Raw genomic sequence first — 57,086 nt, forward strand, 5'->3', positions numbered from 1 at the left:
GGCGGCGACGCTGCTGCCGCCGTCGTCGGGGCTGTCGGCGGTGGGGCGATCGGGGGAGCTGCAGCGGGAGCCGTGGTGGGCTCGTTCGCCGGTCCCGTTGGCACCGCTATCGGAGCTGGGATCGGCGCCGCCATCGGCAGCAAGGCCGGCGCCGACGCAGTGAAGTTCGTGAAAGGTTGGTTCGATTGATGGCGAAACACACTGACTCCGGCAAGCGAGACCCTGACTCATTGCCGCCATGGAAAGCACAGACTCAACGCGACCGCCCGCGACGGCTGTCCACGAGCCTGTCCGACAGTACGACGAGCTTCATGTTCTGGACACCACTGGCATGTATCCCGTCTGGCCTGACCTTCTTCCTGGGGCTGCTGTGTGGGGGTGCGTTATCAAGCTGATGAATGCAGGGACGGCAAACGCGTGATCGCAGCCCTCGAGTACGCAATCGCGAACTTCGCGGCGACGGCCGAGCTCAGGGCGTCGTCGGTCAGCTTGGATTTCGTTCCACCCCCTGCGTGGTACGACATGGAGACCGACGTCGCGCACAGCGCAATGGCGAGTCGCGTGCTTCTTCGTTCCGAAACTCCGCCGCCCACGTTCGTCTCGAACACTGTGATTCAATATTTCACTCTTGGCGACATCGATCCGATCCGCCTGTCGACGATCGATACAACTCTCGATATTCAGGCGCTCCCAGGGGCTACGGTCGTCGACCACACAGTCGGCCGGAACGGCTACCTTTGCGCCGACTACGGCGGGTACGTCGCTGACGGCTTGAATCTGCACGTTCGCCGATCGCAGCTGGCCTATCTGACTTCGACTGGACAGTCTGCCCTTGCGATCTTCACGGCCACAGCTCCTGTGCCCGTTTGGGAAACAATCGAATCAGAAATCAGAGAAATGGAAGATCTGTGGTTGACGAAGATTTCAACACCGACAAGTGGCGACAGCTGAGCACCTATTTCAGCGGGAAGCTGTCCATGTTCGTCACGTACCCGCTCCTGACCTTCTGCATCGGATTGGTGCTTGGGTACGTGACATCGACCTGACAAACGTCTTCTTCCTCGACAGCTCCGGTAGGGAGGGCTCGATCCGATCAAACGGCCTCGATCGAATTGGACCGAGCTCGGCGCAGCCATCGGCAGTGTGGCCAGCGCTGCAACCTTCCAGCAGTTCTGAATCGATAGGACAGGTGACCCGAGGTATGAAGCGACGTCACGCCGGCGCTCCGCGGCATAGGTCGAACCGTCGTCCTCATGACAACGCGATCGCGGTGACCGACCAGTTCAAGAATGCGCTGATCTGCGCTCCCTCGTGGACCGCATTCCTCGTCGGACTCTACTTCGGCGACCTCCTGACGTCTTGACTGGTGAAGAAGTGATCTCTGACATCGGACATGCAACCGTGAACCACTGTGGTACCGCCAAGCTGCTCGCCGCAGGGTGCGACTGATGAAGGACCATTTCAAGGGTAGGCATCGACATCCATACCCTGCGCCTTACTCGCGCTCTGCCTCACAGGTTTTCTCCGAAGCCATAGCGAACGCTCGCGACTACCTAACGATCTGCATGGTGTGCCTGCCGTCGACGACGACCCTTACGCTTGGCTTCCTATGTGGCGTCGCGATATGGGGATGAGCACGAAATGACCGCCGGCCTTCCACACTCGGAGTACAGCTGTTCGACACTGGCAGACCTCAACTCGACTCCTGGACTTCGATCGACGTCTGCCTGTCGAAATGAGGTCTGGGAGTGCTACCGCTCGGCGACCGCGCTGACGCGCACTTCGCTCGCCTTGACCACCAGTACGACGTCGAGTCCAGTGACCAATCCCAGCTCCGCGACAGCTGCCCACGTGACCTCTGCGGCGACAACCTGATCGGCGACGTCGGTGTTCACCACCGCGTGGTCGCCTCGCGGCACCACGTCACGGACCGTCGCCTGCAGCGCGGTACGCGGACTTCCGTGCGGGGCATCGAGATAGACGGCGACCGCACGCGGTGAGAACGTCGCGGCGGCAGGTGTTTCGGCCGCGAATCCATCAGCCGGCGCGTCGTCCCCGGGAGTCCCGACCACCGCATTACCCCGATCGTCGACAACGGCATCGGCCTCACCTATCCGCCCCACGAACAGATTGATCCCCGACAGCGAAGCGCTGAATCGACTCCCTGGATTGGTCAACACCTCTCGCGTGGAACCGGATTCGACGATTCTCCCCTGGTCCAGCACGACGATGTCCTCGGCCAGTCCGAGAGCATCCACCGGATCGTGGGTCACCATGATCGTCGTACGCCCGTGATCGGCGAGCAACCCTCGCAACAAGGCTCTCAACCGACTCGCCACGTCGACGTCGAGCGCTCGGAATGGTTCATCCAACAACAGTATTCGTGGTTCGGCGGCCAGCGCCCGAGCGATCGCCACCCGCTGAGCCTGGCCGCCGGACAATTCATCGGGCTTACGACCGGCGAGGTCGGCGACCTCTGCAGCCGCCAGCCACCGCGCCACTCGTTCGCGCACCTCGGCACGCGACATCCGCTGCGCCGACGGCGCGAACGCCACGTTCTCCGCGACGGTCAGGTGCGGAAAGAGCCGCGCGTCCTGGGACAGCAGGGCGACGCCCCGACGGTGAGGTGGGACGAACACGCGACCGTCGCGAAACACCTCGTCACCCAGGGAGATCCGTGTCGTGCCGTCCCCACGCAGCAGCCCCGCGATCACTCGCAGCATCGTCGTCTTCCCTGCACCGTTCGGTCCGACGACAGCCGTCGTCCGGCTCGCAGCAAAGCGATGCTCGACCCGCAGCGGCGGAACCTCCTGGTCGATGGACAGCGCCAGATCCGCGTCGCTCACAGCGCACCCCCAGTCCGGCGCCGCCGGCTGTGCACACCCACGACGACGACCAGCGAGATCACAACCAGAATGAGCGACAACGGGATCGCGGCCTGGGGGTCGTTGACGGAGGACACGTAGATCGCCAGCGGCGCGGTCTGCGTGACGCCCGGCGCGTTGCCCGCGAACGTGATCGTCGCGCCGAACTCGCCGAGCGCCCGCGCGAACGCCAGCACCAGCCCGGCGAGCAACGACGGCGCCACCAACGGCAGGGTCACCCGCCACAACGTGCGGGTCGGTCCGGCACCGAGCGTCGCGGCGACCTCCTCGTACCTCGTACCCACCACGCGGACAGCACCTTCGACGCTGATGACCAGGAACGGCAAAGCGACGAAGGTCTGCGCCAGCACGACCGCGGCGGTGGTGAAGGCGATGTCGATCCCGGCGTCGTGCAGATGTTCCCCGACGATCCCGAGGCGCCCGAACGTGTACAGCAGAGCCAGACCGCCCACCACCGGCGGCAGCACCAGCGGCAGGAGCACCAGCGCCCGTAACACGCGCACGAGCAGACCGTCGTGGCGCGCGAAGATCACCGCCATAGGCACGCCCACCACGAGACAGATGACGGTGCTGATCGCTGCGGTGATCAGCGAGAGTCGCAGCGCGTCAAGCGAAGACGGAGACGTCACCTGATTCACGAAGGAGTCCCAGGGCGAGCGGAACAGCAGCGCCAGGGGCGGCACGACGATCAGCGCGACTCCGACCGCGGCAAATCCATACGCCCAAGCCGGCAATCCGGCCGGGCCCCGTCGAGCGAAGCGGGGTGGAGTCACGGCGCGCCGAAGCCGGCTTCGGTCAAGATGCGCTGTCCGTCAGCACCCAGAACGAGTTGGACGAACTCCGTCCCCAGGTCACCGTCCGCGGCATCCTTCAGCGTCGCAATGGGATAGGAGTTGACCACTTCCGCAAACGCCGGATCGGTCACGGTTGCCACCTTGTCGCCGGCCGCCTTCGCATCGGTCACGTACACGACCCCGGCATCGGCTTGCCCGGTCGTCACCTTCGTGAGTACCGCGCTCACCGACTGCTCCTCCGATGCCGCGTCGATGGTGATCCCGGTGTTCTTCTCCACCAGCTCGGTTGCGGCCCCACACGGCTGAGCGGACTGGCAGGCGACCGTCGTCACCCCCGGCTTGTTGAGATCGGCCAATGTCGCGATGTCCTGTGGATTTCCGGCGGCGGTGACGATCACGAGTGTGTTGGTCGCGAAGATCTCGGGGTCGACCGCCAGGTCACCGAGTTTCGACATGTTCTTCTCGTCCGCGCTGGCGAAGACGTCCGCCGGCGCACCCTGCTTGATCTGATTGACCAGGGTCGACGAGCCGTCGAACGAAAGTCGCACAGTGACGCCGTCGTGCTGCTTCTCGAACTCGTCGGCGATCGTGGTGAAGGTCTTCTTCAGCGACGCCGCTGCGGACACGTCCAGAGTCACGGTGCCCGAATCGCTGCCGTCGTCCGACGAACACCCCGCCGCACACAGAATCACGGCGACCGCGGCAGCGACTGCGAGCCTTCTCATCGGTTCTCCCTGCTCGTTTCGACGATGACGTTCGTCGACTTGACGATCGCGGTGGCCACCGACCCCGGCGCGAGCTCCAACTCGCGTGCCGACTGCGCGCTCATCAGCGACGTCACCTCGAACGGCCCGCACTGCAAGGTGACCTGAGCCATCACACCGTCCATCAGGACCTCGGTGACAAGCCCGGTGAACCGATTGCGTGCCGACCGCGCGACGGGCGCACCGTCGTCCGGCGCCACGGCACGCTCGCGCGCGAGCTGCGCGAGGCGCGCTCCGTCGACGGTCGCCACCGGCCCGTCGTCGGATTGCTCGAGCACCCCGGACGCGATCCATCGTCGGATCGTGTCGTCGCTGACGCCGAGCAATGCTGCGGCGTCCTTGATCCGTATCGCGGTCACGCGAGTTATCGTATCCGTATCTGCGTGACAAATGGCACCTTGAATCCGCAATTGCGGAGGTACGTCCGCTATTGACTTCAAGCCGACTTGAGGTCCTAGCGTGAATCCCACTTCGGCCGTCGGAGTCCGGGCCGTCGGACCGATGAGTTCCGTGGGGGTTCCCGGTCTGTCCTGTCGAGGAACGTCGGCGTTCCCCGATGTGCCCCTGAGATGTCCCCCATGCGCACCCGGAGACACCGAAAAATCGTTCGCCCCTGTCAGACCCCATCGATACCGTGGAGAGTTATGAACTCAGTCACAGTTCCCGCCGTCGCACCCGGCGATGTCACGACGCCCGACGTCGCGATCGAGGCCATCGACCTGGTCAAACGCTTCGGCGATTTCACCGCGGTCGACGGTGTCAGTTTCACGGTCCCGCGCGGCTCCGTCCTCGGCCTGCTCGGCCCCAACGGCGCCGGCAAGACCACCACCGTCCGCATGATGACCACCCTGTCACCGCCGACGAGCGGGACCGCTCGCATCGCCGGCTTCGACGTCATCGAACAGCCCGGCATGGTCCGGCAGAACATGGGCCTCACCGGCCAGGCCGCGACCGTCGACGAGATCCTCACCGGACGTGAGAACCTGCGCATGATCGGCGGGTTGTACGGCATCGGTCGTAAGACCCTGGCTCGTCGCTCCGACGAGCTCCTGGAGCAGTTCTCACTCAGCGAGGCCGGCAACAAGCAGGTCAAGTCGTATTCCGGTGGCATGCGCCGCCGGCTCGACCTCGCGGTCAGTCTCCTCGCGGCCCCACCTGTGCTGTTCCTCGACGAGCCGACCACCGGCCTCGACCCGCGGAGCCGCTCGGAGCTGTGGGATGTGTTGCGGGACCTCGTCTCCGACGGGACCACACTCCTGCTGACCACCCAGTACCTCGAAGAGGCCGATCAGCTCGCCGACGACATCGTCGTCATCGACAAGGGCAGGATCATCGCGCACGGCACACCGCTGCAGCTCAAGGAGCAGGCCGGCTCGGCCAGCCTCGTGCTGACCGTGTCCCACGGCGACGATCTCCCGGCTGCCGAGGCTTTGCTGCGCAAGAACGGTGCGGAGGTGTTCGTCGACGTACCGGCACGTCGACTCACCACCGCCTCCGGCGGCCTCGGGGACCTCCCCCGTGTCGCCGCCTGGTTCGAGGAAAGTGGGATCGCCGTCGACGATTTCGGTCTCGCACGCCCGAGCCTCGACGACGTCTTCCTGTCCTTGACCGGCCACCGAGCCGAGGACACCACCACCACCACCGACGAGGAGATCGTCTGATGACCACCACTGCAGAGAAGGACGCGGTGGTCGCGAGCACATCGCGCGTCCATCCGACCACCCTGTGGCAACAGTCCTGGATCATGGTCAAACGCAACATGATCCACACCAGGCGGATGCCGGAGATGCTCTCCGACGTCACGATCCAGCCGATCATGTTCGTGGTGCTGTTCGCCTACGTGTTCGGGGCGTCGATCCAGACCGACAGCGCTTCTTACAAAGAATTCCTGCTGCCGGGCATCATGGGTCAGACCATCGTGTTCACCGCATTCATCGTTGCGTCCGGAATCACCGCGGATCTGGAGAAGGGCATCATCGACCGCTTCCGGTCACTACCCATACGCCGGTCGTCGGTGCTGATCGGCCGTAGCATCGCGAGCGTCCTGCACAGTTCCATCGGCATCGTGGTGATGTCGTTGACCGGGCTCGCGATCGGCTGGCGAATCCGCGGCTCCTTCGTCGAGGCCGTTCTCGCGTACGCCATGCTGTTGCTGTTCGGATTCGCGATGATCTGGTTCGGCATCCTCATCGGATCGTGGCTGCGAACCGTGGAGGCGGTCAACGGCTTCATGTTCTCGACGCTGTTCCCGATCACGTTCCTGTCGAACGCGTTCGTCCCGACCGACCCGATGCCCACGTGGCTCAGGACGATCGCCGAATGGAATCCGATGTCGTCACTGGTACAGGCCTTGCGTGTGCTGTGGGGCAACGGTCCGGAGTTCGGTCCGGGTTCGGCACTGCCGCTTCAGTACCCGGTCATCTCGACCATCGTCTGGGCGGTCGCGCTGACCCTGATCTTCGCACCGTTCGCCCTGCGTGCGTACAACAAGCGCACCATCGACTGAGCGGAGCAGGCAACCGGCCCACGCTCCCCGAGTAGCGAGCCACAACACGCTCCCCGAGTACCGAGCTCGCGAGCCACACCACGCTCCCCGAGTAGCGAGCTTGCGAGCCACACCACGCTCCCCGAGTAGCGAGCTTGCGAGCGTATCGAGGGGACTACAGCGGCCCGTTCAGGCGGTCAACGCGATCGCCTGCAGCGGGTCGCTGTAGATCGCGTCCAGCGAGACCGCACCGGCCGCCTGCTGCTGCACCGTGGCTCCCGAATGCGATACCCGCACATCGCGTTTGGTGACGATCGAGGTCTCGCGAACGGCGCGGGCCACCGTCGGCAGGCTGGCCGGGTAGTCGGTGAACGCCTGACCACCGAGGATGATGTGGTCTGGGTTGAAGATGTCGGCGATGAGACCGACAGTGCGGCCCAGGACCTCGGCACGCTCTTCGAGGAGAGCGCGCGCGGTTGCGTCACCCGCACGGGCGAGAACGTGCAGACCCTCGACATCGGTCACCGAAAGACCCAGCGCCTGAGCAGCTTCGACGATGCCGGTATCACTTACCGCCGGTTCGAGACGACCCGTGTGCTGCGGGTCGAGGAGCTTGGTGGCGCCGGTCGGGAAGTGACCGATCACCGGAGGTCCCGCGGTGGGGGTGTGGACGGTGCCGCCGACGCTGAAGGCGATGCCCAGCATTTCGCGAGCGTAGAAGTACAGGAAGCTCGACTGCTCGTCGTCGGGGTTGAGGACCAGCTCGGCGGCCGCCATCGCCTCGACGTGCGACGCGACCGAGACCGGCAGACCCACGGCCTCGGCGATGACACGCCCGACGGGTGCACCCTCCCAGCCCAGGCGGGGATGATCCACGATGCCGCCCTCGGCGACCCGGCCACCGAGTGCGACGCCGACCCAGAGCACTCGCTTTCCGGTCCAGCGTTCGGCGAAGCGGCGTGCGCTCACGCCGATCGCGGCGAGGGTCTGCTCGGGCGTGTCGGCCACCGGCGTCGGTATCTGGATGGCACCGACCACGCGATGCAGCAGGTCGTGGGTGGTGATCGAGGTGACCTTGTAACCGATGTGGATACCGAGGGTGAGGAACTCGGCGAGGTTGACCTCGAAGGGCAGGCGCGGGCGTCCGATGGCTCCCGACGGGGCGAGGTCCGCGCGCTCGCGGATCAGACCGGCCTTCAGCAATGCACTGACCTGGCGGTTGACCGTCGAGATGCTCAGGCCGGTGCGTTCGGCGGCATCATCGCGGAACAGCGGGCCGGCCAGGCGAGCGGCCCGGAGGACGAGAGCGGCCGGCTTGTTCGACAGCTCGAGGCGAGGCGTCGCAACGTGCACCCGCTGATCCCCCTTCCCGAATCCTCGTCGGTCAGCGATCGGTCCCGGGATTCGGGACGACGGGACCGACGAAGGTACGGATGACAACGGTACGGGTTGGCGGCTCACCTGCGGACCACGGCGCACCGGCCGGGACGCAGGCCGACGCGTCAGCGGTGTGGGGGAGGTGCGCAGGGTGCGAGTGGAGATCTCGGGAAGGGTTGCGGTCATGATTGTCCTCGTCGAAAATCCCCGCGCTCAGACGGCGGGGCGGAGTGGCTGAAGTGCTCGGATGAAGAGACTTGGAGCGACACCCCGGACGAGGTGTCGGCTCAGCGCATTCGACGACAACAACAGAGAACACGAGCGAGCGGCAGACGGCAGCCCAGCGCGGTGGTCACATAGGTGACCTCCGACAGCCTGCGGTCGACACTCGTCATGCGGATCAAGCTAGCAACGCCCACCCCGCCGCGGCAAGCCCGTTCCGCCAGGTGACGGAGGTTTGGCAACCTACGGGCATACGCGTTCACCGGCGAAGATAGCCCCGCCGACGATGATTCGCGCGGGTTGCGCTCAGCGTGATTCCAAATCCTGACCCGGTGCCCATCCGACCTGGGTCGCCTTCCAAGCGGACCGAGGTCGCCTTGTCTCTTCCGAGTCGAGCGTGTCGGTGATCGACGGTAAATTGTGAGCATGACCACAACCGCGGGTGAGTCCGTTTCCGACGCCGATTTCCTGGAGGTCGCCGAACCGTTCCGTCGTGAGATCGTCGCCCACTGCTATCGGATGCTGGGCTCGCATCACGACGCGGAGGACCTGGCCCAGGAGACATTCCTGCGCGCGTGGCGCGGATACGCCAAGTTCGACCACCGCTCCTCGGTGCGGACCTGGCTGCACAAGATCGCCACCAACACGTGCCTCACGGCACTACAGAGTTCGCAGCGCCGACCGCTCCCGTCCGGCCTCGGCGGCGATGCCTTCGACCCGACCGACGACCTCCTCCAGAACCACGAGGTGCCCTGGCTCGAGCCGTTTGCCGGCACCGTCGACGAGATCACCCCCGGCGACGACGCGGACCCGGCCTACGTCGTCGGCGCACGCGAATCGGTGCGGCTGGCGTTCATCGCCGCCCTCCAGCATCTCCCCGAACGCCAGCGCGCCGTGCTGATCTTGCGCGACGTCCTGCAGTGGCGCGCCGCCGAGGTCGCGGACACCATCGGCGTCACCACCGCAACCGTCAACAGCCTTCTGCAGCGTGCCCGTGAGCAACTGAAGACCGCGCGGCCGCAGGCCGACTCCGCGAGTTCGGACTCCTCGGTCCTCGACGACGACGCCAAGCGGGAACTCCTCGCACGCTATGTGTCGGCTTTCGAGCGCTACGACGTCGACGCGATCGCCGAGATGTTCACCGACAAGGCGATCTGGGAGATGCCGCCGTTCACCGGCTGGTACCAGGGCCCGGAGGCGATCGGGACACTCATCAGCAAGAACTGCCCGGCGGAGAAGCCCGGCGATCAGATCCTGCTCCCCACCGTCGCCAACGGGCAGCCCGCGTTCGGTCTGTACATGCGCGAACCCGACGGCGTCCACCGACCGTTTCAGCTCCAGGTCCTCGACATCGATCCGGCGACGAAGAAGGTCGGCTACGTGGTGGCGTTCTTCAGCGACACCATGGAAGCCGACTTCGCGAGGTTCGGCCTCCCCCCTACGCCGTACGACGCCCCGGCTCGCACCGCGCCGAACCCCTGGCACTGACGCCACCCGCCACCCCAGTTGTATGTGACCATCGGTCACAGAAATTTCTCCCTGCGGTGCGGGGTCGATAACCGCAGGTGAGACCCTCCACGCGCTGGATAGGCCGCCCGCACTCGCGTGCCCACTCACCGACAAGGGGTTCTGTTTCCGAACCACTTCGGTTAGCGTGTCCTCGTCCAGCCGGAAAGATGAGGGGGAAACATGGTGTTGTCTGAGGTTGAGAGCGCTCCGGCACGGGGGCTCGCACTGTCCGCGACTCGGAGAGTGGTGATGTCTTTCGCCGAGCGGGGAGCGCGGACATCGACGAAGCCGCACGATCCCGACTACCTACTGCGTCCGCACGTCGGAGAGCGCAGGTTCGGCTGGACGCACTACGGCGTCATGATTCCCGACCTCCCATCGCCTCACCGCTATCTCAGCGTGATGATCATGGCCGGGATGCCGGGACAGAGCGCCTTCGACGTCGACGAGGTCGTCGCGACGAGCCCACGGGACACCGTCACCGTGTCCGTTTCGACCGCCGTTGCCGCACAGTACAAGTCGTTGTCGATGAGCCGGGAATGCCACCTCGGCGCAGACGGCGACGACCTACGGTTCGGCTCGCTGGTGACCATCTCCGGTCGGTACCCGGAGTTCTCGGTGGTGATCGACATCCCCGGCCTATACACCGAGCTACGCTTCGCGATGGCCGACCGCGCAACATGGTTCGTCCAAGGCCTCCCCTACCACCACCTGAGTCTCCTGGGCGATTTCACCGGCGTCATCCGCACCGACGATTCGACCCTCACGGTCTCCGGTCAGGGCAACATCGAGTACGCGCGCTGTGTCGGCCCGTATGCCCTGCGCGACCGGCTGCTACCGGCGACACGGAAACTGCCCGTCGACTTCTTCACCTACCACGTCGTCAGCCTCCCGGATGATGCGCAGATCCTGTTCTGTCGCGTCGGCATGCTCGCCGAACGAGTCGGCGATCTCGTACAACACCGCACGACAACCAGCGCAGGCGATTGGCGGGTCAACAACGTCTCCACAGACAGGACCTTCTACGAGGTTCTCGACTACGAGGAGCAGCCGCGGGTGGACCAGGGAGGGCACCGCATGCTTCTTCCGAGGAGATTCCGGTTCGGTGTTCGTGATCGTCTCACCGTCACGGGCACCTACGACACCGAACCGCGGTATGGCGTCGGTCGCGGCTACATCTGGGGATACATGGCCGATGTCGACATCGATGGGCGGACCATCCGGACCCGAGGGTACTCCGAGTACGTCAACGTGCGGGCGACGTGACGAACCGCTGAACACCGGGTGGTGGTGCCGCGCTGCGTATGCTTGCGCACGTGAGCGCGGCACACCCACCTCAACCCGGCCGTCCGGTGCGTGGCTCCGACACCGGCCGACCGATCATGGCGTCGTTCGACCTGCTCGGACGACGATGGACCCTCCGGATCGTGTGTGAGCTCAGCAAGGAGCCCCTTGGCTTCAGCGAACTACGACGCCGGGCTTCGAACATGTCGAAAAGCGTGCTGTCCCTACGCCTCCATGAATTGGTGGAGGCCAAGGTCGTGCACCGTGACGAGGCAAGCTCGGCCTACTCGCTCACACCGCTGGGCAAGTCCCTCTACCTTGCCCTCGAGCCGCTGTTCACGTGGTCGAACGAGTGGGCCGCCGCCCTCGGGGCCGACCCGGACGACTCGCACCACAGCGAGCCGGCCTGAGCGGCCCTCGGTGCCGGCCAGGGCAGTACTGCATCACGGTCAGTGCAGCGTCTGAAGGATCGACGCCCCGATCATCCGTCGGGATCCTGGGGCAACTGGGAGGGGTCCATCCAGACCACCTCCCAGGCATGGCCGTCCGGATCGCAGAAGCTGCAGCAGTACATGAACCCGAAGTCCTCGGGGTCGCGCAGCGGTGCGCCGCCCGCGGCGAGCGCCGCGCCTGCGAGCTGGTCGGCGTGTTCCCTGCTGTCGGCGGAGAACGAGACGAGCGCCTCTCGCCCGTGGGTGGGGTCGGCGATGCTCCCGGCCGCGAACCCCTCGAACCGTCGGTGCTGCATCAGGATCACCATCGCGGCGTCGTTGATCGTCATGCACGCGGTGGCCTGATCGCAGAACACCTCGTCGAACCGGAAGCCCAGCGCGCCGAAGAACCGACGTGACCGCGCCACGTCGGCCACCGGCAGATTGACGAAAAGCATCGGTGCCACGGGCGGCCTCCAGTCGAGATCGGGACTCCACCCCGCCCGTCCACGCCGACGAATCGGCCGGCCGGGGCAGGGCCTCACCCAATACAGACCAGCCCGCGCAAGGGAACTCATCGCGGTCTAATAGTGTGCAGTCATGGGCGTCATCTATCTCGTGCGGCACGGTCAGGCTAATGCGTTGGCGTACGGCGTATCCGACGCCACGGACGACCTGCGGAACGGCCCCGGCGGACTCACCGCGACCGGCGACACGCAAGCAGCGGTCTCCGGCGCATTCCTGTCGGGGCAGATCGACGGATTCACGGCGGCCGTGAGTGGTGACCTACCGCGGCAGAGCCAGACCCTCAGCGGAGTGCTCGGCGCTTTCGAAGCACGACCGGACGCGAAGGTGGATCCCGGCTGGAACGAGTACTCACTTCCGGCGCTCGTGGGACACGCATCCCCGGAGATGTACCGCGACGGCCGCAACTACCAGCAGCATCTGGACAAGGGCCTCGCGGCCTGGATCGCGGCCGGCGACCACGAACCGACACCGGGACCCGACGGCGGCCCGGCCGAGAGTTACCCGCAGTTCCAGGCACGCGTGCACGACGCCGCCACTCGCGCCAAAGAACGTGCCGGATCAGGCCAGACGCTCCTGGTGGTGTCCTCCGCGGGCACCATCACGCAGTGGATCGCGCAGCTCTGGGGCATCCCGGACGAGCAGTGGCCGACGATGGCGCGCTCGATGGTCAATGCGTCGATCACGAAACTGATCGTCGGCAGGCAAGGCGTGACGGTGGTGTCGTTCAACGAGCACGGCCACCTCTCCGACCGTGAGGGCGGTATCTCGACCTTCCGCTGAGTCCAGCGGCATGGTGGGCGCGTCGAGCAACCGCGCACAACGAGGAGCCGTGCCGAGATCACCCCCGCGACAGGGGCGTTCGACACGGCTCCTCGTTGTGTTCGACGCCTGCTAGGCCCGATGCAGATTCGTGCCCGGACGCGTGAGCACCACGTTCGGCAGCACTGCGTACCGCGACAGCTGGGTGACCGAATGTGCGACGACGGCAACATCAGCGGCCGTGATCATCTCGTCCTTGGAGATGCGGTCCTTGAGCCAGTCGGTCATGTCGGTGGCAACGTAACCCGGCGCGATCGTCGTCGCGCTCACACCGTTCTCCGACTCCTCCAGGTTGAACGTCTCGCACAGCGAGATCAACGCAGCCTTGGTCGCGCCGTAGGCGGAGAGTTCGGGCTCCGGGTAGACGCCGGTGATCGACGCGACCGCAATGACTTTCGCGGCGCCGGCGGATGCCGCGGTGGCCCGCAGGGTCGGCAGCACCGACTGCAGCAGGATGTACGGCGCCCGCACGTTGACCTCGTACAGACGATCGAAACGCTTGACCGGCATATCCGCCACCGCGCCCTTGGAGCCCATGCCCGCGTTGATGATCAACGCATCGCACCGACCGAAGGCGTCGGCGTGGGCGGCACCGAGCGCGGCGATCGCTTCGGCATCGGTCATGTCGGCCGGGACGACCTCCACCCGGCCGGCACCGTGCTCGCGGAGCTCGGCCGCCTTCTTCTCCAACGCTTCCCGGCCTCGGGCACTGATCGTCAGGTCCCAACCGTCCGCGGCGAACCGCTCGGCGATCGACGCTCCGATGCCACGGGACGCGCCGGTGACCAACGCGGACCGGTTCTTCGACACTTCACTCATGCACTTGTCCCCGTATTCCGACTGTTCCGACGTGACTCTCAGCTGATGTGGCGCAGACCGTCGGCGATGAAAGCCGCGGTGGCCTCACCCGCACGCTCGGCGCCATCGCCCGACGACGCGCCCGAGAGGGCGCGGTAGGTGATGCCCTCGGCGATCACGCCGAGCTTCAGGTTGGCGAGACCGAGGTAGAAATCCCAGTCGCCGAGATCGGAACCGGTTGCGGTGGCATACTTCTGCGCGATCTCGTCCACGGATGCGTAGCGATCGCTGGTCCACGCCGCGGAGAAGCCGAGCACCTGGTCGAAGGCACCGGTCCGGTACACGCACATGAGCGCGACGTCGGTCAGTGGATCGCCGAGCGTCGACATCTCCCAGTCCACGACAGCGGCGATGCGTGCCGGGTCGTTCGCGTCCACGATCGTGTTGTCGACGCGGAAGTCCCCGTGCACCACCGATTCCCGGGCCTTCTCGGGCACACGCTCGGACAGCGCCTCGACGAGGCGCTCCACGTCGGGCAGCTCGCGGGTCTTCACGTGACCCCACTGACGGGCCCACAGCTTGACCTGTCGCGCAGCGAACCCGGCCGGCCGGCCGAAGTCACCGAGACCGACGGCGTGGTAGTCGACGGCGTGCAGGTCGGCGAGCGTCCGGACGAGACCGTCGAGATTGGCGGCCACCTCCTCGTCGGAGTACACGGCGAGATCCTCGGCGGTGCGCACCACCCGCCCGTCGACGAATTCGACGACCGTGCAGGGCGCCCCGATGATCGACCCGTCGGAGTCGAAGGCGACGGTTCGCGCGACCGGCACCGAGGTCGACTGCAGCGCACTGGTGACGGCCCACTCGCGGTTCATGTCATGGGCGGACGGCGTGAGTCCACCAGTCGGTGGACGACGCGCCACCCACCTGCTCTGGCCGTCGGTGACGGTGTAGGTCAGGTTCGACTTACCACCGCTGATGAGGTCGATCGACAGGTCGCCGGCGAGTTCGACACCGTTGTCGACGAGGAGCCGGCGGAGCTTGTCCGCCTCGAGAGCTGATTCGACGCCGGTCATTTCGCAGCCACCGCGGCCTGTGCCTTCTTCGCCCGGCCGACGGCGCGGCGCGCGATGGCCCAGCGATGGACCTCGGACGGACCGTCGTAGACGCGGAACGGCCGGAGCTCCTGCGACAGGCGCGCGATCGGCAGGTCGGCGGAGACACCGAGACCACCGCACATCTGGATGCTGCGGTCGGCGATGCGTGAATATGCCTCACCGGCAAAGGTCTTCGCGATCGACGTCTCGTCGGATGCGTGGTTGCCCAGGTCCAGTTCGTGACAGGCCTTGAGCAGGAGCGCACGCGATGCGGCGAGGTCGATCTCGTTGTCGGCGATCATCTGCTGGATCATGCCGAGGTCGCCGAGTCGGCCACCGAATCCCTCACGGCGCGAGACATAGTCGACGGCGACGTCGTGGCAGCGCTTGGCAGCTCCGAGCCAGCGCATGACGTGGGTCATGCGGGCCGGGCCGAGCCGGACCTGCGCGTAGCGGTAGCCCTCGTCGACCTCGCCGAGGATGTCGGCGTCGGGGACGAACAGGTCGTCGAACGTGACCTCGCAGTGCCCGCCGATCATCGCCTTGTCGATGGTGTTGATGTGACGGCCGACGGTGATTCCCGGGGTGTCGGCCGGAGCCAGGAACATCGTGGCACCGCCGCGATCGCCGGGCGACCCCGCGGTGCGGGCCATGATGATGAAGAACCCCGCACCCTCGGCACCGGTGATGAAGTGCTTCTTGCCGTTGATCTTCCAGCCGCCGTCGACCCGGACCGCCTGCGTGCGCAGCGCATTCGGATCAGATCCCGCGCCGGGGGCCGGCTCGGTCATGGCGAAACCGGAGCGGACCTCACCGGTGGCGAGCGGGGCCAGGTACTTGTGACGCTGCTCCTCGCTGGCGATGTGGGCGAGCATGTGCACGTTGCCCTCGTCCGGGGCGCCGATGTGCAGCGCCACGGGTCCGAAGGTGGAGTAGCCCGCCGCCTCGAAAACCGGTGCGCGGTCGGTCATGTTCAGCCCGAGTCCGCCGAACTCGACCGGCGCGTGCGGGGCGAAGATGCCCTCTGCCTTGGCCTTCGCGTTCATCTCGCGGCGGAGGTCGTCACCGCCGGCTGCGGTTATGTCGCCGGCGTGCGCGTCCTCGAGCGGCAACACGTACTCGCGGACGAAACGTTCGGTCTTCTCGACCAGTTCGACCACTGCGGGATCGTGGCGCAGGTCTATGGGCATCGTGACTCCTTTGACTGGACCGACGGGACTAACTGACCCCGACGCCGACCGAGCGATCGTTCGGCCGTCCATACCTTGCCAGGCAATGCCATCCCGGTCAAGGCGGACCGGGTCGAAATCCGTGCCGTCAGCTGGTGCGGTAGCCCACCAGCGCACGGGCGAGCTGGAGGTTCCGCGCGATCAGTTCATCCGGGCCCAGCAGTCCGTCGAGCTTGAACCAGGTCGAGACACCTACGCACATCGTGGCCACGGCCCGGGCCGCATCCTTCGGGTACTCGGTGGTGAAGTCGCCCGCCTCCACGCCGGCGAAGACGATCTCGTCGACCATCCGCTGCTGACGGTCCCGGTGGCCGATGTACTTCGGCCGGTAGTCGTCGTCGAGACTCCGGATCTCCGTGGAACCGACGAATGCCTGCTCCCGGCGGTACATGTGGAACCGCAGCAAGGATTCGACGACCGCGTCGAACTGCTTCACCGGCTCCGGTCCGGCTTCGAGGATCGCCGCCTCCGACCGGGCCAGCAGGTCGGTCATCGTCCGCTCGAGCAGACCCTGCAACAGGGACTGCTTCGACGGGTAGTGGTGGTACAGCCCCGGCACCGAGAGGTTCGCCCGCGCGGCGACCTCTCTGACCGACGTGCCGTGATAGCCCTGCTCGGCGAACGCCTCGAGGGCCGCTGCCAGCGGGATCGGGAGCTCGGGCTCGCCGTAGTCACGCCACGCGCCGAGAGGTTGCTTCGCCGGTCGTACGTCGGTTTCGCCGGTTCCGCTGTTCATGGGTTCAAACATATCTCCACAGGCGGCACTACTCACCATCGGCGCTGCGGTGGGACAGGCTCTTCTCCAGGATCTCCGCGGGGGACACGAGCAACGCGATGCTGAGGTCCACGACCTCCGACTTCGTGAGCTCGACGTCGCCCTCGAGCCAGGCCGCGAGCAGGCGACTCAACCCACCCACCTGGTAATGCGCCACGCCCGTCGCCTGCGCGGGGCCGACGTGCACATCGAGAATCGACGAGGTGCTCTGGAGCGTCAGACCCGCGAACAGTGCGGTGGACTCCATCCGCTTCGCCGCGATCACCGGGCTCAGCAGGGCTTGCGAGAACAGCAGTCGACCCTTGCGTCGATCCTGATCGATGAGGTCGACGATCGCGGCGACCGCTCCGGCCACCTTGGCGCGCATGGTCGCGCCCTCGGAGAACGCGGCGAGGCTCGAATGTGCGATCTCCTCGATGACTTCGTCGTACACCACACCGACGAGCTGATCGACCGACTCGAAACTCTCGTAGAAGTATCGAGCGGTCAGGCCGGCCCGCCGGCAGACGCCGCGCACCGTGACCGCCTCCGCGTCATCGGCGCCGAGCAGGTCCAGAGCTGCGTCGATCAGCGATGCGCGGCGTCGCGCGACCCGGGTGTCGCCACCCTCGCCGCCGTACGCGCGGAGGGAAGCAGCCGCATCCGACGCAGCGGCGTCGGACCCGGTTTCCGGGGTCGAAGGTCCTCTTCCCATGGTTCCTATCTTGACACCCCAGTAAGTTCATGTTTTATAAAACGGGAAACAAACGTTTCCTAAATCCGACCAGGAGGGGTTCGATGGCATCGGAGCCTATCACCAGTGGAAGCTCGGCCCTGTCGCCGCAAACGTCGGCCGACGCCACACCCGAGATCGAGCAGTTCCTCGCCGCGGAGAAACCCGACACCGAGTTCCTGCCGTCGACCGCACGCATGTCCCGCGCCGAACTGGACGCACTCCCCTCCGCACAGAACCTCGATCCGTTGGGCATCGGAGTCCTCGCCGGCGCGGCGAACGTCATCATGCAGCTGAGCCTGCCCGCGGTGGGTTACGGCGTGTACGAGAGTCGCGTCGACTCGGGGAATCTGTTCAAGCATCCCCTCAAGCGCGGCCGCACCACTCTGAGCTACCTCGCGGTCGCCGGTCTGGGCAGCGCCAAGGATCGCAAGGCCTACCGCAAGGCGATCGGCAAAGCCCACGCGCAGGTCCGGTCCACCACCGACAGCCCGGTCAAATACAACGCCTTCGACCCGAAGCTGCAACTGTGGGTCGCGGCCTGCCTGTACCGCGGCACCGAGGACGTCCATCGGATCTTCGGCGGGATGACCGAGGTGACCGACGAGTTCTACCAGGCCGGCGCAGTCCTGGGCACCACCCTGCAGGTCCCGCGCGAGGCCTGGCCGACCGATCGAGCGGCCTTCGAGGAGTACTGGAACGAGACCGTCGAGACCCTCGAGATCGACCCGGTCATCCGTGAGTACCTGATGCGGATCGCCCGCGCCGAGTTCCTGGGTCCGATCGTGGCCAAGCTTCTGGGCTGGTACTTCGAGATCCTGGCCATCGGCTTCCTGCCGGAGAACTTCCGCCGGAAGATGGACGTGCGACTGTCGCCGTGGCAGCAACTGTTCTTCGACAAGCACAACGCCGCACTCCGGGCGATCATCACCCGCGCACCCAAACCGGTTCGCAGCTTCCCGTTCAACCTGCTGCTCGCCGACGTCCGGTGGCGGATGCGCACCGGTCGCCCACTGGTCTGAACCGTCAGTTCCCGGTTGGGGGAAGCCCGTCCCGCTCATCGCGAGCGGGACGGGCTTTTCGGTGTCACACCCGCCGCACCGCGTCGCGATCGAGCGCGGCGACGTCGGTATGGCCGGCGAGTCCGAGCGTGAGGTCGAGTTCGGCGATGATGTCGGCCACCGCGTCGCGTGCACCGTCGGCACCGGCGAGCGCCAGCCCGTACATGTGCGGCCGGCCGATGCAGGCGGCGTCGGCGCCGAGCGCGAGTGCCTTGAAAACGTCTGAGCCGGTGTAGATCCCGGAGTCGATGAGCACCTTGATCCGGCCGTCGACGGCGGGCGCGATCTCCTCGAGGGCGTCGATCGTGCTCACGGCACCGTCGATCTGGCGTCCACCGTGGTTGGACACGATGATGCCGTCGACCCCGGCGTCGACGGCGCGACGGGCATCGTCGGGATGGAGCACTCCCTTGAGCACGATCGGCAGCGACGTCCGCCCGCGCAGCCCCGCGAGATCGTCCCAGCTCAGCGACGGACGCGAATAGATGTCGAGAAAGGTCTGTACCGCGGCGCGCGGTCGGGCCGACGTGAGATTCGCGAGGAAGCGCCCCGGCGCGTTGCGCGTGATCGAGATCAGGGTCGCGATGGCACCGAGGGAGATCTCGGGTCGTTCCCCGGCGGCGGTGCGTAGCCGCTCGGTGACGATGTCGACGAAGCGCCGGTCCGAGGTGTACTGCGCGATGCCCTCACCCCGCGCGAACGGTAGCGATCCCAGGTTCAGGTCCTGGGGACGCCATCCGAGCATCGTGGTGTCCAAGGTGACGACCACCGCGTCGGCACCGATTTCCTCCGCACGGGCGAGCAGGCTGTCGACCAACTCGTCGTCGGTGGACCAGTACAGCTGGAACCATCGCGGCGCACCTGGCGCCACACCGTCCATCTCGGCGGCCACGGTCTCCATCGGCACACTCGCCTGGTTCGAAAAGATGTACGGCACACCGAGTTCCGCGGCCGCGTGACCGATCAGCCGGTCGGCATCCGGAGCGGCCAGGGACCCGGCACCGACCGGCGCGAACAACACCGGTGCCGGGATGCGACGCCCGAACAGTTCGACCTCGAGGTTTCGCTCGGAGACATCGCGGAGAATTCGTGGCACGATCGCCCAGCGGTCCAGGGCCCGGCGGTTGGCCGCCATCGTGCGACCCTCACCGGCACCGCCGCCGATGTACGCCCACGCGCGGGCCGACATCGCCCGTTTGGCGCGACGTTCGAGTTCCGCGAAATCCGTTGGCACGCGTGGCTTTCGCCGGTGAACACCAGCGGTGTAGATGTCGTTCTGCCGCGCTCGCCCGTATCCCGTGGTCATGGGAGCCGATCGTAACGTCGGCATCGCCCGGCCCGGGACGATTCCGGCGGTGTCCGAGGGACCCGGACTCAGCGCGTGGCGATCGCCGTCACGCCGGCGGCGGCAACCGTCACCAGGCCCACGGACGGCCAGGCACCGATCTTCTTCGCGAGCGGATGCGAGCCGCCGAACGTCGCCAGGTAGGTGGCGAGCAGACCGCCCGCCACCGCCGGACCCTTCTCGACCGCCCACCGTCGGGTGCACCAGGCGCCTGCCGTCGCGAGGACCACCCCGCCCAGCTCTCGCCGACCGCTGTATCGCGCCGCCGCGAAACCGCCGACCAGACCGACCGCCACCACGGGAACCGTTGCATCCACTGCCATGCGACCCAACCTACCGGCATCCCGGAGCCCGCACCCATCCGTCGGGTGTCATCGCTCCGAAGACCGGGTACCCGCATCCGCCGGCGGACCCGACAGCCGACCCGCACCCCGAAGGGCCTCGACATGACCCAGACCGCAGAGATGACCGACTCATCCCTCCCCCACCGGCCTGTCCTCGACACGAACTCCGGTCTCCGCGCGATCGACGACGCGACGACCGACCTGGAACTCGTCGAGGAGGTCCTGGCCGCGCACTTTCGCCGCCATGCGCTGACGCTGCAGAAAGTGGGGGCCGAGCTCGCTCCCGCGGTCAATGCCATCGGGGGACGTATCGGCGGTGGCAAGCGCCTGCGCGCAGCCTTCTGCCTGTGGGGTGCACGAGGTGCGGCACGTGGGCAGACGGTGCCCGGCGTCGTCGAGTTGGCGTCCGCGATCGAGTTGTTCCACTTCGCCGCCCTGGTCCACGACGACGTGATGGACGACTCCGACACCCGTCGCGGCCTCCCCACCGTCCACCGCCACTTCGCCGACACGCATCGCGCCGACGGGCGCCGCGGCGATTCCGACACGTGGGGCACCGCCGTCGCGATCCTCGTCGGCGACATGTGCCTCTCGTGGTCGGACGATCTGGTCGCCGCAGCGGTCGACGCCGTGCGCCGGGACGTCCGGCAAGCCGTGCGCGAGACCTGGACGGAGATGCGCAACGAGGCCTACGCGGGGCAGTACCTGGACATGCTCGGCCAGACCGAGGAGCACACCGACCCCGACCGGACCGTGCGCGTCCTCCGATACAAGAGCGCCCGCTACAGCATCGGGCAACCGCTCCGACTCGGTGGCACGCTCGCCGGCGCGGACGCCGGCCTCCTGGCCGACTACGACCGCATCGGGCTCAGCGCCGGTGAAGCATTTCAGCTGCGCGACGACATCCTCGGTGTCTTCGGCGACGAGAAGGTCACCGGGAAGCCGACGATCGACGACATCCGCGAGGGCAAGCGCACCATGCTGATGGCACTGGCCGAGGAATCGGCGACCTGGACGGAACGGCGGGTGATGGCCAACTGCCTCGGCAACCCGGATCTCGACGCCGACGGTGCCGCACGGATGCGCGAGGTCGTGGAATCCACCGGCGCGCTCGAACGCGTCGAACAACGCATCGTCGAGCTCGCCGAGGACGCTCTCGACGTCGTCGCGCACGCCTCGGTGGACGACCAGACCCGCCAGGCGCTCACCTCCCTCGTCGAACGTTGTGTGTGGCGCCGCTCATGAACTCGGATGGTGTCCCGACGGTCGAGTTGCGCATCTGGGGCGTCGACCGGGTGATGCCCGCGCTCGGCCGGATGGCATCGGGACGCCGCGCGCTACGGGCGACCCCGGGACTCCGGTTCGCGAAACTGCTCGGCACCGGAACCGCCAGGACTTTCACGATGGAGAGCGCCGACCTGCGGCACTGGGCAGCGCTCACCGTCTGGAACGACGACGATGCGGCGCGCGCCTCGTCGAACTCGCGGGTCCTGCGACGCTGGCAGGACTCGAGCACCGAGGAACTGCGCATCACGATGCGGCCGCTCCGGTCGAAGGGCCGGTGGTCGAGGGTCGATCCGTTCGGCCATCGGTCGCACGACGGCCAGCCGGCCACCGGGGTCCGGCCACGTGATTGGGCGGGACCGGTCGCCGCACTCACCCGCGCCCGGTTGCGACCGACGACGATGGCGTCCTTCTGGCGGGCCGTTCCGCCGGTGGCCTCGGAACTGGCCGGCGCACAGGGGAATCGACTCGCGCTCGGCGTCGGCGAGCTGCCGATCGGCGTCCAGGGCACGTTCTCGCTCTGGGACTCCGCGCACGACCTCACCGACTTCGCCTACCGCTCCCCCGCCCACAAGTCCGCCATCTCGCGCACCAAGCCCGCCCGTTGGTACGCCGAGGAACTCTTTGCCCGGTTCGCCGTCCTCGACGTCACGGGGACGTACCAGGGGAGATCCGCATGAGCACGACCAGACATTCGCCGCCTGAGGTGCGAGGAGCGCAAGCGACGAGCCACGAAGGCCCGGCGCGCAGATCATCCCGCCGTCACCACCTCATCCCGGTCGCGTGGGTTCTCCTCGCCGCGACCATCGGGGTCCAGATCGCCTTCCCGCTGACCGGTGGTGGCACTCTTCCGCTGACCGTCGCGAGCGTGGTGCTGCTGGCGTCGGCGTCGGTGATCCATCTGGCTGCCACGCGCGGGCTCGGGGCCGCGGTGGGTCTGGTGGTGATCGCCGGCGGCGGCGGGCTGGTCGCCGAGGCGATCGGTGTCAGTACCGGATTCCCGTTCGGCACATATGCCTACACCGACGGTCTGGGCCTCAAGATTCTCGGCGTGCCGGTTCTGGTGCCGCTGGCCTGGATCATGATGTCGTGGCCTGCGCTCGCCGTCACCCGGCGACTCATCGGGGCACTGAACCTGTCCGGCACGCGTGCGCGTGTGGCCACCGCGTTCCTGGGCGCCTATGCCCTCACCGCGTGGGACGTCTTCCTCGATCCCCAGATGGTCGACCAGGGGCACTGGGTGTGGCAGTTCCCCGAACCGTCCCTGCCCGGTGTCGACGACATCCCACTGACGAATTTCGCGGGCTGGCTTCTGGTTTCGTTCCTGATGATCGCCGTCCTCGACCGCGTGGTCGGCGCCGGGCACGAGAACACGGACGACGCGGTTCCCGTCACTGCCTATCTGTGGACCTACTTCTCGTCGGTCATGGCGCACGCCGTGTTCTTCGGCCGGCCGACGGTCGCACTGTCCGGTGCCGTGGTGATGGGGGTGGTCGCGCTGCCGCTGCTCGTGCTCGAGGTGCGATCGATCCAGTCCAGGAGACATCGTGCGCGCGACTGACCTGTGGCATCGCACGGTGACGGTGGGGACCGGTCTCTCGCTGGCATCGCTCGCTCTCACCGTCGACAACGCGATCCGAGTCCGCCGGCCCGGCCTCACCGACATCCCGCCCGCCGAACCGCTCTCGGTCCTCATCCCGATGCGAAACGAGGTCACCAGGGCCGAACGTTGTCTCACCGCCGTCCTCGACGCCATCGACCGCTGGCCCGGACCGGTACGCGTGCTGGTGCTCGACGACGGCTCGGCCGACGGAACCGACGCCGTGCTGGCACGACTCGCCGCGCACGACGACCGGATCGAGGTGTTCGAGGGTTCCCCACCCCCGCACGGATGGCTCGGGAAGACCTGGGCCTGCCGGCAATTGGCGGACAACGCCCTGGCCGACGGAACCCTCCCCGACGGGGTCCTCGCCTTCGTCGACGCCGACGTCGTGGTCGAACCGCACGCGTTCACGTCGTCGGTCGCGTTGCTGCGCGCCTCCGGGCTCGATCTCGTCAGCCCCTATCCCCGGCAGGTCGCGACCAGTGCGGCCGAACGCCTGGTGCAGCCGCTGCTCCAGTGGTCGTGGATGAGCACGCTTCCGCTCGGACTCGCCGAGCGTTCCCCGCGCGAGTCCCTGACGGCTGCGAACGGTCAGTTCCTGATGGTCGACGCCGACACCTACCGACGGGCCGGCGGTCATGAGGCCGTCCGCGACGTCGTCCTGGAGGACATCGCCCTGCTGCGGGCGATCAAGGCCGCAGGCGGCCGCGGCGTGGTCGCCGAGGGAAGCACCGTGGCGATCTGCCACATGTACGAAGGTTGGCACGAAGTCCGTGCGGGATACCGCAAATCGCTGTGGTCTGCGTTCGGTTCCCCGGCCGGCACATCCGCGGTGACCGCCGCCCTCTGCCTGATGTATGTGATCCCGGCGCTCGCCGCACTCACCGGGTCGCGCACCGGACTGGTGGGGTACTTCGCCGGCGTCGCCTCCCGACTGGTGGCCGCCCGATGCACCGGTGGACGCACGTTCCCCGACGCCTTCGGACACCCCGCCTCGATCGCGCTGTTCGCCTTCCTCGCAGCAGATTCGACGATCGCCCGACGCCGCGGCGAACTCCGGTGGAAGGGACGCACCATCGAGGTCGACCGATGAGCCGGGTCATCGTGATCGGCGCGGGCGTCGGCGGGCTCGCCACCGCGATGCGCCTGCAGGCGGCCGGTCATGACGTCACCGTGCTCGAACAGTTCGACTCCGTCGGTGGCAAACTCGGCGTGATCGAGCACGACGGCTTCGTCTTCGACACCGGCCCGTCCCTGGTGACCATGCCACACGTCCTCACCGAACTGTTCGATGACACCGGCGCATCCGTGGACGATGTACTCGAACTCCGGCGGCTGCCCGTCGCCGCACGTTACCGCTTCCCCGACGGCACCGAACTCGAGCTGCCCGACACCCTCGACCACATCCCGTCCGCGCTCGACACCGCACTGGGTCCCGGACGTGGCGATCAGTGGTCGGCGTTTCTCGCTCGCGCCCAGGCCATCTGGGACGTGACCCACGGCCCCTTCCTGGAGTCGCCGATGAGCGTGCGGACGATGATCGGCGGGATCGCGACACCGTCGGATGTCCGCACCGTGGCGCCCTGGAAATCCCTGCGCGGGCTCGGGTCCGAGTATCTCGACGATCCCCGCCTGGCGATGCTCCTCGACCGCTACGCCACCTACACCGGGTCGGATCCGCGACGCGCACCGGCGGCACTGGCGTCCGTCCCGTGGGCCGAACAGGCCTGGGGCTCTTGGTATGTCCGCGGCGGTCTCGGACGGATCGCGACCGCGATGCGGGATCGTCTCCTCGCCCTCGGCGGCCGGATCGAGTTCGGTGTCGAGGTGTCCCGGGTGTCGACGGACGAACGCGCACATGTCGACGGCGTCGTTCTCGCCGACGGCAGCAGGCGCTCCGCCGACATCGTCGTGGCGAATGCGGACGCCCGCCAGGTGTACGACCGCCTCGTACCGCGCCGTCCTGCCCGCATTCCGTCTGCGCTGCTGCGACGTTCGACGCCGTCACTGTCGGGCTTCGTCCTGCTCCTGGCCCTCGACGACCCGCCCGCCGGGCAGCCACATCACCACGTCCTGTTCGCCGAGGACTACGACGAGGAGTTCGACGCCGTCTTCGGCTTCAACGGTCCACCGCGCCCCGTCGCCCGACCGACCGTGTACATCTCCGCACCCGACGATCCCGAGATCGTCCCGGGACCGGAGACGGCCGCCTGGTTCGTGCTCGTCAACGCGCCCCGGCACGATCCCGAGCACGGAGTGGACTGGGATGCACCAGGACTCGCAGAGAGCTACGCCGACCAGATCATGGCTGTGATGGCCGACCGCGGCGTCGACGTCGGCGACCGGGTCCGCCATCGGCTGCTGGTCACGCCAGCAGATCTGGAGCGCCGCACCATGACGCCCGGCGGTTCGATCTACGGCTCGTCGTCGAACGGTCCGCGGGCGGCGTTCCTGCGGCCCAAGAACACCTCGCCCGTTCCGGGCCTCTACCTGGTGGGCGGGTCGTCGCACCCGGGCGGTGGGCTACCGCTCGTGATGATGTCGGCGAAGATCGTGGCGGACCTGATCGCCGCACGCTCCTGAGGAGTGAACCCTCCCAGGGAATGCCTCACCAGGCCTTCGAGGCTCGTCGCTTGCGCTCCTCACACCTCAGGCGGCAGGGGGCCGTCGACTTCGATACGCTCCTTCGTCGCTACTCAGCCCGGCGGCTTGCGCTCCTCACACCTCAGGCGGCAGGGGGGCCGTCGCTCGCGCTCCTCACACCTCAGGCGGCAGGGGGCCGTCGACTTCGATACGCTCCTTCGTCGCTACTCAGCCCGGCGGCTTGCGCTCCGCACACCTCAGGCAGCGGGGTCAGCGCGTCGGCGTGGGCCCTACGGAGTGATCTCCGTTGAGCCGCTTGCGGATCAGTTCGGCACTGATCAGGCACATCGGCAAGCCGATGCCCGGCCGGGTGCTCGACCCCGCGTAGTACAACCCCTCGACCTTGCGCGAGCGGTTCGTCGAACGCAGGAATGCGCTCTGGCGCAACGTGTGTGCCGGCCCCAGAGCCCCACCGCACCACGAGTTCACGTTGTCGACGAAGTCCGCGGGGCCGACGGTGCGTCGTACGACGACGCGGTCGGCGAGATCGGGGACACCGGACCACTGTCCGATCATCGCGATGGCGCGGTCGGCGACCTTCTCGATGTCGGGGTCGCCGCCACCGTCGACCCCACCGTGTCCCAGACCCGGATCGGGCGGGACCGGGACGAGGATGAAGACGTTCTCGTGACCGTCGGGGGCAACCGACTCGTCGGTCGCCGACGGCTTGCACACGTACAGCGATGCGGGATCGGGTACCCGCGTGGGTGTTTCGAAGATGGCGTCGAAGTTGGTCTTCCAGTCCTCGGTGAAGAACAGCGAGTGGTGGGCCAGTTCGGGCAGCTCACCGCTCACGCCGAGATAGGCCAGCACCGCACCCGGCCCCGAGGTCGCACGCTCCCAGTACCGCTGCGGGAAGGTCTGCAGGTCGTCGGGCAGCAGCTTCGTCTCGAGGTGGTGCAGGTCGGCCGCTCCGACCACGATGTCGGCGGGCACATCTCGCGTGGAACCGTCAGCCCCCTGAACGCGAACCCCGACGACCTCGGCGCGGCGCCGGCGTAGCCGACCTGGTCGCTTCCGCGTCAGCACGGCGGTCGCCGCCGTACCGGTGTGGATCACCACGCCGCGTTCGCGTGCGACGCGTTCGAGTGCGTCGACGAGAGTCGTGAAGCCGCCCTGCGGATATCGGACTCCGTCGGCGAGATCGAGCCAGCTCATCAGGTGGTACATCGACGGTGTCCGCTCCGGTGACGAACCGAGGAACACCGCCGGGTACCCGAGCACCTGCTGCAGGCGCCGATCGCTGAAGCGCGCGGAGATGAAGGACTGCAACGAGCGGGTCAGCAGTGACGCGAGGGTCGGCGCATGCCGCAGTACCGGCAGGCTCAGGAACGCGCGTACGGAGTCGAAGCTGGTGTACAGGAACCGTTCGACGGCGAGGTCATACGCCTGTCGCGCGGTCCGGAGGTAGGACTCGAGAGCCGCTCCGGCGCCCGGTTCGATCTGCTCGAACACCTCGCGGTTGCGCTCGAAGTCGCCGAAGATGTCGATCGGTGGTTCGTCGGATTCGTTGTCCCCGAAGAAGACTCGGTACCCCGGGTCGAGCCGGACGAGGTCGAGCTGTTCCTGTGTCGAGGTACCGAGCATCTCAAAGTAATGGTCGAAGACCTCCGGCATCAGCCACCACGACGGCCCGGTGTCGAACCGGAACCCGTCGGCGCTCCACAGCCCGGCGCGTCCACCGAGGTCGTCGTTCTTCTCGATCACCTCGACGTCGTGCCCGTCGTGGGCGAGCAGTGCGGCGGTGGCCAGTCCGGCGACACCGCCACCGATGACGACGATTCGTTTGCGTGCGTTCATGAGGTCAATCCCCTCGGTGTGCGCGGCATACCGCGGCGGGCGACGGCGGCGGCCGCGATCTTCGCCTTGCCGGCGTTGGGAACTCGGACGCGTTGCCTCCTGGCCTCGGCGGCCGAGGACTCCCGTAGGCGTGCGGTCAGTTCGGCGAAGAGGTCGTGTGCGGTGCAGACGGCGACCCGGCTGTTCGCCGGAAGGTACGGGATCGCCGCCGCGGCGGCGGTGAGATCGAGATCGATGTCGTCGAGCCACAGCGACCACGCCCCGTCATCGGGACGATCGGGGTCCAGGCCGACGAGGTATCGACGACCCAGTCCGTCACTGTCCTCACCGAAGTCCCGTAGGAAGTTGATCTTCTGGAACGCGGCGCCGAGACGACGCGCACCGGGCGCGAGGTGGTCGTAGCGTGCGGCGGCCTTGGGCTCCTCGGCCAGGAACGCCCGCAGGCACATCAGTCCGACGACCTCGGCGGAGCCGTAGATGTAGGCGGCGAGGCTCTCGAAGTCATGCTCGACCTGAGTGAGATCCGCACGCATCGACGAGAAGAACGGCGTCACGAGGTCCAGGTCGATCCCGGCGCGGCGCGCGGTCCGCGCAAAGGCGTGCACGACCAGGTTGCTGCTCGACCCGGTGATCATCGCCGCGGCGGTCTGTTCCTCGAGCTGATCGAGTTCGTTGCGCCGGTCCACCAGACCCTGCTCGGGCCGCGGTGCGTCGACGATCTCGTCGGCGACGCGGACGAGCGCGTAGATGTTGCGGACGTCGCGGCGGATCGCGGGGGTGAGCAGCCGGGAGGCGAGCCCGAAAGAACTCGAGTACGACCTGATCACCAGCGCCGCGCTCGCCTCGGCCACGGCGTCGTACCGACGATGTGGCGGGACCACTTCGGTATGACCGGGTAGATGCATCATCCGATGGCTCCTGCGGTGTGACGATGGGTATGTGAACGACGGGGCGACGACGGCGGGTACGCCGTGTCCGCTGGTCCCGACATCATGGATTCGACGCCCGTGCCGTCATCGGATGGGTCGAATCCACAAGCGCGCCGTCGACGAACCCGTGGGGATCGGGACCCGGGAGCTGCCGCACCTGGTCGGCGAACCAGGGACTCACCGCCCAGGGAGTGCGTGCCACCAGGTCCCACACATCCGGGACCTCGGCCCAGGCGTACTCGGCGACCTCATCCGGATTCGGCTCGAGCGATCCCACCGGCCGTGCGACGAACACGGGGCAGATCTCGTTCTCGACGATGCCGCTCGCATCGACGGCGCGGTACCGGAAGTCGGGCAGGATGCAGCGCACCTCGTCGACGTCGATCCCGAGCTCACGCTGCGCATACCGGTGCACGGCGTCGACGACGGACTCACCCGGACGCGGATGGCCACAGAACGAATTGGTCCACACTCCCGGCCAGCTGCGCTTGGACAGGGCCCGACGGGTCATGAGGATCCGGTTGCCGTCGACCAGGTGGCACGAGAACGCGAAGTGCAACGGGGTGTCGACGCCGTGCACGCCTTCGCGGTCGGCGGTACCACACGGTCGGCCGTCGGCATCGGCGAGAACCACCGAGTCGTTGGTCATCTGTTCCTCATCACAAGTCGAGATCGGGGGGCGAGCACAGGCTCACCCGATGTTCGGCACCGAGGCTCCGATCGGATGGGCCGCGGCTCGGGCCGGCGGGCGGGCGATCGGAGCCTCGGCGCACTCGCCTCGATGGTAGGCAGGTCCGGCCGATCAGTCCCGGTCGCCGAAACCGGCGGCACGCATCAGCGCACACCACGTGTCCACATAGGCATCGAGGTCGACGTCCCCGACGAGTGACTGCTGCACGACGATGCCCTGCATCACCGACACCATCGGCAAGGCCAGATCTGCCGGTTCACCAGGAAGTTCGTGACCGGCGTCGCGCCACCTGATCAGAACGCGCTCGAAGACCGCGCGCAGCCCCAGGACGATCTCGCGGACGATCTCGCGCAGCTCGGGGTTGTTGGCCGCCTCACCCCAGATGGTCATCACCATCCGGAAGTCGTCGGTCAGCGGCGCGATCTCGGCCATCACGTGCGCCGCGAGCACCCGGACGGCGTCCTCGGGCGACGCGGGAGCGCCGTCACCGTCGGCGAGGTCGCCGAGGCCCGCTTCGTATGCCTGGAAGACCGACCGTGCCACCGCGGCGATCAGTTGCTCCTTCGACGAGTAGTACGAGTAGACCGCCCCGGCGCTCAGGCCCGACTCCCGGATGACGTCGGACATCGACGCGCGATGGAAACCCTTCTCGGCGAAGCAGCTGCGCGCGGCGTCGAGGATCTGCCGGCTCCGCTCGAGCTTGCGTTCCTCGCTGATCTTCGGCATTCGACGAGTATAAAACGAATCTTCGTTCTTGATTGATCCTCAACCCGCGGTGCATAATTCTTAAAACGAGAGTTCGTTCTTTTTGGGAGGTCGCGATGACCACGTACATCGATCCGTCAGATCAACTGCCCCTCACCGAGAAGGGGCCGAAGCCCGCGCCTCACGGACCGTCCTGGCGACTTGTCGCCGTGCTCGTCCTCGCCATCCCGATCGTGGTCAGCACGATCGCCGCCATGTTCGTCTCCCTCGCGGTGGACCCCGAGCCGCACGACGTCCCGCTCGGCGTGGTCGCGCCGGCACGCGCCGCACAGGCCATCGAGTCCGCTCTGGCCGACCGGGCCGGAGACGACGCCTTCGTCGTCGAGCAGTTCGCCGACGCCGCCGCCGCCCGGAGTGCGATCGAGACCCGCGACATCGTCGGTGCCGTGACCGTCGGCCCGCAGGGCGTCACCGTCCTGACGGCCGAGGCGGGATCGCCGGCGCTGGCGCAGATCGTGGCCGGGGTCGGGACGGGCATCGCCACCGCGCAGTCGTTGCCGGTCACCACCGAATCGGTGGTCGCACCGCCGTCGACCGATGCACGCGGCACCGGATTCGCGGCCGGTCTGCTCCCGCTGCTCATCGCGGGTATCGCACTCGGCGCATCGGCCGCGATCGCTCTCGCCGGGCAGGTGTGGATGCAGGCCACCGTCGTCCTGATCGGCCCACTGGTCGCCGGACTCGGTTTCGCGGCGGTCTGGTCGTGGCTGGGCGTGATCGACGGACGCGTGGTGCCGGTCGCCATGGCGCTGGCGCTTCTGATCGGCGCCATCTCCTGGTTCACCGCCGGTGCCGGCGCACTCCTCGGGACACCCGGCGTCGGTGTCGCGGCGATCCTGATGATGCTGATCTCCAACCCGCTCTCCGGGCTCGCATCCTCGCCATACCTGCTCCCCGCGCCGTGGGGAACGCTCGGCCAGTGGCTGCCGACTGGAGCGGGCGGCACCCTCACCCGGTCGGTCGCCTACTTCCCGGACGCCTCGACCGCCGGTCCGATGTGGATCCTGCTCGGCTGGATCGCCGCCGGCGCGGTCCTGCTCGCGCTCTCCGCCCTACGGCAGCGACGAGTCTGACTCGGGCGGACGCCCGCGGGTCTGCCGGAACACGGCGACGAACAGCTGGAGAAGGCCGATCATCGCCAGGATCGCACCGGTCGCGGCGATGGTCGCCGCCAGCGCGTCGGCATCGCTGTCGGACAGACCGATCTGCCACACGACGGTGGCCGCGACCATCGCGATGAAGGCGAGGATGACGCGCGACGGCCGCTCCCAGACCGTGACCCTGCCCGGGCCCGCCATCCCGGCCGCCTGGGCCGTCGCCCGGGTCCCCTCGAGGAACAGGGTCAGCACCGCGATCACCACCCCCATCCACGGCGGCGCACCGGCCATCACCACGATTCCCGCGAGGAAGATGTCCGACCAGCGATCGGCCATGGTGTCGAGAACCCGGCCCCATTGGGTCGCCGAACCGGTCTGGGCGGCGATGGCGCCGTCCACGCCGTCGAGGACCGCGGCGAGGAGGATGACGACGGCGGCCACTGCGAACCATCCGTGTCCGGCGAAGGTCACCGCGAAAGCGATCGCGGTGGCCAGGGCCCCGCAGACGGTGATCGCGTTCGGGGAGATGCCGAGGCGCGCGAGCGGCCGCGCACACGCGTTGCTGAGGAGGACCCACCGTTCGACCCAGAAGGATTCACGGGGATCGATTCCGCCGTGCAGCTCCGACCACGCGTCGAGCACGGTGTCCCGTTGAGACCGGCGTGCGAGTCGTCGGTCACCGGCGAGGCGACGCGGTTCAGCCGACACGGTCGTCGACCCGGGCGCCGTCGAGGGCGTGCCCGAGAGCCCATCCGACGATCACGAGCACGTGCAGGACGTAGAGCCAGAGTCCGACCGCCACCACTCCGCCGATGACGCGCAGGCCGCCGTAGGGGATACCGACATCGATCGGCAGGGACAGGAACAGCAGGAATCCCTGCGCGAATCCGGCGATGAACGACGCCGTGACGAGCGCGGTGACCCCGGCGATCGCCAGGCTCGGACGGCCTGGGGTCACTTTCCAGTACACCCACGTCAATGCCACCGCGAGGCTCAGCCAGACGGTGACGAATCCGACGACCACGCGGGTCGCGAGGTCCCAGAAACCTCCGGAGCCGCCGCCGTCGGGCGCCAGTCCCGTGATCGACCCGCCGACCGTGACCGCGATGTGCGCCAGCGTCGGGACCAGGGCGAACAGCGCGAGGACCGACAACCGGGACCGCCAACCCGTGAAGCGATCCCGTTTCGGATAGAAGGTCAGGCAGGCCCGGCGTAGGCCTTCTCCGTAGAACGATGCCGGGAAGAGGAGTACGAGGGCGCTCAGCACGGACAGTCCGGTGCCGATCACGACCGCCTCGTCGAAGACCGCGCGACCGCCCATGTCGGGTGGGATGAGCACGTCGAGACCCAGCCATGTGCTCTCCGCCGACGACGCCCCGCGAATCCACGTCGTCGACCAGATGGCCAGCAACACCCAGGGCACCACGGCGATCGCGGCGTAGTAGGTCAGTGCCGCCGCGGCGGCCGCGAGGTCGCCGCGGGCGAGGATGGCCCGCGTGTCGGACACCACCGCACGCACATCGAACGACCGCGGCCCCGGCACGCGAGTCGCCGGCGGGGCGGAGGAACTGAGGGTCACCCTCTCCGGTGTACCGGACAAAGGTCTCGACTAGGCATGTTGCGGATGCCCAATCACCGGCACCGATGTCACAGCGAGGTCACACCGACGCGAAGAGCGCGATCGCCATCCCGATCATGATGACCGCCACGACGGCGTCGAGGATCTTCCACGCGCGCGGGCTGGCGAAGAAGCGCGACAGGCGCCGGGCCCCTCCCCCGAGCGCGGTGAACCACAGGATGCTGGCCAGACACGCGCCGATGGCGAAGGCCCACTTGCCGTTTCCGTGACCGTTGGCGATCGCACCCATGGTCAGGACGGTGTCGAGGTAGACGTGTGGATTGAGCCACGTGAGCGCCAGCGCGGTGCCGACGGCGACCCACCGGCCGGCCGATTCGGCCTCTTCGGCGTTGGCGGAGATGGCCTCGTTGCTGCGGAGGCAGCGTTTCGCGGCGAGCAGTCCGAGCACGAGCACATAGAGACCGCCGACGATCTTGGCGACGGCGACGAACTGCGGGTGGGCGGCGACGATCGCGCCGAGACCGGCCACGCCCGCGACGATCAGCGCGACGTCGGAGATCGCGCACACGGCCACGATCGCACCCGTGTGCCGACGTGCGACGCCCTGCCGGAGGACGAAGACGTTCTGCGGACCGATCGCCACGATCAGGCCCGCGCCGGTGAGCAGCCCGGCGATCGCGGGAAGCAGGTAGGTGGACACGAAAGGAACGCTAGGACCGTCGACCGGATCAGAACAGCGAATGTTTCTAAAGAATCATCAGCTGATCTTCATCTAGCGTGGTCGCATGGACATCAGCCAGGAAGGTCTGCGCACGCTGGCCGCAGTCCTGCGTGAAGGGACCTTCGACGCGGCGGCGTCGTCGCTGCACATCACGCCCTCGGCGGTCAGTCAGCGGATCAAGACGCTGGAATCCACGGTCGGCCGGGTGGTGCTGCGCCGGACCAAACCGGCGTCGGCGACCCCCGACGGCGAGGTGCTGGTCCGGTTGGCCAGGCAGTGGGAACTGTTGCTCGCCGAGACGCGCGCCGAGTTCGTCGGCGAACCCGACCACGACGATGCCCCGATCACCGCACGGCCCCGGGTTCACCTCCCCATCGCGACGAATGCGGACTCGCTGGCGACCTGGCTGCTTCCGGTTCTTGCCCGGTTCCACCGGCAGCACGCGGTGGCGGTTGAGGTGTTCCGCGACGACGAGACGCGCAGCGGCGCTCTGCTGAAGTCGGGTGACGTACTCGCCGCGGTGACGTCGGACCCTCTCGCCATTCGCGGCTGCACCCTCCACCCGCTCGGCAGCATGCGGTATCTGCCCGTTGCGACACCAGAATTCATCGAGACCTGGCTGCCGGACGGTCTCGACGCCGAGGCGTTGTCCAGAGCCCCGATGGTCCAGTTCGACCGCAACGACCACATCCAGCTGAACATGGTCGCGGCGCTGGCCGGCCGCGCCGTCGACCCGCCGGCGGCCTACATCCCGGCGTCGACCGAGTACCACCGCGCGGTGACCCTCGGAATCGGTTGGGGCGCAGTCCCCGTCGTCCAGATCCGCGACGCACTCGACGACGGCCGGGTGCGCCTGATCGCCGACCATCACCTCGACGTCCCGCTCTACTGGCAGTACTGGAAACTCAGTTCCCCTCTGCTACACCATCTCACGGACCTGGTGGTCGCAGGCGCCGCGGAGGTGCTGCGGTGACCCGCGACGTCGGCGGACTGGTCAGTCGTTGACCGGCACCAGCTTCGGCGGCGTCTCGTCGACGAGCGGGTGCTCGATCTCGTCGCGCCACATGCGGGCCGCGAAGTAGAACGCCCACGCGATCGGCACCGGCAGGAGACCGGCCAGGACGAACGTCGCGGTCAACCCGATCGCCGACGAGACCGGAGCGGCGATCGCCATCGACACCGGCATCAGCGCGACCGACACGAAGAAGTCGAGACTTGCTATTCGGCCGAGCAGTGCCGGCGGGGCACGACGCTGAAGCAGCGTCCCCCACAACACCATCGGGCCGTCGAACAGGACTCCCATACCGAAGCCGGCCGCGACGAACAGCCAGGTCGAATCGGCGACCCCCATCAGGACGAGCGGCACGCTCGAGAACGACCACACCCCGAACATGACCGTCAGATACCGCCGGGGCATCGGCAGCGACGCGAACACCAACGACGTGACAGCCGCCCCGATACCGAACCCGGCCAGCACCCACGCATGCTGCGAAGCGCCACCCTCGACGCGCTCACGCAGGGCAAAGGGCACGAGCACCTCGATCGGACCCAGGGTCGCCAGCACCAGGACACAGGCGAAGAACAGCGTCCCCCACAGCCACGGCGTGCGGATCATGTACACGAAGCCCTCGACGAGGTCGACGACCACACCGCCAACGCCTGCGCCGGTGCGCACGATCTCCGACTCGGAACTCGCCGGTTCGCCCAGTCGTCGCGACGTCACCGGAGCCATCACCAGATAACAGAACCCCGACGCGATGGACGCGATCGCGGCCAGCACGACCGCCTGCCCCGGCGCGGTGGCCCCGATGACGGCCCCGGCCACCGTCGGGCCGACCGCCTGGAAAACCACCGGGCGGAAGAAACCCTCGATACCGTTCGCCGCCTGCAGTTCCGACGACGAGACCACACCGGGCAGCAGCGCCGAGTATGCCGGGTAGTACATGCCCATCGTGGCGCCCGCGAGCAGCGATGCCACCACGACCATCCAGAGATCGAGAACGCCGGCCACGGACGCCACACCCACGGCGCCGAACGCCACCATCTTGGTGACCTCGAGGCCGATCATGATGTGGCGCTGCGAGATCCGGTCGGCCAGCACACCGCCGGCGAGGGTCGAGACGAGCATCCCGACCGCTGCTATCCCGGTCGCCAGCGACACCTGTCCCGGTCCGTCACCGAGGGCGATGACCTGCCAGATCACCGCGATCGTCCAGATCCCGTCACCGAACATCGCCAGGATCAAACCCGACGCCAGCAGCCGGTACTGCCGTCGCGCCAGGGGCTTCAAGGCGCGCGGCAGACGGGTGTCGTCGTCGGTGCTCACCCCTCGAGCTTGCCGGACGCCGACGTTCTCAGGCCAGCGAATTTCCGCCGGAGAGCGCGATCAGCTCGCCCGGCGGGAGGCCTTCTTGGCGGGCGCCTTCTTCGCCGTGCTCTTGGAGCCCGACGATCCAGAGCTGCTCTTCGAGGCCGCCTTCTTGGCGGGAGCCTTCTTCGCCGCGGCCTTCTTGGCGGGTGCCTTCTTGGCAGCCTTCTTCGCGGCCGTGTCCTTCTTCTCGGCCTCGTCCTCGTCGGAAGCCCCGCGGTCCTTCACCGAGGCACGCAGAGCGGCAAGCAGATCGGCGACCTCGGAATCCTCCTCGCCGGGCTTCTCCTCCTCCGACTCGGGGAACGCCTCGCTGCCCTCGGCTTTCGCCTCGATGAGTTTGGCCAGCTCGTTCTGATAGGTGTCCTCGAACTCGGACGGATCGTAGTCGGAGGCCATCGACTCGATCAGCGACGCCGCCATCTTCAGTTCCTGGTCGCGGATCTCGGTGTCCTCGTCGAGAAAACCGAAGTCGGGTTTGCGAACTTCATCCGGCCACAGGAGTGTCTGCAGGGTCATGACGCCGTCGACGACGCGCAGCGCCGCGACCCGCGTGCGGTTCCGCAGGGTGAACGTCGCGATCGCCAGGCGGTCGGTTTCCTCGAGCGCCTTGGCCAACAGCACGTAGGCCTTGGGCGACTTCGACGACGGCTCCAGGTAATAGGGCTTGTCGAAGTAGATCGGATCGACCTGTTCGACCGGCACGAACTCGAGGATCGAGATCTCCGGGCTCTTCTGCACCGGCAGCGTCGACAGGTCGTCCTTGGTCAGGATCACCGTCTCGCCCGATTCCGATTCGTAGGCGTTGGCGATGTCGGAGTAGTCGACCTCGGTGTCGGTTCCCTCGCGCACGCGCCGGTATCGGATGCGGGTGCCGTCGGAGGAGTCGACCTGGTAGGACTTGCGGTCGTGACTCTCCGTCGCGGAATAGACCTTGACCGGTACATTCACCAGGCCAAAGCTGAGATCGCCCTTCCAGATCGAGCGCATGTCGGCCATTGTGCCAGGAGTTCGTGTGCGACGTCGGCAACCAGACGCAAACGCCTCCGTGGAGACACCCGCGCCGATCGACGAGCCTTCGGCTCTGCGGTGTGGACAATGGGGTGATGGCAGGCGGAGAGATCCTGGAGGTCGACGGCCGCCGGATCTCGATCACCAATCTCTCCAAGGTGCTCTATCCGGCGACCGGGACACGCAAATACGACGTCATCGACTACTACTCGCGCATCGCCGAGGTGATGCTGCCGCACCTGCGGAACCGCATCGTCACCCGCAAACGCTGGCCCAACGGTGTCGAGTCGACGCCGTTCTTCGAGAAGGATCTGCCCGACAGCGCGCCCGACTGGGTTCGCCGCCATGGCATCCAGCACAGCGAGCGGGTCATCGAATACGCGCTCGCCGAGGATCGCGCCACGCTCGTCTGGCTGGCCCAGATGGCTGCGCTCGAGATCCACGTCCCGCAGTGGCGGCTGCCGATCGGCCCCGACGGCGAACGCATGGCCAACCGGATCGTCTTCGACCTCGACCCCGGTCCGCGTGTCCCCCTGCACGAGACCGCGGCCGTGGCGGTGGAGATCCGGAACTGGCTGGGCGGCACCACCACGTACCCGGTGACCAGCGGCGGCAAGGGTATTCACATCTACGCCCGGCTGCCCAAACCGGTGAGCTCGGAAGCCGCCCGGAAGGTCGCCCGTGAGGTGGCCGACGAGTTCGCCCGGCAGCACAGTGATTTCATCACCGCCAACATGTCGAAGAAGATCCGCGACGACAAGGTCTTCATCGACTGGAGCCAGAACAACGCCTCGAAGACCACCCTGTCGCCGTATTCGCTGCGCGGACGCGAACAACCGTGGGTCGCCGCGCCCCGTACCTGGGATGAGATCGAGGACCCCACGATCGCCCAGTTGCTCTACACCGAGGTCCTCGACCGGGTGGCCGACGTCGGCGATCTCCTGGCGGGTCTCGACGCTCCGTACGACGACGATCCGGCCACCACCTCGGACGACGTCGTCGGTTCCTCCGACACCGGTGACGATCTCGCCGACCCGGACACGTTGCGGGAGAACATCACCTCCGACGACCAGGACGGCGCCGGCGACGACCACGCGGAGGAGACGCGGTCGGGTCAGATCATCAATCTGCGTGAGTACCGTCGTAAACGCGACGAGTCGAAGACGCCGGAACCCTTCGGCGACGAGAACCATCGGCAACGCCTCCGGGAATCGGAGGACGAGGTGGACGAGGATCATCCGGAATCCGCGCCCCGCGCACCGATCTTCGTCATCCAGGAGCACCACGCACGGCGACTCCACTACGACTTCCGTCTCGAACACGACGGCGTGCTGGTCTCGTGGGCGGTACCGAAGAACCTCCCCACCGATCCGGACCAGAACCGACTCGCGGTCCAGACCGAGGACCATCCGATGGACTATGCCGACTTCGAGGGCGACATCCCGGCCGGAGAATACGGTGGTGGACACGTATCGATCTGGGAAAAGGGCACTTTCGAGCTGGAGAAGTGGCGGGACAAAGAGGTCATCGTCCGCCTGCACGGCGAGCGGCTCCAGGGCCGGTACGCACTGATCCGCACCGGTGACAAGAACTGGCTCGCCCACCTGATGACCGACGAGCCGCGCCCCATCGTTCCCGACAGTCTCACCGATCCGAGACCGATGCTCGCCACCGACGAGCCGATCGACAAGCTCAACGGGCGCGACTGGGCGTTCGAGGGCAAATGGGACGGTTATCGACTCCTGGTGCGCTCGATCGGCGGCGAGTTCCGGCTGACGTCCCGCTCGGGGATCGACATGACGAACGATTTCCCCGAATTCGCAAGCATCACCGACGATCTCGGGCTCATGGATGTGGTGCTCGACGGCGAGGCGGTGGCCATCGACTCCACCGGCCGAACCAACTTCACGCTGTTCACCTCACGTAGGCACACCGAGGAGCCGTACACACTCAAGCTGCACCTGTTCGACATCCTGTATCTGAACGGGACGTCGTTGCTACGCAAACCGTGGTCCGTACGGCGCGAGATCCTCGAGGAACTCGCGCCGGCCTTTCGTCGCTCGACGTACATCGATGTGCCGCCGCTGCTCCCGACGCCCGCGAGTGCGGCGATCGAGTACAGCCGCGAACACAACCTGGAAGGCGTTGTCGCCAAACGCCGTGACTCGGTCTATCAACAGGGCCGACGCTCCACCAAGTGGCTCAAGCACAAGAACTGGAGCGACATCGAGGTGGTGGTCGGCGGATATCGTCCCGGGCGCGGCAACCGGTCGCACACCATCGGATCGCTTCTGCTCGGCCTGCCCGAGGAGACCGGACTGCGCTACGTGGGCCGCGTCGGAACCGGATTCACCGACGCGCAGTTGCGCTCTCTCGCCGAGGAACTCGAACCGCTGAAGATCTCGCGGTCCCCGTTTCTCGAGAAACTCGACCGTCCCATCGCGTCGAGCGCGGTCTGGGTTCTGCCCAAGATCGTCGGCGAGGTGCGCTTCATGGACTGGACCACCGCCGGCCATCTGCGCCACCCGAGTTGGCGCGGTATACGCCGGGACAAACTACCCGGGGACCTCTGATGACATATTCCGCCGACCCACCGACGAACAAGCTCGACCGCTCTGTGGTCGTGACCGGTCTCGTGATCGTGTCGGGGATGATCATGGTGGTTCTCGACACCACCATCGTCAACGTCGCCCTGGACTCGCTGAGCTCCGAACTCGACGCCTCGCTGTCGACGACCCAGTGGGTGGTCACGGGTTACCTGCTCGCAGTGGCCCTGGTCATCCCCCTGACCGGCTGGGCGATGGATCGCTTCGGGCCGAAACCGACCTGGATAACCGCGGTGACGCTGTTCGTCGCGGGATCCGCGCTCTGTGCGGCGGCCTGGTCGATCGAGAGCCTCATCGTGTTCCGCATCCTGCAGGGACTCGGGGGCGGCATGCTGCTGCCGGCCGGACAGGCCATCATCACCCGCGCCGCGGGCCCGGACCGGCTCGGCCGCGCGATGGCCATCCTCGGCGTCCCCATGCTGCTCGGACCCGTCCTCGGACCGGTGATCGGCGGTCTGCTCGTCGAATACACGAGCTGGCACTGGATCTTCCTGGTCAACGTGCCGGTCGGCATCGTCGCAGTGGTCCTCGCGGCGTGGAAACTGCCGCACGGAGACAAAGCACCGGACCGTGACCGCCTCGACCTCCTCGGTCTCGCCGTACTCTCCGGCAGCCTGGTCTGCCTGCTCTACGGGCTGTCCCGTGCGAGCTCCCATGGTGGTTTCGGCGATGCGGATGTACTGGGGTGGCTCATCGGCGGTGTCGTGGGTCTGAGCCTCTACACGTGGCACAGCCTGCGCAAGGGCGCCGACTCGATCGTCGACGTCCGGCTCCTCACCAACAGGGTGTTCGCCGCGGGCACGGTCACGGTGTTCCTCGTCGCGATCGGGCTCTTCGGCGGCATGCTCCTCCTTCCGCTCTACTACCAGACCGTGCGTGGTGAGGGCGCACTTGATGCCGGCCTGCTGCTCGCGCCGCAGGGACTCGGCGCGATCGTGGCAATGGTGATCGGCGGACGGATCACCGACCGGATCGGCGCCGGGTACGTCGTGCCGGTCGGCGTCGTGCTGGCGATGGTCGGCACGTACCCGTTCACCCACGTGGGTGCCGACAGTTCCTATCTGTGGTTGAGCATCGCCCTGTTCGTGCGCGGTATGGGCCTGGGTTCGGTGATGGTGCCGACGATCTCGGCCGCTTACAGCGATCTGAGCAAGGAGGTCGTGACGCGCGCGGCCCCCACCCTCTCCGCGATTCAGCAGGTCGGGGCGTCGTTGGGCAGTGCCCTGCTGGTCACCGCCCTGACGCAACGACTCACGCACGAGCTGTCCTCCCGAGGCCTGTCCGCGCCGGGTGGCGGTAGCGACCAGATAGGTTCTGTCCCACCGGAAGCCATGCCCGTCGTCGGTCCGATCCTCGCCGACGCCTTCGGCTACGCCTTCTGGGTCGCGTTCGCACTCACGGCGGTGATCTTCCTGCCCGCGATCTTCCTGCCGCGGCACCGAACCCGGGAAGCGGCCGCGGCGCCGCCCGCCGGACTCTGACGGTTTCGCGGGAACGACCTGAATGCCGCAGCCCACCAGGAGGAGTCACCCATGACACCCGACGTCCACGGCGAGACGATCACGGTCCCCGCAGCCTACGGCGACACCGAGATGTACGTGACCCGGCCGGCAGCCGCGGACGAGTCGCCGCTCCCCGGCGTCCTGTTCATCACCGATGTGATCGGACTCCGCCCGCGCACCCGCGCGATGGCCGACCGCATCGCGTCGTGGGGTCACGTCGTCGCGGTGCCGCATCTCTTCTACCGGTACGGCACCGCCGACGAGTGGGCCCCGGCCGACGATCCGCTGCTACCCGGGGCTCTCGGCGCATTCTTCCGGGCGGCGATGCCCCGCGCGTCGACTCTCACATTCGACGTCGCCCGCGCCGACCTCGTCTCCTACCTCGACGCCCTGCGCTCGGTGCCCGGTGTCTCGTCCGGCCCGATCGGCGTCACCGGCTACTGCATGGGCGGCCGGCTGGCGCTGAACCTGGCGGCCGCGCGTCCCGCCGAGGTCGCCGCCGTCGGGATCTTCCACACCGGCAAGCTCGTGACCGAGGACCCCGACAGCCCTCACCTCCATCTCCTCGACATCGACGCGTTCGTGCTGGCCATCCACGCCGACAAGGATCGCTCGCTGCCCCGCACCGCCATCGCCCGATTCGAGCACGCACTCATCTCGAGTGGGGTCACCCATTCGGCGACCGTCTACCCGGGGGCCGAACACGGGTACACGATGTCCGACATCCCCGCGTACCACCACGAGGCCTGCGAACACCATTTCACCGAGCTGGAGGCGCTGTTCCGGCGAACCCTCACCACCTGAGCGCCGGCCGGGACCAGTGCGCCATCAGACCTACCGGCCGGTCAGACGAATGAGCCACACCAACGCGAGCAGAGTGTGTTTCGACTCGTGGCGCCACCGTGGTGCGCGTCGCAGCCGGGCCTAGGACTAGCCTCGTGGGAGTCAGTGACCGTGACAGGAGCTCTTCGTGTTCGTTGTCGCCCACATCAGCGACCTTCATTTCAACGGGACGCGGTTCAACCGAAGCCGCATCCAGTCGACGCTGAGCTACATCAACGCACGGGCAGCCGGAATCGACGCCCTGCTGGTCACCGGTGACATCGCCGACGAAGGTACGCCGAGCGAGTACCGAGAGGCCTTCGGCGTTCTCCAGAGTCCCCTGCCGATGCTCATCACCGCCGGCAACCACGACGTCCGCCAACCGTTCAGTGCCACACTGCTCGGCGCCGAGACCTCCGGACCGATCAACCACGCCCGACGCGTCGGCGACGTGTTGTTCCTGATGTGCGACAGCTCGATCCCCGGACGCAACGACGGCTACATCGACGACCAGACCCTCACCTGGATGTCCGCTCGACTCGAGGCGGAGGACCCGCAGACGCCCGTCTTCATCGCCTTCCATCACCCGCCCGTCGAGCTGCACATGCCGTTCATGGATTCGATCCGGCAGACCAGTGAGGAGCGTCTGGTCCCCCTCGTCGAACGCCACCCGAACATCGTCGCGTTCCTGTGCGGCCACGCACACACGCCCGCGGTGACCCGATTCGCCGACCGCCCACTGTGCGTCGCTCCGGGCGTCGCGTCGACGCTGAACCTCCCGTTCGAGGGCAACGAGGTCGTCAATCGCGGCCAGCCGCCCGGTATCGCCTTCCACATCTATGACAAGGGCCGACTCGTCACCCACTACCGATCGGTCATGTTCTGACCGACCTCAGCCCTCGGCCCCCGAACCGATGGCCGACGACCCCGCGTCGAGCAACTGCTTGAGGACCTGGCCACCGATGTCGGCGAGCAGACCTGGGCCGGGATCGGGGAGGTTCTGCGGGAGCGCTCCGGGTTGGTGGGTCGTGGGGATTCGCGCGGTCCGGGTGGCTTCGAGCCGGATACCCCGCGTCTGATCCTTGGTCAGCGGAGTGAGGTACTTGCTGAGATCGGTGGCGGTGGTGAGGGTTCCGACGACCCGCAGTCCGGTCGCCCCGAAGTCCGCGGCACCGCGACGGATGTGGTTGGGCGAGGTGACCAGGACGATGTCGCGAATGCCTTTCGCACGCAGGATCTCCGACGTGTTCTGCGCGTTGGCGACGGTCGATCCCGACTTGTCCTCGGTCAGGATGCGCGTGGCGGCGACGCCGTTGTCGATCAGCCAGGTCTTCATCGCGGCGGCCTCGGTGATGCCGTTCTTGGGCACCCCGCCGGTCACGACGATCGGTGCAGCCGTGGTGATCTCGGCCTGCGATTTACCCGCCGACACCCGATTCACCAACTCCGGGGCCATTTTTCCGTTGGCGTTCAGGCCGAATCCGAGAACGACGATCGCAACCCGCCCGGCAACCGGCTTGGGCGTGGTGTCCGGCACGATCCGCGCAGCCGTGGCGACGCCGGAGATCACGTTGCGTGCCGTGGTGGCCAGGAGTGGATTCAGCACACGCAAGCGACTCAGGGCGGCGTCGCTGACCGAGGCATCGTCGATCTGGTCGGACCAGATCGACTGCAGTGCAAGCGCATCGGTGTCTGCGGGCGCAATCGTCAGCGCCTGCTGCAGGGCCGCGAGACCGCCGGCCACGTCCCCGTTGGCGAACTTCGACTGCGCGTCGTTGTACAACCCGGCCGGGTCGACGGCATCCGCCACCGTCACCACACTCGCGCCGTCGGCGGGGAGCGACCCGACGGCCACACCACCGAGCGCGGCAACCGCGATGGTGGCGGCAGCCGCCAGCCGAAAGCGCTTCACTCTGGTAACACCAGTCACTCGCGTAACAGTACGAGAGGTGCGCAACGGCCCCGCACCCGTCCGATTCCAGATCGATAACGGGTGCGGGGCCGGCCAGGAGCGCGCCGGGGTCGGCGATCAGCGGCGCAGGCCGGCGACCTTCAGCAGTTCCGGGCGACGCAGGACCAGTCCGATCCACATCAGGACGCCGAGGTAGACCGCGAACAACACCGTGCTGAAGAGCGGTTCCTCGATCCGCATGTTCGCGGTGACCGCGCCGCCGAGGTAGGCGGTGATGCCGAGCGCGCCCAACACGGCGGTCCGCGGGATCGCGTACACGACAAGGCAGATGAGCAACACGATGCCCATGACGATGGCCTTGTCATTTGCCACTGCTATGGGACCGCCTGGATTGCCACGAGGATGGGACCACCTTGGCGCGTTATTGAGGATGCTCTGCGGGGTTGGGTCGGTCAAGTCCGGGTCGGTGTCGTTGGCGGTAGGAGGGGCCTTCGATGACGAGGGTGTGCGCGCGTGAGGTGAATCACCCCAGGTTTTGTGCCGCCTCCAATGTGGGCTGGTCCTCGGGGCCGAGGCCAGCGTAGTGGAGCGTTTCGAACTCGGTCGGGGGAATCTGGCCAATACTCGAGTGCAACCTGCTGTTGTTGTACCAGTCGACCCAACCAGCGGTCGCGAACTCGACGTCGGAGATCGTCCGGTACGGGCCGGAGTGGAAGATCGTGGTCCGGATGCACTCGGTCTTGTACAAGCCGTTCACCGACTCGGCCAGCGCGTTGTCGTAGGCGTCCCCGACCGATCCGATCGACGCTGCGATGTCTTCGAGTCGCAGACGCTCAGTCAGTGTAACCGATGTGTACTGACTTCCGGCATCCGAATGATGAATAAGCTCAGCAGCTTTCACCGGATGCCCTTCCCGATTGCGCTGCCACAGTGCCATCCGAAGCGGGACTGTCACCAACTCCACCGACTTCGATGTCGAGGCATGCCATGCCACGATTCGACGGGAGAACACGTCGATGATGAACACCACATACACCCACCCAGCCCAGGTCCGGCAGTAGGTGAAATCGGTCACCCAAACCCGGTTCGGTTCGGCAGCACTGAACTGTCGGTTCAACAGATCCTCCGCGCGGACACCATCAGCGGATCTGACGGTCGTTCGGACTCCCTTCGACCGTCGAATTCCTTGGTGGCCTAACACTTTCATCGCTCGATCAACGGCACCATAGGACACCCCAGGCAGAGTTGTGCGATGCAGATGGGCGCGCATCTTCACCCGCCCGTAGAGGCCCTCGGGAGTCATCTTCCGCCGGCCGTCGTCACCGGTGCGCCAGACGACAGTGCGCACCGCATCGACGACGTGGGCATCAGAGACCGTCCGTGCGGCAGGCGTGCGTGATCGCCATGCCCGGTAGGTTCGTGCGGCAATCTGGCAGCCCTGCCCACGCAGGACCCGGCAGATCGACTCGACCGCAAACCCGTTGGCGCGCATCTGATCTATGAACGCCACGATCATCGGTTGCGGGGGTCGAGTTCCCCCGCGAAGAAAGTTGTCGCTGCTTTCAGAATGGCAACGTCTTCTCGTAACTGCTTGTTCTCGGCCTTGAGGCGCTTGATCTCGGCGGACTCCTTCGTAGTGGTCCCGGAGCGGGCGCCGGCATCGATCTGGGCTTGTACGGCCCATCGACGTACCGTCTCCCCGCCGACACCGACCTGCTTGGCGATCGCTTCGGCCGCGGCAGTCAACGACGTGTACTCGCCGCCGTGGGCCTCCAGCAACCGCAAGGCCCTCGAACGGACCTCCGGATCGATTTTCTTAGGCATGTGCCCATCCTTCCTGACTCAGAAGGAAGCGGCATCAAACCTGGGGTGATTCAAGGTGAGTCGGTCGATGGCCGATTGGGCCAGTAGCGCGTCGGCGGTCATGGTGAGCCATTCGGCGGGTTCTCGGTTGGATGTGACGATGGTGGTCTTGGTCTGCTGGTGGCGTTCGACGATGAGTTCGTAGAAGTCGTTGGTTTCGGTCGCGTCGAGCGCTCTGAGTGCGAAGTCGTCGATGATCAGGATGTCGACGGCGGTGATGCGGCGGAGTTCGGCGTCGACGCTGTTGTCGAGGCGGGCGGCTTTGAGTCGGTGGAACAGTTTGTCCGCTCGCGCGAACAGCACTGTTTTGCGTCGGCCGATGGCCATGTGGCCCAACGCGTTTGCTAGGTGTGTTTTGCCGACTCCGACGGGGCCGAGCAGGATCGCGGAGTGGCCGGCGTCGATGAACCGCAGGGTGGTGAGGTCCTCGAGCAGGGGGCGGTCGTAGAGTAGATCGTCTGCCGCGCGCCAGTTGTCGATCCGCATGCTGGGGTCGAGACCTGCCTTGGCTGATCGTCGGGCGGCGGAGCTGGATTCACGCCGTGAGACTTCATCGGCGAGCAATTGTTGCAGGAACGTCAGGTGCGAGGTTTTGTGTTGGCGGGCCAGGGCTGCGCGTTGGGGCAGGGTGTCGGCGAGGGCTCCGAGTTTGAGGGTTTTGAGCAGGCCGAGCATGTCGGCGCCGACAGGTTCGGGCACACTGTTGGTGGTTCGGGTCATCGGTTCACTCCTGAATGGTGTTGTCGGGGTTAGGAACAAGTGTCAACTGTGTTCTGTTGGTTGCGTATTCGGAGGGGTCGCGGGCAAAGCGAGACGATTCCGACCCGGCGGCCACGGGCATGTCCGGGGTGGTGTTCTCGGTGGCCTGCTCAAGCATCGAGGCGATCTTGGGCACGGCGATGACATCGAACTCCAGGGCGGTGGCACAGGCAGCATCGACAGGTCCGGGCCCGTAGGTGCGCACCAGGCCGAGCAGGGTGTACACCGCCCGCACCCGAGACCACGGGCGCGGGTCGTCGACGATACGGGCCGCGTAGAGCCCGATATGGGGGCCGTGATGCTCGCAGGTGGCCTGCAGCTTGCTGATGTTGCGCAGCGCGTAGGCGGCCTTGTCTGCGGGGTAGTCGTTGGGGTCGGTGCTCTGCCCACCGGCGGGCTGGCGCGGGTGTTGCTTGACCAACTCGCCGCGGTGATAGAACTTCACCGCTTCGCTGTCCAGGCGAACGTCCAGTGTCGAGCCGATCCAGGTTTCGGGCAGTGAGTACAGTGCTTTGCCGACCGAGGCGTGAAAGTCTCTGTGCACCTTGACAGTTTTGAAGATCGGTACGTCGTAGTCGGCCGGTATCGGTAACAGGTGGGCGCGCTCGTCTGTGTCGAACAGCACCGCTGGCGCGGCGGCGGTGGTGCCGTGAATCCGCAGCCCCGCGGTGCTCTGGCACCACGCCACCGCGGCGGCCTGGGCATCGGGCAGGCTCGAGAATCGCTCACCGGCCCAAAAGTTGTTCTGCACGTAGTGGATGGTGCGTTCTACCCGCGGCTTGTCGGTTGGTGTGGCGACTCGGGCGGTGTCGGTGACGAACCCGGCATGCTGGCCGTAGTCCAACCAGCCCCGAGACAACCTCGGATTGAGGGTGTCTGCTTGGGTGACAATAGGTTTCATGTTGTCCGGAATGATCACAGCGAACACGCCGCCGAAGAACTCCCACGCCGCTGAACAGCCCTCGAGGATCGTTGACAGGGTTTGGGTGTGTGAGAGCCACACGAACGTGTGCCGCGAGTACACGGCGGTGAACACCAGCGCGAACACTTTGCGGCGCTTACCTGTTGCCGCATCATCGAGCATCCCGAGGTAGCCGAAGTCGATCTGGCACTCCACCCCGGGATCCCCATCGGCCACCCGCACCGTGGTCGTGGTGCGGCGATACCCACAGCACTCGGTCGCGAACCGCACCAGCGTCCGATACGGGACCACACACCCCTGACGGGCCAGCAGGATGTGAATCTTCGTCACCGTCAACGGTTCTGGATTCTCCGGCGTTCCTCCCCTCACCCACTGCGTGATCTGTTCGCTGAACGGCACCAACGCTTCCCACGCCTGGCCATGACCCTTCGGCCGCGCCGGACGCACCCCGGCCACCACCGCACCGAGCAACTCATCGGTCAGTGCCGACGCACCGACATCGCGCGTCAACCCCGCCGCCTGCGCCGCCGCGATGTAGCGTCGCACCGTCTTCCTATCGACACCCGCACGCGCGGCGATCGTGCGCAGACCCGGCGCCGGTAACCCCACCGCAAGGCCCAACCACAACCGCAGGACTTCTCTGATCTCTTCCACTGCAACCTCCCGGTAGCCCATGCCGTCGGCCCCTTCCGTGAACATCGTCACGGCCGAGTCAACGGACAAAATGAAGGACCACCAGCGCGACGCGCCGGTGGTCCCATAACTGGCAATCCAGGTGGTCCCATCCCTATGGCAAACAATCAGCCCAGGTGGTCCCTTCACGGTGGCAAATGACAGGCCTGGTCGGAGTCGAAGCCGAGCTTCTCGGTGCCGTCGATCACCGACTGCGGTCGGGTCAGCTTGCCCACGACGTCGAATGCGAGGAATGCGCCGACGAGCGCGCTGATCACGATCCCGGTGATGCGGCGCCGGTTTCGTCCCCGGCCGGTGTCGGACGAACGCGTTGTGGTGGTGTCGGTGGTCATGATGTTCTCCCTTGTGGACGAGCGGTCTGGTTGTCGTGCAGGGATAGACACCGCTTGTGCGGAAAACTCATCGATGGATCACCCGGCGCACTCTCCGGCGGTCGCCAGCTTCACCACCGGGTACTCGCGGGTCGCCTTCTTCTGATACTTCGCATACCTGGGTTGCGCGCTGACGACCGCATTCCACGCGGCTTCTCGTTCCGGGCCGGTGAGCACCACCGGCGTGACCGGAACCGGTTGTGCGCCGTGCCGTTCCACGGCGGCGGCGTCGGGATGCGCCGCGAGGTTCGCATACCAGTCCGGATTGCCCTTTCCACCACCGGAAGCGGCGACCAGCCAGTCGCCGTCGTAGGGGAACCAACTGAGCGGTGTCTCTCGTGGTCGGCCCGACTTACGTCCCTTGGTGCGCAGGATGACCATGTCCATCCCCCACATCGTCCCGCTCTTGTTGCGAATCCGGGTGACGGTGCGCTCATTCATCTTCCGCTGATACCACTGCCAGACAGACATGACTCTCCTTTGGTTCGCTCTCTGACCCTGTCGTCTGACCAGACGCTAACCGCCAGACACGCGCGACCGCTTCTCGATTCCTGCTCGATACGCGCCCGGCACACAAAAGACCCCCGGCAGTCTCACCAAACGTGGACTGCCGGGGGTCTTCTGAGTGTGTTCTCTTCTACAGCGCCTTGAGTTCCTCGATGACGCTGTCGACGCTCTTCTTCGCGTCGCCGAAGAGCATCGAGGTGCCGTCGGCGAAGAACAGCGGGTTCTCGATGCCGGCATAGCCCGAACTCATCGACCGCTTGAGCACGATCACCGACCGTGCCTCGTCGACGTTGAGGATCGGCATGCCGTGAATCGGGCTGCTCGGGTCGTTGCGCGCCGCGGGGTTGGTGACGTCGTTGGCGCCGATGACGATCGCGACATCGGTACGGCCGAACTCGCCGTTGATGTCATCCATCTCCTTCATCGCGTCATATGCGACGTCGGCCTCGGCCAGCAGCACGTTCATGTGACCGGGCATACGACCGGCGACCGGGTGGATCGCGTACTTTACCTCCACCCCCTTGGCCTCGAGCAGGCTCGCCATCTCCTTGACCGCATGCTGGGCCTGCGCGACGGCCAGACCGTAACCGGGCACGACGATGACCTGATTCGCGTACGCCATCTGGATCGCGGCATCCGCGGCCGAGGTGGCCTTGACCGTGCCGCCCTCACCGCCGGGACCACCGGCAGCCGCGGCATCGCCACCACCGAAGGAACCGAACACGATCGCCGGGATCGACCGGTTCATCGCCTTGGCCATCAGGTTGGTCAGGATCGAGCCCGATGCGCCGACGATCATGCCGGCCACGATCAGTGCCGTGTTGTCCAGCGCGATACCCGCAGCGGCCGCCGACAGACCGGTCATCGCATTCAGCAGCGAGATGACCACCGGCATGTCCGCGCCACCGATTGGGAACACCACGAACAGACCCATCACACCGGCGGCGAGCAGCAGCCCGACCATCCACCAGACGCTCGCCCCGCCACCGTCAGCGGCGTCGACGCCCAGGTAGATCGCCAGTCCCAACGCGACCAGCAGCAGCACGATGTTGGCCGCCTGGAACAGCTTCGCATTCGCCACGAAGGTCTTCTCCAGACCCTTGGGCATGATCTCCTGCAGCTTGGCGAACGCCACCAGCGAGCCCCAGAACGAGATCGAACCGATGATCGCCGCAATCAGCGAGCCGACCACCAGCGGCGAGGCCGGTTCGGTGTTGTGGAAGACCGAGAACCCGGAGGTCTCGATGAACTCCGCCCATGCGATCAGCGCCACCGTGCCGCCGCCGACACCGTTGAACAGCGCGACCAGCTGCGGCATGGCCGTCATCTTGGTCTTCAGCGCCGGCGGAATGCCCAGCACCACACCGAGAACCAGACCGATGACGATCAGGATCCAGTTGATCGTCGGCACCCCGACGGTCGAATGACCGTCCTCGCCGACCGCACCCGAGTTGTAGATGTAGAGCAGGGTCGCCGCCACGGCCAGACCCATACCGGTCGCGGCGATCCAGTTGCCGCGCACCGCGGTCTTGGGTCCGGTCAGACCCATCAGACCGTAGATGAACAGCGAGAACGACACGATGTAGAGGGCCATCACCAGATACGAGACGCCCTCGCTGGGCGTGTGCTCGCCTGCCGCGAGCACCAACTGTGACACCGATGATTCCTGGGCGCCGATCACTTGGCGGCCTCCTTCTTACCCTTGAACATGCCCAGCATCCGGTCGGTGACCGCGAAGCCACCGATGACGTTGAGCGTGCCGAACACCAGCGCGACGAACGCGATGATGCGCACGCCCCATCCGGCGTCGGCGGGCAACTTGCCCAGGACCACCAGCGCGCCGAGCACCACGATGCCGTGAATGGCGTTGGTACCCGACATCAGCGGGGTGTGCAGGGTGTTCGGAACCTTCGAGATGACCGCGAAGCCAACGAATCCGGCCAACACCAGGATCGCGAGATTCGCGAGAAGTCCGGCGTACATCAGGCAGACACCCCCTCAGAGGTTGCACGGGTGACGCACGCAGCGGCCACCACTTCGTCACCGAAATCCGGTGTGATGGCACCGTTCTCGTCGAGCATCAGCTCGATCAGCGCCAGCAGGTTCTTCGAGTACAGCTCGCTGGCATGCTCGGGCATGGTCGCGGGAAGGTTCAGCGGCGCGGTGATCGTCACGTCATGTTTGACGACCGTCTCACCGGGCTCGGTCAGCTCGCAGTTACCGCCGGTCTCCCCGGCCAGATCCACCACGACACTGCCCGGCTTCATGCCCTCGACCGCCGCAGCGGTCACCAGACGCGGTGCCGGGCGTCCCGGCACCAGCGCGGTGGTGATCACCACGTCGAAGCCCTTGATCGCGTCCTCGAGCGCCTGCTGCTGCTGGGCGCGTTCGGACTCGGTGAGTTCGCGGGCGTACCCGCCCTCGCCGGCGGCGTCGATACCCAGGTCGAGCCACTGCGCACCGACCGACCGCACCTGCTCGGCCACCTCGGGCCGCACGTCGTAACCGGTGGTCCGTCCGCCCAGACGCTTGGCCGTGGCCAGGGCCTGCAGACCGGCCACACCCACTCCGAGCACGAGGACCGTCGCCGGCTTCACCGTGCCCGCGGCTGTCGTCAGCATAGGGAAGAACCGGGTCGACTGATCGGCAGCCACGACCACGGCCTTGTAGCCGGCGACGTTGGCCTGCGAACTCAACGCGTCCATCACCTGCGCACGGGAGATACGCGGGATCGCCTCCACCGCATACGCCTCGACACCCGCATCACGCAGGGCACCGATCTTGTTGTCGGCATTACGCGGAGCCAGGAAACCGATCAGTTTCTGACCGCTGCGCAGCTTGCCGATCTCATCGTCCGACGGCGGCGACACGCGCAGCACCACATCCGCCGAATACGGATCTCCGATCGTGGCCCCGGCCTCGGTGTACGCCTCGTCGGGGATCAGGGCGCCGAGACCGGCCCCCGACTCCACCACGACGGGCACACCTTTGCCCACCAGCGAGGCAGCCACCTTCGGGACCAGCGCCACACGGCGCTCCCCCGGGGCTGTCTCGCGCACGACACCCACTGTCATTTCACTCACCCTGTCTGGCGGCGACGCCGGGTAGGCGCCGCCTTGTTTCGGCGCCTGTTCTCGGCGCACATGTCTACAACGCCGTGACCTGCGTGCAAATCGTGCAGCTCCGCCATGTGTCGGCGGTGCGGACGACCTGACGCAGGTCACGAAGTGCTCGGGCTTCGACAGCGATGACTGTCACCCGGCTCACATATAGAGGTTGGGAAAACATAACACGGGCTCTCAGCGTCAGCTCAGGAGAGTCGGATACCTCACTCACCTCTTGACAACAGCATTGCTCATGATCTTTATGCAGCAGGTATCCGCGACCGAACCCGCTGGTGAGACGATCAGGCGATGGTGTATCTGCGCTCGTCCAGACCGGTCGCGCCGTCCGGGGCGGGTGACCGGTACCGCTCGACCTGAGGGCGCCCCTGCTTGTCGATCGCCCGGCACGTGACGGTGTGATCCCCCTTGTCCGCCTGCCATACGAACTTCCACTGGCGCCAGGTGTCGACGCTGTACTCGGTCGCGAGTTCCGCGGGTTGCCACGGACCGTCATCGATGCGGACCTCTACGCGCTCGACGCCGATGTGCTGCGCCCACGCGGTCCCGGCGATGACGACCTCGCCCGCCGGATGTGAGGTACCCCTGGCGGGCCGATCGATACGCGAGGCCAGTTTGATCGGTCCCAGGGCAGACCATCCGCGGTCGGTCCAGTACGCCTTCGCCTCGGAGAACCTGGTGATCTCCCAGTCGACGACCCATTTGGTCGCCGACACGTAGCCGTACAGACCCGGGACCACCTGGCGGACCGGATAACCGTGCTCGATCGGCAACGGGCCGCCGTTCATGCCGATCGCGAGCAGTGCGTCGCGGCCGTCGGTGATCGTCGAGATCGGAGTGCCACAGGTCCACCCGTCGACACTGGTGGACAGCAGCATGTCGGCGCCGGGCCGTACGCCGGCGAGGTCGAGGACGCTCTGCATCGGCACGCCGAGCCATCTCGCGTTGCCGATCAGGTCTCCCCCGACGTCGTTGGACACGCACGCGAGCGTCACCAGTCGTTCGGTCATCGGCATCGCCACCAGGTCATCCCAGGTGAGCGTCACCTCCTTGTCGACCTCTCCGTGTATGCGCAGCCGCCATTCGACCGTGGTGAGCGTAGGCACCTGGAGAGCGGTGTCGATCCGGTAGAAGTCGTCGTTACCGGTGATGAAAGACGTTGCGCCCGAGAGGTTCAGTTCGGTGCCGGCCGGAACCGGCGGCGCCGGGACGGCCGGCTTCGGGAGCAGGATCCGCGCGCGGTCGGCCAGGGTGTCGGCGGCGTCGGAGAGCATGCGGCGACCGATGACGCCGATCGCGACGGCGGCCACGGCAACACCACCCGCGGCGAGAACGAACCGCCGCGAGAGCGGTTGGCGGCGATCGTCTTCCGTGTGGACGTCGGGATCGATCGGCGACGGTTCGTCGTCGAGCTGGGCGAGCAGCAGCCGCAGCACGACGATGCCCACGACGCCGGCGATGATCGAGGGCAGCGCATACGTCCACGTCGCGCCGGGTCGGTTCACCGCCGCCAGCACTCCGACGGCCGCGAAGAGCGCGATGATCGCCGAACCCGCCGGAGGCCTGCGGCGCTCGAGATACCCGCAGGCGCCGGCGATCGCGGCGATGATGATCCCCATCCCGACGAACAGTGCGACCTTGTCCGCGATACCGAAGGTCTCGATGGCCCATTCCCGGACCGCCGCGGGCGAGTTGTCGACCACCGACGATCCCACCGCGAAGTACGGCGACGCATCCGGCGACACCGGAACCGCGGCGATCTCGCCCACCGCCAGTCCGGAACCCACCGCGACGACGCCCGCCAGCCAGGGGGCCGCGGCGTGCGCACGACGGGTCGACAACAAGGTCACACTTCTTGATACCGGAGTTCGCACCGGTCGCGGCGGGTCGCGCCGGAAGGCCCTCCGTTCGTCCGACGGCCATTCGGCTGACCAGCACGAAAGGCCCCGTCGCCGGGCCACCCCCAGGAATGGTAGCCAAGACTAGAACAGGTTCTAGTTTGTCCGCTAATCTGACCGCATGGCTACCAGTACCGAGATCCCGGAGACCGTCGCCCTCGAGTCGGTGACCGAATTCTCCGACGAGGTCGACGTCGTCGTGATCGGATTCGGCATCGCCGGCGGATGTGCCGCCGCGGAGGCCGCGGCGAACGGCGCACGCGTCCTCCTGCTCGAGCGCGCCGCGGCACCCGGTGGCACCACCTCGCTGTCGGGCGGCTTCTTCTATCTCGGCGGCGGCACCGCCGTACAGAAGGCGACGGGCCAGGAGGACTCCGCCGAGGAGATGGAGAAATACCTGACCGCGGTGTCCATCGAACCCGAGGCCGACAAGATCCACGCCTACTGCGTCGACAGCGTCGACCACTTCAACTGGCTCGAAGGTCTCGGCTTCACCTTCGAACGCAGCTTCTACCCGGAGAAGGCCGTCATCCAGCCGGGCACCGAGGGCCTGATGTACACCGGCAACGAGAAGGTCTGGCCGTTCAAGGACCAGGCCGTCCCCGCCCCGCGCGGCCACAAGGTGCCGGTCCCCGGGGAGACCGGTGGCGCCTCACTCGTCATCGACCTGCTCGTCAAACGCCTCGGCGAACTCGGCGTCGAGGTCCGGTACGAGACCGGTGCACGTCAGCTCGTCGTCGACTCCGACGGCGCGGTCGCAGGCGTGGCGTGGAAGAAGCCGGGCGAAGCGGGCGTCATCCGGGCCAACTCGGTGATCATCGCCGCGGGCGGATTCGTGATGAATCCCGAGATGGTCGCCGAACACACGCCGCATCTCGCGGAGAAGCCGTTCGTCCTGGGCAACACCTACGACGACGGCCTCGGATTGCGCATGGGCCGGTCGGTGGGTGCCGAGCTGAAGTACATGGACAAGGCGTTCATCACCGCCCCGATCTACCCGCCGGCCAGCATGGTCATGGGCGTCATCGTCAACAAGTTCGGCGAGCGGTTCGTCACCGAGGACTCCTACCACGCACGCACCTCGGGATTCATTCTGGAACAACCGGATTCGACGGCCTACCTCATCGTCGACGAGACGCACATGAACGAGAAGCAGAACTACCTGGTCCCCCTCATCGACGGCTGGGAGACCATCGAGGAGATGGAACGCGACCTCGGGATTCCGGAGGGCAATCTCCAGCGGACCATGGCCCGGTACAACGAGAACGCCGCGAAGAAGGAGGACCCCGACTTCCACAAGGCGGCCGAGTTCCTCGAACCCCAGGACAAGGGACCCTGGGCCGCCTACGACCTGTCGCTGGGCAAGGCGATGTACGCGGGCTTCACCATGGGCGGCATGGCCACCTCCCTCGACGGCGAGGTGCTCGACGAGTCGGGGTCGGTCATCAAGGGCCTGTATGCGGCCGGCGCGAGCGCCACCAACATCGCGCAGGACTGCAAGGGGTATTGCAGCGGAACGCAATTGGGCGAGGGTTCCTACTTCGGCCGACGCGCCGGCCGCCACGCCGCGGCACGCGTGACGACCAGCGCGAGCTGATCCCCATCCCCGACGGATAACCGCCCCCGAAGAACGCCCTGTGCAGCGGACCCGACGACGATATGTCGCCGGGTCTCGCCAGGAGGGTCTTTTTCGGGGGCAGTTCTGCGGGGTGCTTATCAGGGGCAGTTTTCGGGCGGTTGTCAGCGGCCCGGCTGGAACCGGCGCAACCGCAAGCTGTTGCCCACGACGAACACCGACGACAGCGCCATCGCTGCCCCGGCGATCATCGGGTTCAGCATGCCGGCCGCGGCCAGCGGGATCGCGGCGACGTTGTACCCGAACGCCCAGAACAGATTTCCCTTGATCGTGCCGAGGGTTCGACGCGCCAGCCGGATCGCGTCGGCGACGACGCGGAGGTCACCACTCACGACGGTGAGGTCGCTGGCCGCCATCGCGACATCGGTGCCGGTGCCCATGGCGAGCCCGAGGTCGGCCTGCGCCAGCGCGGCGGCGTCGTTGATGCCGTCGCCGACCATCGCGACCACGTGGCCCCGTTCCTGGAGTTCGGCGATCACCTCGAGCTTGCGCTGCGGGCTCACCCCTGCGGTGACGTCGTCGATCCCGACCTCCGTGGCCACGGCACGCGCCGCGCCTTCGTTGTCGCCGGTGAGCAGCTTCGGGGTGAGTCCCAGGCGTCGGAACTCGGCGATGGCTGCGGCCGACGAGGTCTTGATCCGATCCGACACCGCGATCACTCCGACCGGGATCATCTCAGCGGCAGCAACTTTCGCGTCCACATCGCCGACCAGTACGACGACGGCCGTCGCACCACCCGATTCCGCGGTCGCCACCGCGTCGACGAGCTCGCCGGGCATCGGCACGGTGACCTTGCTGGGTGAGAGGACCAGTACTCGCCTGTCTCCCACCGTTCCTGAGACTCCGGCGCCCTGCGTCGACACGAAGTCCCGGGCCTTCTCCGTCACATGCTCACGTCCGGCCTCGACGACGGCGAGTCCGATCGGGTGCTCCGACCCGGCTTCCACCGCGGCCGCCCACGCGAGGACCTGCGCCTCGTCGTGACCGTCGGCCGCGGTCACCGTCGACACGGACATGTCGCCGGTGGTGACGGTGCCCGTCTTGTCCAGCACGATGGTGTCGACGCGCCGCGTCGACTCCAGCACCTCGGGCCCCTTCAGCAGGATGCCCAGTTGCGCACCACGACCGGTGCCGACCATGAGGGCGGTCGGGGTGGCGAGCCCGAGTGCACACGGGCAGGCGATGATGAGCACCGCGACCGCCGCGGTGAACGCGAAGGTCACGTCGCCGCCCGCGAAGTCGTCCAACGACGCCGCACCTAGCCAGAAACCCAGCGTGGCAACGGAGATCGCGATCACCGCGGGGACGAACACCGAGGAGATCCGGTCGGCCAGGCGCTGTGCGTCGGCCTTGCCCTCCTGCGCGGCGGCCACCATGCGCGCCATCTGCGCGAGCGCGGTGTCGGAACCCACCGCAGATGCCCGGACGACGAGCAGTCCGCTGGTGTTGACCGTCGCTCCGATGACCGCGTCACCTGCGGTCACCTCGACCGGAACCGATTCACCGGACACCATCGACGCGTC

General features: G+C 67.0%; 53 protein-coding genes, 2 pseudogenes and 1 other annotated feature (2 of these 56 cut by a window edge). Of the genes and pseudogenes, 21 read left to right on the plus strand and 34 right to left on the minus strand.

Annotated features, from left to right (window positions below):
• Both GAA2_RS21505 and GAA2_RS21510 read left to right on the plus strand, forming a co-directional pair.
• Positions 1-189, plus strand: partial view of a hypothetical protein gene (locus tag GAA2_RS21505; protein WP_236577696.1) — the 3' portion only. The gene continues 843 nt to the left of window position 1, outside the view; the window shows 189 of its 1,032 coding nt (coding positions 844-1,032); its start codon lies beyond the left edge, outside the window; the stop codon is at positions 187-189.
• A gap of 189 nt (positions 190-378) precedes the next feature.
• Complete coding sequence (locus tag GAA2_RS21510) at positions 379-951, plus strand: acetyltransferase (RefSeq protein WP_236577697.1); 573 nt, start codon at positions 379-381, stop codon at positions 949-951.
• 800 nt (positions 952-1,751) lie between these two features.
• On the opposite strand, the gene GAA2_RS21515 is transcribed toward GAA2_RS21510, so the two are convergent.
• Genes GAA2_RS21515 through GAA2_RS21530 form a run of 4 tightly spaced genes read right to left on the minus strand, consistent with a single transcriptional unit; the run spans position 1,752 to position 4,802 of the window.
• Complete coding sequence (locus GAA2_RS21515; RefSeq protein ID WP_024499444.1) at positions 1,752-2,846, minus strand: sulfate/molybdate ABC transporter ATP-binding protein; 1,095 nt, start codon at positions 2,844-2,846, stop codon at positions 1,752-1,754.
• Positions 2,843-3,619, minus strand: coding sequence for an ABC transporter permease (locus GAA2_RS21520; RefSeq protein ID WP_024499443.1), 777 nt, complete (start codon positions 3,617-3,619; stop codon positions 2,843-2,845). The genes GAA2_RS21515 and GAA2_RS21520 overlap by 4 nt, the downstream gene beginning before the upstream one ends.
• A 35-nt stretch (positions 3,620-3,654) precedes the next feature.
• Positions 3,655-4,404 carry a molybdate ABC transporter substrate-binding protein gene (gene modA, locus GAA2_RS21525; RefSeq protein WP_024499442.1) on the minus strand — a complete coding sequence of 250 codons (750 nt, stop codon included), beginning with the start codon at positions 4,402-4,404 and terminating at the stop codon, positions 3,655-3,657.
• Entirely contained in the window at positions 4,401-4,802 is a 402-nt protein-coding gene (locus GAA2_RS21530) for a molybdopterin-binding protein (RefSeq protein ID WP_024499441.1), read from the minus strand. Before GAA2_RS21530 ends, modA begins: the two co-directional genes overlap by 4 nt.
• Positions 4,803-5,087: 285 nt before the next feature.
• Between GAA2_RS21530 and GAA2_RS21535 the strand changes: the two genes are divergently transcribed.
• Positions 5,088-6,104 carry an ATP-binding cassette domain-containing protein gene (locus GAA2_RS21535; RefSeq protein ID WP_159405723.1) on the plus strand — a complete coding sequence of 339 codons (1,017 nt, stop codon included), beginning with the start codon at positions 5,088-5,090 and terminating at the stop codon, positions 6,102-6,104.
• Entirely contained in the window at positions 6,104-6,949 is an 846-nt protein-coding gene (locus GAA2_RS21540) for an ABC transporter permease (RefSeq protein ID WP_024499439.1), read from the plus strand. The genes GAA2_RS21535 and GAA2_RS21540 overlap by 1 nt, the downstream gene beginning before the upstream one ends.
• A gap of 168 nt (positions 6,950-7,117) precedes the next feature.
• On the opposite strand, the gene GAA2_RS21545 is transcribed toward GAA2_RS21540, so the two are convergent.
• The gene (locus tag GAA2_RS21545; protein ID WP_024499438.1) at positions 7,118-8,281 is read right to left on the minus strand and encodes an ROK family transcriptional regulator; all 1,164 of its coding nucleotides are present in this window, start codon (positions 8,279-8,281) and stop codon (positions 7,118-7,120) included.
• A 672-nt stretch (positions 8,282-8,953) separates the two neighbouring features.
• On the opposite strand from GAA2_RS21545, the gene GAA2_RS21550 reads away from it, so the two are divergent.
• From GAA2_RS21550 to GAA2_RS21560, 3 genes are all read left to right on the plus strand, one after another.
• Positions 8,954-10,015: a sigma-70 family RNA polymerase sigma factor gene (locus GAA2_RS21550; protein WP_024499437.1), complete on the plus strand. Its 1,062-nt coding sequence runs from the start codon at positions 8,954-8,956 to the stop codon at positions 10,013-10,015.
• 270 nt (positions 10,016-10,285) lie between these two features.
• Positions 10,286-11,302 carry a DUF6670 family protein gene (locus tag GAA2_RS21555; RefSeq protein WP_159405724.1) on the plus strand — a complete coding sequence of 339 codons (1,017 nt, stop codon included), beginning with the start codon at positions 10,286-10,288 and terminating at the stop codon, positions 11,300-11,302.
• A gap of 50 nt (positions 11,303-11,352) precedes the next feature.
• Positions 11,353-11,730, plus strand: coding sequence for a winged helix-turn-helix transcriptional regulator (locus tag GAA2_RS21560; RefSeq protein WP_236577698.1), 378 nt, complete (start codon positions 11,353-11,355; stop codon positions 11,728-11,730).
• 71 nt (positions 11,731-11,801) lie between these two features.
• Here the strand turns inward: GAA2_RS21560 and GAA2_RS21565 are convergent, their stop codons facing one another.
• Positions 11,802-12,218 carry a VOC family protein gene (locus GAA2_RS21565; RefSeq protein WP_159405726.1) on the minus strand — a complete coding sequence of 139 codons (417 nt, stop codon included), beginning with the start codon at positions 12,216-12,218 and terminating at the stop codon, positions 11,802-11,804.
• 133 nt (positions 12,219-12,351) lie between these two features.
• Here GAA2_RS21565 and GAA2_RS21570 point away from each other — a divergent pair, with 133 nt between their 5' ends.
• A complete protein-coding gene (locus tag GAA2_RS21570) occupies positions 12,352-13,059 on the plus strand; it encodes a histidine phosphatase family protein (RefSeq protein ID WP_159405727.1) in 708 nt (235 codons plus the stop codon).
• A gap of 111 nt (positions 13,060-13,170) precedes the next feature.
• Here the strand turns inward: GAA2_RS21570 and GAA2_RS21575 are convergent, their stop codons facing one another.
• The 5 genes from GAA2_RS21575 to GAA2_RS21595 form a co-directional block, all read right to left on the minus strand.
• Positions 13,171-13,917 carry an SDR family NAD(P)-dependent oxidoreductase gene (locus tag GAA2_RS21575; protein WP_159405728.1) on the minus strand — a complete coding sequence of 249 codons (747 nt, stop codon included), beginning with the start codon at positions 13,915-13,917 and terminating at the stop codon, positions 13,171-13,173.
• Positions 13,918-13,955: 38 nt separating this feature from the next.
• A complete protein-coding gene (locus GAA2_RS21580) occupies positions 13,956-14,972 on the minus strand; it encodes a phosphotransferase family protein (protein ID WP_024499433.1) in 1,017 nt (338 codons plus the stop codon).
• Positions 14,969-16,183, minus strand: a complete 1,215-nt coding sequence (locus tag GAA2_RS21585; RefSeq protein ID WP_159405729.1) for an acyl-CoA dehydrogenase family protein — start codon at positions 16,181-16,183, stop codon at positions 14,969-14,971. The genes GAA2_RS21580 and GAA2_RS21585 overlap by 4 nt, the downstream gene beginning before the upstream one ends.
• 127 nt (positions 16,184-16,310) lie before the next feature.
• On the minus strand, positions 16,311-16,958 hold the full coding sequence (locus tag GAA2_RS21590) for a TetR/AcrR family transcriptional regulator (RefSeq protein WP_024499431.1): 648 nt from the start codon (positions 16,956-16,958) through the stop codon (positions 16,311-16,313).
• A gap of 28 nt (positions 16,959-16,986) precedes the next feature.
• Positions 16,987-17,691, minus strand: a complete 705-nt coding sequence (locus GAA2_RS21595; protein WP_024499430.1) for a TetR/AcrR family transcriptional regulator — start codon at positions 17,689-17,691, stop codon at positions 16,987-16,989.
• An 83-nt stretch (positions 17,692-17,774) separates the two neighbouring features.
• Here GAA2_RS21595 and GAA2_RS21600 point away from each other — a divergent pair, with 83 nt between their 5' ends.
• A complete protein-coding gene (locus GAA2_RS21600; RefSeq protein ID WP_159405730.1) occupies positions 17,775-18,731 on the plus strand; it encodes an oxygenase MpaB family protein in 957 nt (318 codons plus the stop codon).
• Between the two features lie 64 nt (positions 18,732-18,795).
• On the opposite strand, the gene GAA2_RS21605 is transcribed toward GAA2_RS21600, so the two are convergent.
• Both GAA2_RS21605 and GAA2_RS21610 read right to left on the minus strand, forming a co-directional pair.
• On the minus strand, positions 18,796-20,076 hold the full coding sequence (locus GAA2_RS21605) for an alpha-hydroxy-acid oxidizing protein (protein ID WP_159405731.1): 1,281 nt from the start codon (positions 20,074-20,076) through the stop codon (positions 18,796-18,798).
• Positions 20,077-20,144: 68 nt separating this feature from the next.
• Positions 20,145-20,438 carry a hypothetical protein gene (locus GAA2_RS21610; RefSeq protein ID WP_159405732.1) on the minus strand — a complete coding sequence of 98 codons (294 nt, stop codon included), beginning with the start codon at positions 20,436-20,438 and terminating at the stop codon, positions 20,145-20,147.
• Between the two features lie 123 nt (positions 20,439-20,561).
• Here GAA2_RS21610 and GAA2_RS21615 point away from each other — a divergent pair, with 123 nt between their 5' ends.
• Genes GAA2_RS21615 through GAA2_RS21635 form a run of 5 tightly spaced genes read left to right on the plus strand, consistent with a single transcriptional unit; the run spans position 20,562 to position 25,929 of the window.
• Positions 20,562-21,704: a polyprenyl synthetase family protein gene (locus tag GAA2_RS21615; protein WP_159405733.1), complete on the plus strand. Its 1,143-nt coding sequence runs from the start codon at positions 20,562-20,564 to the stop codon at positions 21,702-21,704.
• Entirely contained in the window at positions 21,701-22,423 is a 723-nt protein-coding gene (locus GAA2_RS21620) for a monooxygenase (RefSeq protein WP_159405734.1), read from the plus strand. The genes GAA2_RS21615 and GAA2_RS21620 overlap by 4 nt, the downstream gene beginning before the upstream one ends.
• Positions 22,420-23,304, plus strand: coding sequence for a carotenoid biosynthesis protein (locus GAA2_RS21625; RefSeq protein ID WP_236577699.1), 885 nt, complete (start codon positions 22,420-22,422; stop codon positions 23,302-23,304). Before GAA2_RS21620 ends, GAA2_RS21625 begins: the two co-directional genes overlap by 4 nt.
• Complete coding sequence (locus GAA2_RS21630; protein ID WP_159405735.1) at positions 23,291-24,439, plus strand: glycosyltransferase; 1,149 nt, start codon at positions 23,291-23,293, stop codon at positions 24,437-24,439. The genes GAA2_RS21625 and GAA2_RS21630 overlap by 14 nt, the downstream gene beginning before the upstream one ends.
• Positions 24,436-25,929: a phytoene desaturase family protein gene (locus GAA2_RS21635; protein WP_159405736.1), complete on the plus strand. Its 1,494-nt coding sequence runs from the start codon at positions 24,436-24,438 to the stop codon at positions 25,927-25,929. Before GAA2_RS21630 ends, GAA2_RS21635 begins: the two co-directional genes overlap by 4 nt.
• A 270-nt stretch (positions 25,930-26,199) precedes the next feature.
• Here GAA2_RS21635 and crtI read toward each other — a convergent pair whose 3' ends face one another.
• The 4 genes from crtI to GAA2_RS21655 all read right to left on the minus strand — a co-directional run bounded on the left by crtI (position 26,200) and on the right by GAA2_RS21655 (position 30,135).
• Complete coding sequence (gene crtI, locus GAA2_RS21640; protein ID WP_159405737.1) at positions 26,200-27,789, minus strand: phytoene desaturase family protein; 1,590 nt, start codon at positions 27,787-27,789, stop codon at positions 26,200-26,202.
• On the minus strand, positions 27,786-28,697 hold the full coding sequence (locus GAA2_RS21645; protein WP_006436618.1) for a phytoene/squalene synthase family protein: 912 nt from the start codon (positions 28,695-28,697) through the stop codon (positions 27,786-27,788). The genes crtI and GAA2_RS21645 overlap by 4 nt, the downstream gene beginning before the upstream one ends.
• A gap of 82 nt (positions 28,698-28,779) precedes the next feature.
• Positions 28,780-29,367 carry an isopentenyl-diphosphate Delta-isomerase gene (gene idi / locus GAA2_RS21650; RefSeq protein WP_006436617.1) on the minus strand — a complete coding sequence of 196 codons (588 nt, stop codon included), beginning with the start codon at positions 29,365-29,367 and terminating at the stop codon, positions 28,780-28,782.
• Between the two features lie 153 nt (positions 29,368-29,520).
• Positions 29,521-30,135, minus strand: a complete 615-nt coding sequence (locus GAA2_RS21655; RefSeq protein WP_006436616.1) for a TetR/AcrR family transcriptional regulator — start codon at positions 30,133-30,135, stop codon at positions 29,521-29,523.
• A 95-nt stretch (positions 30,136-30,230) separates the two neighbouring features.
• Here GAA2_RS21655 and GAA2_RS21660 point away from each other — a divergent pair, with 95 nt between their 5' ends.
• Positions 30,231-31,247 (plus strand): hypothetical protein, encoded by a 1,017-nt coding sequence (locus GAA2_RS21660; protein ID WP_006436615.1) that lies wholly within the window; start codon positions 30,231-30,233, stop codon positions 31,245-31,247.
• Here the strand turns inward: GAA2_RS21660 and GAA2_RS21665 are convergent.
• The 3 genes from GAA2_RS21665 to GAA2_RS21675 all read right to left on the minus strand — a co-directional run bounded on the left by GAA2_RS21665 (position 31,227) and on the right by GAA2_RS21675 (position 33,550).
• Complete coding sequence (locus tag GAA2_RS21665; RefSeq protein WP_096275043.1) at positions 31,227-31,913, minus strand: CDP-alcohol phosphatidyltransferase family protein; 687 nt, start codon at positions 31,911-31,913, stop codon at positions 31,227-31,229. The two genes, GAA2_RS21660 and GAA2_RS21665, sit on opposite strands and share 21 nt — an antisense overlap.
• A gap of 55 nt (positions 31,914-31,968) precedes the next feature.
• On the minus strand, positions 31,969-32,850 hold the full coding sequence (locus tag GAA2_RS21670; protein WP_096274808.1) for a YhjD/YihY/BrkB family envelope integrity protein: 882 nt from the start codon (positions 32,848-32,850) through the stop codon (positions 31,969-31,971).
• Between the two features lie 79 nt (positions 32,851-32,929).
• Positions 32,930-33,550: a LysE/ArgO family amino acid transporter gene (locus GAA2_RS21675; protein ID WP_159405738.1), complete on the minus strand. Its 621-nt coding sequence runs from the start codon at positions 33,548-33,550 to the stop codon at positions 32,930-32,932.
• Between the two features lie 85 nt (positions 33,551-33,635).
• On the opposite strand from GAA2_RS21675, the gene GAA2_RS21680 reads away from it, so the two are divergent.
• Positions 33,636-34,544, plus strand: coding sequence for a LysR family transcriptional regulator ArgP (locus GAA2_RS21680; protein WP_096274810.1), 909 nt, complete (start codon positions 33,636-33,638; stop codon positions 34,542-34,544).
• Positions 34,545-34,565: 21 nt separating this feature from the next.
• Here GAA2_RS21680 and GAA2_RS21685 read toward each other — a convergent pair whose 3' ends face one another.
• Positions 34,566-35,897, minus strand: a complete 1,332-nt coding sequence (locus GAA2_RS21685) for an MFS transporter (RefSeq protein ID WP_159405739.1) — start codon at positions 35,895-35,897, stop codon at positions 34,566-34,568.
• A gap of 60 nt (positions 35,898-35,957) precedes the next feature.
• Positions 35,958-36,938: a Ku protein gene (locus tag GAA2_RS21690; RefSeq protein ID WP_096274812.1), complete on the minus strand. Its 981-nt coding sequence runs from the start codon at positions 36,936-36,938 to the stop codon at positions 35,958-35,960.
• A 107-nt stretch (positions 36,939-37,045) separates the two neighbouring features.
• Here GAA2_RS21690 and GAA2_RS21695 point away from each other — a divergent pair, with 107 nt between their 5' ends.
• The 4 genes from GAA2_RS21695 to GAA2_RS21710 all read left to right on the plus strand — a co-directional run bounded on the left by GAA2_RS21695 (position 37,046) and on the right by GAA2_RS21710 (position 42,766).
• The gene (locus GAA2_RS21695) at positions 37,046-39,523 is read left to right on the plus strand and encodes an ATP-dependent DNA ligase (RefSeq protein ID WP_191834605.1); all 2,478 of its coding nucleotides are present in this window, start codon (positions 37,046-37,048) and stop codon (positions 39,521-39,523) included.
• Entirely contained in the window at positions 39,523-41,037 is a 1,515-nt protein-coding gene (locus GAA2_RS21700; RefSeq protein WP_024499410.1) for an MDR family MFS transporter, read from the plus strand. The genes GAA2_RS21695 and GAA2_RS21700 overlap by 1 nt, the downstream gene beginning before the upstream one ends.
• Before the next feature lie 51 nt (positions 41,038-41,088).
• Positions 41,089-41,862 (plus strand): dienelactone hydrolase family protein, encoded by a 774-nt coding sequence (locus GAA2_RS21705; protein ID WP_024499409.1) that lies wholly within the window; start codon positions 41,089-41,091, stop codon positions 41,860-41,862.
• Positions 41,863-42,028: 166 nt separating this feature from the next.
• A complete protein-coding gene (locus GAA2_RS21710; RefSeq protein WP_024499408.1) occupies positions 42,029-42,766 on the plus strand; it encodes a metallophosphoesterase family protein in 738 nt (245 codons plus the stop codon).
• 6 nt (positions 42,767-42,772) lie between these two features.
• Here GAA2_RS21710 and GAA2_RS21715 read toward each other — a convergent pair whose 3' ends face one another.
• From GAA2_RS21715 to GAA2_RS21765, 11 genes and pseudogenes are all read right to left on the minus strand, one after another.
• Positions 42,773-43,792, minus strand: a complete 1,020-nt coding sequence (locus GAA2_RS21715; protein ID WP_024499407.1) for a YdcF family protein — start codon at positions 43,790-43,792, stop codon at positions 42,773-42,775.
• A gap of 117 nt (positions 43,793-43,909) precedes the next feature.
• Positions 43,910-44,155, minus strand: a pseudogene (locus GAA2_RS21720) (DoxX family protein); the annotation flags it as partial.
• Between the two features lie 160 nt (positions 44,156-44,315).
• Positions 44,316-45,616 (minus strand): IS3 family transposase gene (locus tag GAA2_RS21725; protein WP_159406341.1). Its coding sequence is split into 2 segments (ribosomal slippage): positions 44,316-45,343 and positions 45,343-45,616, totalling 1,302 coding nucleotides; the frame shifts between segments, so codons are not numbered across the junction.
• Positions 45,213-45,344, minus strand: a sequence feature (AL1L pseudoknot). Its footprint overlaps the gene before it by 132 nt.
• A gap of 18 nt (positions 45,617-45,634) precedes the next feature.
• Positions 45,635-46,375 (minus strand): ATP-binding protein, encoded by a 741-nt coding sequence (locus tag GAA2_RS21730; protein ID WP_191834606.1) that lies wholly within the window; start codon positions 46,373-46,375, stop codon positions 45,635-45,637.
• 4 nt (positions 46,376-46,379) lie between these two features.
• The gene (istA, locus tag GAA2_RS21735) at positions 46,380-48,011 is read right to left on the minus strand and encodes an IS21 family transposase (RefSeq protein WP_096274965.1); all 1,632 of its coding nucleotides are present in this window, start codon (positions 48,009-48,011) and stop codon (positions 46,380-46,382) included.
• A 161-nt stretch (positions 48,012-48,172) separates the two neighbouring features.
• Positions 48,173-48,361: pseudogene (locus GAA2_RS21740) on the minus strand (DoxX family protein); the annotation flags it as partial.
• A gap of 78 nt (positions 48,362-48,439) precedes the next feature.
• The gene (locus GAA2_RS21745; RefSeq protein WP_024498326.1) at positions 48,440-48,871 is read right to left on the minus strand and encodes a nitroreductase family deazaflavin-dependent oxidoreductase; all 432 of its coding nucleotides are present in this window, start codon (positions 48,869-48,871) and stop codon (positions 48,440-48,442) included.
• Positions 48,872-49,037: 166 nt separating this feature from the next.
• Positions 49,038-50,564 (minus strand): NAD(P)(+) transhydrogenase (Re/Si-specific) subunit beta, encoded by a 1,527-nt coding sequence (locus GAA2_RS21750; protein ID WP_024498325.1) that lies wholly within the window; start codon positions 50,562-50,564, stop codon positions 49,038-49,040.
• 20 nt (positions 50,565-50,584) lie between these two features.
• Entirely contained in the window at positions 50,585-50,890 is a 306-nt protein-coding gene (locus GAA2_RS21755; RefSeq protein ID WP_004020381.1) for an NAD(P) transhydrogenase subunit alpha, read from the minus strand.
• Positions 50,890-51,981, minus strand: coding sequence for a Re/Si-specific NAD(P)(+) transhydrogenase subunit alpha (locus GAA2_RS21760; protein WP_024498324.1), 1,092 nt, complete (start codon positions 51,979-51,981; stop codon positions 50,890-50,892). Before GAA2_RS21760 ends, GAA2_RS21755 begins: the two co-directional genes overlap by 1 nt.
• 332 nt (positions 51,982-52,313) lie before the next feature.
• The gene (locus GAA2_RS21765) at positions 52,314-53,870 is read right to left on the minus strand and encodes a molybdopterin-dependent oxidoreductase (RefSeq protein ID WP_024498323.1); all 1,557 of its coding nucleotides are present in this window, start codon (positions 53,868-53,870) and stop codon (positions 52,314-52,316) included.
• A gap of 178 nt (positions 53,871-54,048) precedes the next feature.
• Here GAA2_RS21765 and GAA2_RS21770 point away from each other — a divergent pair, with 178 nt between their 5' ends.
• Positions 54,049-55,524, plus strand: coding sequence for an FAD-binding protein (locus tag GAA2_RS21770; protein WP_024498322.1), 1,476 nt, complete (start codon positions 54,049-54,051; stop codon positions 55,522-55,524).
• 143 nt (positions 55,525-55,667) lie between these two features.
• Here GAA2_RS21770 and GAA2_RS21775 read toward each other — a convergent pair whose 3' ends face one another.
• Positions 55,668-57,086, minus strand: the 3' portion of a protein-coding gene (locus tag GAA2_RS21775; protein WP_024498321.1) for a heavy metal translocating P-type ATPase. 879 nt of this gene lie beyond the right edge of the window; only the last 1,419 of its 2,298 coding nucleotides appear in the window; the start codon falls outside the window, past its right edge; its stop codon occupies positions 55,668-55,670.

Source organism: Gordonia ajococcus (assembly GCF_012974285.1).
GTDB classification, from domain to species: Bacteria; Actinomycetota; Actinomycetes; order Mycobacteriales; family Mycobacteriaceae; genus Gordonia; species Gordonia amicalis.

What these genes read in the sequence shown, in the direction of transcription:
- modA (WP_024499442.1), bottom strand. Translation starts at nt 4,404, where the DNA reads ATGAGAAGGCTCGCAGTCGCTGCCGCGGTCGCCGTGATTCTGTGTGCG.
- GAA2_RS21535 (WP_159405723.1), top strand. Translation starts at nt 5,088, where the DNA reads ATGAACTCAGTCACAGTTCCCGCCGTCGCACCCGGCGATGTCACGACG.
- GAA2_RS21540 (WP_024499439.1), top strand. Translation starts at nt 6,104, where the DNA reads ATGACCACCACTGCAGAGAAGGACGCGGTGGTCGCGAGCACATCGCGC.
- GAA2_RS21550 (WP_024499437.1), top strand. Translation starts at nt 8,954, where the DNA reads ATGACCACAACCGCGGGTGAGTCCGTTTCCGACGCCGATTTCCTGGAG.
- GAA2_RS21555 (WP_159405724.1), top strand. Translation starts at nt 10,286, where the DNA reads ATGTCTTTCGCCGAGCGGGGAGCGCGGACATCGACGAAGCCGCACGAT.
- GAA2_RS21570 (WP_159405727.1), top strand. Translation starts at nt 12,352, where the DNA reads ATGGGCGTCATCTATCTCGTGCGGCACGGTCAGGCTAATGCGTTGGCG.
- GAA2_RS21575 (WP_159405728.1), bottom strand. Translation starts at nt 13,917, where the DNA reads ATGAGTGAAGTGTCGAAGAACCGGTCCGCGTTGGTCACCGGCGCGTCC.
- GAA2_RS21580 (WP_024499433.1), bottom strand. Translation starts at nt 14,972, where the DNA reads ATGACCGGCGTCGAATCAGCTCTCGAGGCGGACAAGCTCCGCCGGCTC.
- GAA2_RS21585 (WP_159405729.1), bottom strand. Translation starts at nt 16,183, where the DNA reads ATGCCCATAGACCTGCGCCACGATCCCGCAGTGGTCGAACTGGTCGAG.
- GAA2_RS21590 (WP_024499431.1), bottom strand. Translation starts at nt 16,958, where the DNA reads ATGAACAGCGGAACCGGCGAAACCGACGTACGACCGGCGAAGCAACCT.
- GAA2_RS21595 (WP_024499430.1), bottom strand. Translation starts at nt 17,691, where the DNA reads ATGGGAAGAGGACCTTCGACCCCGGAAACCGGGTCCGACGCCGCTGCG.
- GAA2_RS21600 (WP_159405730.1), top strand. Translation starts at nt 17,775, where the DNA reads ATGGCATCGGAGCCTATCACCAGTGGAAGCTCGGCCCTGTCGCCGCAA.
- GAA2_RS21605 (WP_159405731.1), bottom strand. Translation starts at nt 20,076, where the DNA reads ATGACCACGGGATACGGGCGAGCGCGGCAGAACGACATCTACACCGCT.
- GAA2_RS21610 (WP_159405732.1), bottom strand. Translation starts at nt 20,438, where the DNA reads ATGGCAGTGGATGCAACGGTTCCCGTGGTGGCGGTCGGTCTGGTCGGC.
- GAA2_RS21615 (WP_159405733.1), top strand. Translation starts at nt 20,562, where the DNA reads ATGACCCAGACCGCAGAGATGACCGACTCATCCCTCCCCCACCGGCCT.
- GAA2_RS21620 (WP_159405734.1), top strand. Translation starts at nt 21,701, where the DNA reads ATGAACTCGGATGGTGTCCCGACGGTCGAGTTGCGCATCTGGGGCGTC.
- GAA2_RS21625 (WP_236577699.1), top strand. Translation starts at nt 22,420, where the DNA reads ATGAGCACGACCAGACATTCGCCGCCTGAGGTGCGAGGAGCGCAAGCG.
- GAA2_RS21635 (WP_159405736.1), top strand. Translation starts at nt 24,436, where the DNA reads ATGAGCCGGGTCATCGTGATCGGCGCGGGCGTCGGCGGGCTCGCCACC.
- crtI (WP_159405737.1), bottom strand. Translation starts at nt 27,789, where the DNA reads ATGAACGCACGCAAACGAATCGTCGTCATCGGTGGCGGTGTCGCCGGA.
- GAA2_RS21645 (WP_006436618.1), bottom strand. Translation starts at nt 28,697, where the DNA reads ATGATGCATCTACCCGGTCATACCGAAGTGGTCCCGCCACATCGTCGG.
- idi (WP_006436617.1), bottom strand. Translation starts at nt 29,367, where the DNA reads ATGACCAACGACTCGGTGGTTCTCGCCGATGCCGACGGCCGACCGTGT.
- GAA2_RS21655 (WP_006436616.1), bottom strand. Translation starts at nt 30,135, where the DNA reads ATGCCGAAGATCAGCGAGGAACGCAAGCTCGAGCGGAGCCGGCAGATC.
- GAA2_RS21660 (WP_006436615.1), top strand. Translation starts at nt 30,231, where the DNA reads ATGACCACGTACATCGATCCGTCAGATCAACTGCCCCTCACCGAGAAG.
- GAA2_RS21680 (WP_096274810.1), top strand. Translation starts at nt 33,636, where the DNA reads ATGGACATCAGCCAGGAAGGTCTGCGCACGCTGGCCGCAGTCCTGCGT.
- GAA2_RS21690 (WP_096274812.1), bottom strand. Translation starts at nt 36,938, where the DNA reads ATGGCCGACATGCGCTCGATCTGGAAGGGCGATCTCAGCTTTGGCCTG.
- GAA2_RS21695 (WP_191834605.1), top strand. Translation starts at nt 37,046, where the DNA reads ATGGCAGGCGGAGAGATCCTGGAGGTCGACGGCCGCCGGATCTCGATC.
- GAA2_RS21700 (WP_024499410.1), top strand. Translation starts at nt 39,523, where the DNA reads ATGACATATTCCGCCGACCCACCGACGAACAAGCTCGACCGCTCTGTG.
- GAA2_RS21705 (WP_024499409.1), top strand. Translation starts at nt 41,089, where the DNA reads ATGACACCCGACGTCCACGGCGAGACGATCACGGTCCCCGCAGCCTAC.
- GAA2_RS21730 (WP_191834606.1), bottom strand. Translation starts at nt 46,375, where the DNA reads ATGACCCGAACCACCAACAGTGTGCCCGAACCTGTCGGCGCCGACATG.
- istA (WP_096274965.1), bottom strand. Translation starts at nt 48,011, where the DNA reads ATGGGCTACCGGGAGGTTGCAGTGGAAGAGATCAGAGAAGTCCTGCGG.
- GAA2_RS21745 (WP_024498326.1), bottom strand. Translation starts at nt 48,871, where the DNA reads ATGTCTGTCTGGCAGTGGTATCAGCGGAAGATGAATGAGCGCACCGTC.
- GAA2_RS21755 (WP_004020381.1), bottom strand. Translation starts at nt 50,890, where the DNA reads ATGTACGCCGGACTTCTCGCGAATCTCGCGATCCTGGTGTTGGCCGGA.
- GAA2_RS21760 (WP_024498324.1), bottom strand. Translation starts at nt 51,981, where the DNA reads ATGACAGTGGGTGTCGTGCGCGAGACAGCCCCGGGGGAGCGCCGTGTG.
- GAA2_RS21770 (WP_024498322.1), top strand. Translation starts at nt 54,049, where the DNA reads ATGGCTACCAGTACCGAGATCCCGGAGACCGTCGCCCTCGAGTCGGTG.